56 protein-coding genes, 1 tRNA gene, 2 rRNA genes, 1 pseudogene and 1 riboswitch (2 of these 61 only partly in view) are annotated in these 57143 nt (G+C 45.2%); of the genes and pseudogenes, 22 read left to right on the forward strand and 38 right to left on the reverse strand.

What is annotated here, in order from left to right:
* From MHB72_RS17080 to MHB72_RS17090, 3 genes are all read right to left on the reverse strand, one after another.
* Positions 1 to 894 (reverse strand): 23S ribosomal RNA (locus MHB72_RS17080) (it extends 2036 nt beyond the left edge of the window).
* Between the two features lie 174 nt (positions 895 to 1068).
* A 16S ribosomal RNA gene (locus MHB72_RS17085) occupies positions 1069 to 2618 on the reverse strand.
* The 16S and 23S rRNA genes sit together here, the layout of an rRNA operon.
* A 539-nt stretch (positions 2619 to 3157) precedes the next feature.
* Positions 3158 to 4258: a GntR family transcriptional regulator gene (locus MHB72_RS17090; protein ID WP_216919661.1), complete on the reverse strand. Its 1101-nt coding sequence runs from the start codon at positions 4256 to 4258 to the stop codon at positions 3158 to 3160.
* A gap of 161 nt (positions 4259 to 4419) precedes the next feature.
* Positions 4420 to 4519, forward strand: a riboswitch (TPP riboswitch).
* Positions 4520 to 4630: 111 nt separating this feature from the next.
* On the opposite strand from MHB72_RS17090, the gene thiT reads away from it, so the two are divergent.
* A complete protein-coding gene (gene thiT, locus MHB72_RS17095; protein ID WP_101561540.1) occupies positions 4631 to 5215 on the forward strand; it encodes an energy-coupled thiamine transporter ThiT in 585 nt (194 codons plus the stop codon).
* 41 nt (positions 5216 to 5256) lie between these two features.
* Here the strand turns inward: thiT and MHB72_RS17100 are convergent, their stop codons facing one another.
* Entirely contained in the window at positions 5257 to 5814 is a 558-nt protein-coding gene (locus MHB72_RS17100; protein ID WP_101561539.1) for a class D sortase, read from the reverse strand.
* Between the two features lie 107 nt (positions 5815 to 5921).
* Positions 5922 to 6917: a processed acidic surface protein gene (locus tag MHB72_RS17105; protein WP_216919659.1), complete on the reverse strand. Its 996-nt coding sequence runs from the start codon at positions 6915 to 6917 to the stop codon at positions 5922 to 5924.
* 179 nt (positions 6918 to 7096) lie between these two features.
* On the opposite strand from MHB72_RS17105, the gene MHB72_RS17110 reads away from it, so the two are divergent.
* From MHB72_RS17110 to MHB72_RS17135, 6 genes are all read left to right on the forward strand, one after another.
* A complete protein-coding gene (locus MHB72_RS17110; protein ID WP_003184678.1) occupies positions 7097 to 7285 on the forward strand; it encodes a hypothetical protein in 189 nt (62 codons plus the stop codon).
* A gap of 124 nt (positions 7286 to 7409) precedes the next feature.
* The gene (locus MHB72_RS17115; protein WP_065643909.1) at positions 7410 to 8522 is read left to right on the forward strand and encodes a response regulator aspartate phosphatase; all 1113 of its coding nucleotides are present in this window, start codon (positions 7410 to 7412) and stop codon (positions 8520 to 8522) included.
* A 1-nt stretch (position 8523) separates the two neighbouring features.
* Complete coding sequence (locus tag MHB72_RS17120; RefSeq protein ID WP_023856006.1) at positions 8524 to 8652, forward strand: hypothetical protein; 129 nt, start codon at positions 8524 to 8526, stop codon at positions 8650 to 8652.
* 79 nt (positions 8653 to 8731) lie between these two features.
* Positions 8732 to 9379: a pyroglutamyl-peptidase I gene (gene pcp / locus MHB72_RS17125; RefSeq protein WP_216919657.1), complete on the forward strand. Its 648-nt coding sequence runs from the start codon at positions 8732 to 8734 to the stop codon at positions 9377 to 9379.
* A 123-nt stretch (positions 9380 to 9502) separates the two neighbouring features.
* Entirely contained in the window at positions 9503 to 10159 is a 657-nt protein-coding gene (locus MHB72_RS17130) for a potassium channel family protein (RefSeq protein ID WP_020452710.1), read from the forward strand.
* A 2-nt stretch (positions 10160 to 10161) separates the two neighbouring features.
* The gene (locus MHB72_RS17135) at positions 10162 to 11481 is read left to right on the forward strand and encodes a TrkH family potassium uptake protein (protein WP_023856008.1); all 1320 of its coding nucleotides are present in this window, start codon (positions 10162 to 10164) and stop codon (positions 11479 to 11481) included.
* Positions 11482 to 11491: 10 nt separating this feature from the next.
* On the opposite strand, the gene MHB72_RS17140 is transcribed toward MHB72_RS17135, so the two are convergent.
* Positions 11492 to 12406: a DMT family transporter gene (locus MHB72_RS17140; RefSeq protein WP_020452711.1), complete on the reverse strand. Its 915-nt coding sequence runs from the start codon at positions 12404 to 12406 to the stop codon at positions 11492 to 11494.
* Between the two features lie 116 nt (positions 12407 to 12522).
* Between MHB72_RS17140 and MHB72_RS17145 the strand changes: the two genes are divergently transcribed.
* Positions 12523 to 13008 carry a DinB family protein gene (locus MHB72_RS17145; protein ID WP_033155020.1) on the forward strand — a complete coding sequence of 162 codons (486 nt, stop codon included), beginning with the start codon at positions 12523 to 12525 and terminating at the stop codon, positions 13006 to 13008.
* 45 nt (positions 13009 to 13053) lie between these two features.
* On the opposite strand, the gene MHB72_RS17150 is transcribed toward MHB72_RS17145, so the two are convergent.
* The 3 genes from MHB72_RS17150 to betB form a co-directional block, all read right to left on the reverse strand.
* Positions 13054 to 13635 (reverse strand): MOSC domain-containing protein, encoded by a 582-nt coding sequence (locus tag MHB72_RS17150; protein WP_020452713.1) that lies wholly within the window; start codon positions 13633 to 13635, stop codon positions 13054 to 13056.
* Between the two features lie 109 nt (positions 13636 to 13744).
* Complete coding sequence (locus MHB72_RS17155) at positions 13745 to 14953, reverse strand: iron-containing alcohol dehydrogenase (RefSeq protein WP_020452714.1); 1209 nt, start codon at positions 14951 to 14953, stop codon at positions 13745 to 13747.
* Positions 14954 to 14970: 17 nt separating this feature from the next.
* Positions 14971 to 16443 (reverse strand): betaine-aldehyde dehydrogenase, encoded by a 1473-nt coding sequence (betB, locus tag MHB72_RS17160; RefSeq protein ID WP_020452715.1) that lies wholly within the window; start codon positions 16441 to 16443, stop codon positions 14971 to 14973.
* A 323-nt stretch (positions 16444 to 16766) separates the two neighbouring features.
* On the opposite strand from betB, the gene cudC reads away from it, so the two are divergent.
* Positions 16767 to 17321, forward strand: coding sequence for a choline uptake/conversion transcriptional regulator CudC (cudC, locus tag MHB72_RS17165; RefSeq protein WP_216919655.1), 555 nt, complete (start codon positions 16767 to 16769; stop codon positions 17319 to 17321).
* 120 nt (positions 17322 to 17441) lie between these two features.
* Positions 17442 to 19070, forward strand: a complete 1629-nt coding sequence (locus MHB72_RS17170; protein WP_023856014.1) for a sodium:solute symporter family protein — start codon at positions 17442 to 17444, stop codon at positions 19068 to 19070.
* Positions 19071 to 19114: 44 nt separating this feature from the next.
* On the opposite strand, the gene MHB72_RS17175 is transcribed toward MHB72_RS17170, so the two are convergent.
* Together MHB72_RS17175 and alr are read right to left on the reverse strand one after the other, a co-directional pair.
* Entirely contained in the window at positions 19115 to 20032 is a 918-nt protein-coding gene (locus MHB72_RS17175) for a class I SAM-dependent methyltransferase (RefSeq protein WP_023856015.1), read from the reverse strand.
* A gap of 176 nt (positions 20033 to 20208) precedes the next feature.
* Entirely contained in the window at positions 20209 to 21390 is a 1182-nt protein-coding gene (gene alr, locus MHB72_RS17180) for an alanine racemase (RefSeq protein WP_020452719.1), read from the reverse strand.
* Between the two features lie 324 nt (positions 21391 to 21714).
* Between alr and MHB72_RS17185 the strand changes: the two genes are divergently transcribed.
* The gene (locus tag MHB72_RS17185; protein ID WP_216919653.1) at positions 21715 to 22896 is read left to right on the forward strand and encodes an oxalate decarboxylase family bicupin; all 1182 of its coding nucleotides are present in this window, start codon (positions 21715 to 21717) and stop codon (positions 22894 to 22896) included.
* 74 nt (positions 22897 to 22970) lie between these two features.
* Here the strand turns inward: MHB72_RS17185 and MHB72_RS17190 are convergent.
* From MHB72_RS17190 to MHB72_RS17225, 8 genes are all read right to left on the reverse strand, one after another.
* Positions 22971 to 23043: transfer RNA gene (locus tag MHB72_RS17190), tRNA-Ala, on the reverse strand.
* 115 nt (positions 23044 to 23158) lie between these two features.
* Entirely contained in the window at positions 23159 to 24145 is a 987-nt protein-coding gene (locus MHB72_RS17195) for an ADP-ribosylglycohydrolase family protein (RefSeq protein ID WP_216919651.1), read from the reverse strand.
* 98 nt (positions 24146 to 24243) lie between these two features.
* On the reverse strand, positions 24244 to 24882 hold the full coding sequence (locus tag MHB72_RS17200) for a hypothetical protein (RefSeq protein WP_101561531.1): 639 nt from the start codon (positions 24880 to 24882) through the stop codon (positions 24244 to 24246).
* Positions 24883 to 24887: 5 nt separating this feature from the next.
* Entirely contained in the window at positions 24888 to 26489 is a 1602-nt protein-coding gene (locus tag MHB72_RS17205) for a hypothetical protein (protein WP_254121916.1), read from the reverse strand.
* Positions 26490 to 26508: 19 nt separating this feature from the next.
* Positions 26509 to 26832 carry a hypothetical protein gene (locus MHB72_RS17210; protein ID WP_003184717.1) on the reverse strand — a complete coding sequence of 108 codons (324 nt, stop codon included), beginning with the start codon at positions 26830 to 26832 and terminating at the stop codon, positions 26509 to 26511.
* A complete protein-coding gene (locus MHB72_RS17215) occupies positions 26829 to 27536 on the reverse strand; it encodes a DUF5081 family protein (protein WP_035337547.1) in 708 nt (235 codons plus the stop codon). The genes MHB72_RS17210 and MHB72_RS17215 overlap by 4 nt, the downstream gene beginning before the upstream one ends.
* 17 nt (positions 27537 to 27553) lie before the next feature.
* A complete protein-coding gene (locus MHB72_RS17220) occupies positions 27554 to 27904 on the reverse strand; it encodes a WXG100 family type VII secretion target (RefSeq protein WP_020452734.1) in 351 nt (116 codons plus the stop codon).
* 18 nt (positions 27905 to 27922) lie between these two features.
* On the reverse strand, positions 27923 to 28282 hold the full coding sequence (locus MHB72_RS17225) for a hypothetical protein (protein WP_023856112.1): 360 nt from the start codon (positions 28280 to 28282) through the stop codon (positions 27923 to 27925).
* Between the two features lie 292 nt (positions 28283 to 28574).
* Here MHB72_RS17225 and MHB72_RS17230 point away from each other — a divergent pair.
* Both MHB72_RS17230 and MHB72_RS17235 read left to right on the forward strand, forming a co-directional pair.
* A pseudogene (locus MHB72_RS17230) lies at positions 28575 to 28783 on the forward strand (zinc ribbon domain-containing protein).
* Positions 28784 to 28805: 22 nt separating this feature from the next.
* Positions 28806 to 28979, forward strand: coding sequence for a hypothetical protein (locus MHB72_RS17235; protein WP_020452736.1), 174 nt, complete (start codon positions 28806 to 28808; stop codon positions 28977 to 28979).
* Positions 28980 to 28999: 20 nt separating this feature from the next.
* Here MHB72_RS17235 and MHB72_RS17240 read toward each other — a convergent pair whose 3' ends face one another.
* The gene (locus tag MHB72_RS17240; RefSeq protein ID WP_025809680.1) at positions 29000 to 30481 is read right to left on the reverse strand and encodes an alkaline phosphatase family protein; all 1482 of its coding nucleotides are present in this window, start codon (positions 30479 to 30481) and stop codon (positions 29000 to 29002) included.
* 16 nt (positions 30482 to 30497) lie between these two features.
* Positions 30498 to 31631 (reverse strand): MGDG synthase family glycosyltransferase, encoded by a 1134-nt coding sequence (locus MHB72_RS17245; RefSeq protein ID WP_035337557.1) that lies wholly within the window; start codon positions 31629 to 31631, stop codon positions 30498 to 30500.
* Positions 31632 to 31730: 99 nt separating this feature from the next.
* Here MHB72_RS17245 and MHB72_RS17250 point away from each other — a divergent pair, with 99 nt between their 5' ends.
* Positions 31731 to 32279, forward strand: coding sequence for a YkoP family protein (locus tag MHB72_RS17250; RefSeq protein WP_216919650.1), 549 nt, complete (start codon positions 31731 to 31733; stop codon positions 32277 to 32279).
* A 45-nt stretch (positions 32280 to 32324) separates the two neighbouring features.
* Here MHB72_RS17250 and MHB72_RS17255 read toward each other — a convergent pair whose 3' ends face one another.
* The 3 genes from MHB72_RS17255 to MHB72_RS17265 form a co-directional block, all read right to left on the reverse strand.
* Entirely contained in the window at positions 32325 to 33140 is an 816-nt protein-coding gene (locus MHB72_RS17255) for a metallophosphoesterase (RefSeq protein WP_020452740.1), read from the reverse strand.
* Between the two features lie 126 nt (positions 33141 to 33266).
* On the reverse strand, positions 33267 to 34097 hold the full coding sequence (locus MHB72_RS17260; RefSeq protein WP_216919648.1) for an undecaprenyl-diphosphate phosphatase: 831 nt from the start codon (positions 34095 to 34097) through the stop codon (positions 33267 to 33269).
* 82 nt (positions 34098 to 34179) lie between these two features.
* Positions 34180 to 35325: an AI-2E family transporter gene (locus MHB72_RS17265; RefSeq protein WP_020452742.1), complete on the reverse strand. Its 1146-nt coding sequence runs from the start codon at positions 35323 to 35325 to the stop codon at positions 34180 to 34182.
* A 212-nt stretch (positions 35326 to 35537) separates the two neighbouring features.
* On the opposite strand from MHB72_RS17265, the gene MHB72_RS17270 reads away from it, so the two are divergent.
* On the forward strand, positions 35538 to 36524 hold the full coding sequence (locus MHB72_RS17270) for a Gfo/Idh/MocA family protein (RefSeq protein WP_216919646.1): 987 nt from the start codon (positions 35538 to 35540) through the stop codon (positions 36522 to 36524).
* A gap of 44 nt (positions 36525 to 36568) precedes the next feature.
* Here the strand turns inward: MHB72_RS17270 and MHB72_RS17275 are convergent, their stop codons facing one another.
* The 4 genes from MHB72_RS17275 to tlpB (MHB72_RS17290) all read right to left on the reverse strand — a co-directional run bounded on the left by MHB72_RS17275 (position 36569) and on the right by tlpB (MHB72_RS17290) (position 43453).
* A complete protein-coding gene (locus MHB72_RS17275) occupies positions 36569 to 37093 on the reverse strand; it encodes a type 1 glutamine amidotransferase domain-containing protein (RefSeq protein ID WP_025809689.1) in 525 nt (174 codons plus the stop codon).
* 131 nt (positions 37094 to 37224) lie between these two features.
* Positions 37225 to 39207, reverse strand: coding sequence for a methyl-accepting chemotaxis protein TlpB (tlpB, locus tag MHB72_RS17280; protein ID WP_020452745.1), 1983 nt, complete (start codon positions 39205 to 39207; stop codon positions 37225 to 37227).
* Positions 39208 to 39340: 133 nt separating this feature from the next.
* The gene (gene tlpB, locus MHB72_RS17285) at positions 39341 to 41326 is read right to left on the reverse strand and encodes a methyl-accepting chemotaxis protein TlpB (RefSeq protein ID WP_144498830.1); all 1986 of its coding nucleotides are present in this window, start codon (positions 41324 to 41326) and stop codon (positions 39341 to 39343) included.
* Positions 41327 to 41470: 144 nt separating this feature from the next.
* Positions 41471 to 43453 (reverse strand): methyl-accepting chemotaxis protein TlpB, encoded by a 1983-nt coding sequence (gene tlpB, locus MHB72_RS17290; protein WP_268462142.1) that lies wholly within the window; start codon positions 43451 to 43453, stop codon positions 41471 to 41473.
* A 131-nt stretch (positions 43454 to 43584) separates the two neighbouring features.
* Here tlpB (MHB72_RS17290) and MHB72_RS17295 point away from each other — a divergent pair, with 131 nt between their 5' ends.
* On the forward strand, positions 43585 to 44322 hold the full coding sequence (locus tag MHB72_RS17295; protein ID WP_145645190.1) for a protein-glutamine gamma-glutamyltransferase: 738 nt from the start codon (positions 43585 to 43587) through the stop codon (positions 44320 to 44322).
* Here MHB72_RS17295 and MHB72_RS17300 read toward each other — a convergent pair.
* The 3 genes from MHB72_RS17300 to MHB72_RS17310 are packed head-to-tail and all read right to left on the reverse strand — an operon-like array spanning position 44302 to position 47494.
* The gene (locus MHB72_RS17300; RefSeq protein WP_216919642.1) at positions 44302 to 45357 is read right to left on the reverse strand and encodes a nitronate monooxygenase; all 1056 of its coding nucleotides are present in this window, start codon (positions 45355 to 45357) and stop codon (positions 44302 to 44304) included. The genes MHB72_RS17295 and MHB72_RS17300 overlap by 21 nt on opposite strands.
* A 14-nt stretch (positions 45358 to 45371) precedes the next feature.
* Positions 45372 to 45773 (reverse strand): secondary thiamine-phosphate synthase enzyme YjbQ, encoded by a 402-nt coding sequence (locus MHB72_RS17305; RefSeq protein ID WP_020452750.1) that lies wholly within the window; start codon positions 45771 to 45773, stop codon positions 45372 to 45374.
* A gap of 38 nt (positions 45774 to 45811) precedes the next feature.
* Positions 45812 to 47494, reverse strand: a complete 1683-nt coding sequence (locus tag MHB72_RS17310) for a glycoside hydrolase family 13 protein (RefSeq protein ID WP_216919641.1) — start codon at positions 47492 to 47494, stop codon at positions 45812 to 45814.
* Between the two features lie 302 nt (positions 47495 to 47796).
* Here MHB72_RS17310 and MHB72_RS17315 point away from each other — a divergent pair, with 302 nt between their 5' ends.
* Positions 47797 to 48387 carry a TetR/AcrR family transcriptional regulator gene (locus tag MHB72_RS17315; protein ID WP_016886099.1) on the forward strand — a complete coding sequence of 197 codons (591 nt, stop codon included), beginning with the start codon at positions 47797 to 47799 and terminating at the stop codon, positions 48385 to 48387.
* The gene (locus tag MHB72_RS17320) at positions 48384 to 49058 is read left to right on the forward strand and encodes a YqeB family protein (protein ID WP_340903434.1); all 675 of its coding nucleotides are present in this window, start codon (positions 48384 to 48386) and stop codon (positions 49056 to 49058) included. The genes MHB72_RS17315 and MHB72_RS17320 overlap by 4 nt, the downstream gene beginning before the upstream one ends.
* A gap of 82 nt (positions 49059 to 49140) precedes the next feature.
* On the opposite strand, the gene MHB72_RS17325 is transcribed toward MHB72_RS17320, so the two are convergent.
* The 4 genes from MHB72_RS17325 to MHB72_RS17340 form a co-directional block, all read right to left on the reverse strand.
* A complete protein-coding gene (locus MHB72_RS17325; protein WP_216919639.1) occupies positions 49141 to 49926 on the reverse strand; it encodes a GH12 family glycosyl hydrolase domain-containing protein in 786 nt (261 codons plus the stop codon).
* A gap of 182 nt (positions 49927 to 50108) precedes the next feature.
* On the reverse strand, positions 50109 to 51398 hold the full coding sequence (locus tag MHB72_RS17330) for a hemolysin family protein (protein ID WP_026580038.1): 1290 nt from the start codon (positions 51396 to 51398) through the stop codon (positions 50109 to 50111).
* Between the two features lie 50 nt (positions 51399 to 51448).
* Positions 51449 to 52123 (reverse strand): zinc metallopeptidase, encoded by a 675-nt coding sequence (locus MHB72_RS17335; protein ID WP_023856125.1) that lies wholly within the window; start codon positions 52121 to 52123, stop codon positions 51449 to 51451.
* A 98-nt stretch (positions 52124 to 52221) separates the two neighbouring features.
* Positions 52222 to 52446, reverse strand: coding sequence for a hypothetical protein (locus tag MHB72_RS17340; RefSeq protein WP_023856126.1), 225 nt, complete (start codon positions 52444 to 52446; stop codon positions 52222 to 52224).
* A 182-nt stretch (positions 52447 to 52628) separates the two neighbouring features.
* On the opposite strand from MHB72_RS17340, the gene MHB72_RS17345 reads away from it, so the two are divergent.
* Both MHB72_RS17345 and MHB72_RS17350 read left to right on the forward strand, forming a co-directional pair.
* Positions 52629 to 52883: a membrane-integrating protein MstX gene (locus MHB72_RS17345; protein WP_020452756.1), complete on the forward strand. Its 255-nt coding sequence runs from the start codon at positions 52629 to 52631 to the stop codon at positions 52881 to 52883.
* Entirely contained in the window at positions 52880 to 53863 is a 984-nt protein-coding gene (locus tag MHB72_RS17350; RefSeq protein ID WP_020452757.1) for a potassium channel family protein, read from the forward strand. Before MHB72_RS17345 ends, MHB72_RS17350 begins: the two co-directional genes overlap by 4 nt.
* Here the strand turns inward: MHB72_RS17350 and MHB72_RS17355 are convergent.
* Positions 53860 to 54264, reverse strand: a complete 405-nt coding sequence (locus MHB72_RS17355) for a YugN-like family protein (RefSeq protein ID WP_020452758.1) — start codon at positions 54262 to 54264, stop codon at positions 53860 to 53862. The two genes, MHB72_RS17350 and MHB72_RS17355, sit on opposite strands and share 4 nt — an antisense overlap.
* A gap of 37 nt (positions 54265 to 54301) precedes the next feature.
* The gene (locus MHB72_RS17360; protein WP_023856128.1) at positions 54302 to 54868 is read right to left on the reverse strand and encodes a DUF421 domain-containing protein; all 567 of its coding nucleotides are present in this window, start codon (positions 54866 to 54868) and stop codon (positions 54302 to 54304) included.
* A 116-nt stretch (positions 54869 to 54984) separates the two neighbouring features.
* On the opposite strand from MHB72_RS17360, the gene MHB72_RS17365 reads away from it, so the two are divergent.
* Together MHB72_RS17365 and MHB72_RS17370 are read left to right on the forward strand one after the other, a co-directional pair.
* Positions 54985 to 55461, forward strand: a complete 477-nt coding sequence (locus tag MHB72_RS17365) for a TspO/MBR family protein (protein WP_216919637.1) — start codon at positions 54985 to 54987, stop codon at positions 55459 to 55461.
* A gap of 74 nt (positions 55462 to 55535) precedes the next feature.
* On the forward strand, positions 55536 to 56063 hold the full coding sequence (locus MHB72_RS17370) for a GNAT family N-acetyltransferase (protein ID WP_020452761.1): 528 nt from the start codon (positions 55536 to 55538) through the stop codon (positions 56061 to 56063).
* A gap of 21 nt (positions 56064 to 56084) precedes the next feature.
* Here the strand turns inward: MHB72_RS17370 and MHB72_RS17375 are convergent, their stop codons facing one another.
* Positions 56085 to 57143, reverse strand: the 3' portion of a protein-coding gene (locus MHB72_RS17375) for a glucose-6-phosphate isomerase (protein WP_020452762.1). Its footprint extends 294 nt past the window's final position; only the last 1059 of its 1353 coding nucleotides appear in the window; the start codon falls outside the window, past its right edge; it ends in the stop codon at positions 56085 to 56087.

Here is a 57143-nt window from a genome sequence, read left to right on the forward strand (position 1 = left end):
TACCTTGAGGCTAGCCCTAAAGCTATTTCGGAGAGAACCAGCTATCTCCAGGTTCGATTGGCATTTCACCCCTACCCACACCTCATCCCCGCACTTTTCAACGTGCGTGGGTTCGGGCCTCCATTCAGTGTTACCTGAACTTCACCCTGGACATGGGTAGATCACCTGGTTTCGGGTCTACGACCACGTACTCATGCGCCCTATTCAGACTCGCTTTCGCTGCGGCTCCGTCTTTTCAAACTTAACCTTGCACGGGATCGTAACTCGCCGGTTCATTCTACAAAAGGCACGCCATCACCCGTTAACGGGCTCTGACTACTTGTAGGCACACGGTTTCAGGATCTCTTTCACTCCCCTTCCGGGGTGCTTTTCACCTTTCCCTCACGGTACTGGTTCACTATCGGTCACTAGGGAGTATTTAGCCTTGGGAGATGGTCCTCCCGGATTCCGACGGAATTTCACGTGTTCCGCCGTACTCAGGATCCACTCAGGAGAGAACGAAGTTTTGACTACAGGGCTGTTACCTCCTATGGCGGGCCTTTCCAGACCTCTTCATCTACCTCGTTCCTTTGTAACTCCGTACAGAGTGTCCTACAACCCCAAGAGGCAAGCCTCTTGGTTTGGGCTGTTCCCGTTTCGCTCGCCGCTACTCAGGGAATCGCATTTGCTTTCTCTTCCTCCGGGTACTTAGATGTTTCAGTTCCCCGGGTCTGCCTTCTCATATCCTATGAATTCAGATATGGATACTGCTCCATTACGAGCAGTGGGTTTCCCCATTCGGAAATCTCCGGATCAAAGCTTGCTTACAGCTCCCCGAAGCATATCGGTGTTCGTCCCGTCCTTCATCGGCTCCTAGTGCCAAGGCATCCACCGTGCGCCCTTTCTAACTTAACCGTTAAAAAGAATCACTACGTGATATCTTGCATTACTAATTGAATGTGATGTCTACTGTTATCTAGTTTTCAAAGAACACGTTTGAAGAATCAAATGATCCTTCAAAACTAAACAAGATCTAAACGCACCTGTCTATAAGACCGTAAGGTCTTATATTCCGTATAATATCCTTAGAAAGGAGGTGATCCAGCCGCACCTTCCGATACGGCTACCTTGTTACGACTTCACCCCAATCATCTGTCCCACCTTCGGCGGCTGGCTCCAAAAGGTTACCTCACCGACTTCGGGTGTTACAAACTCTCGTGGTGTGACGGGCGGTGTGTACAAGGCCCGGGAACGTATTCACCGCGGCATGCTGATCCGCGATTACTAGCGATTCCAGCTTCACGCAGTCGAGTTGCAGACTGCGATCCGAACTGAGAACAGATTTGTGGGATTGGCTTAGCCTCGCGGCTTCGCTGCCCTTTGTTCTGCCCATTGTAGCACGTGTGTAGCCCAGGTCATAAGGGGCATGATGATTTGACGTCATCCCCACCTTCCTCCGGTTTGTCACCGGCAGTCACCTTAGAGTGCCCAACTGAATGCTGGCAACTAAGATCAAGGGTTGCGCTCGTTGCGGGACTTAACCCAACATCTCACGACACGAGCTGACGACAACCATGCACCACCTGTCACTCTGCCCCCGAAGGGGAAGCCCTATCTCTAGGGTTGTCAGAGGATGTCAAGACCTGGTAAGGTTCTTCGCGTTGCTTCGAATTAAACCACATGCTCCACCGCTTGTGCGGGCCCCCGTCAATTCCTTTGAGTTTCAGTCTTGCGACCGTACTCCCCAGGCGGAGTGCTTAATGCGTTTGCTGCAGCACTAAAGGGCGGAAACCCTCTAACACTTAGCACTCATCGTTTACGGCGTGGACTACCAGGGTATCTAATCCTGTTCGCTCCCCACGCTTTCGCGCCTCAGCGTCAGTTACAGACCAGAGAGTCGCCTTCGCCACTGGTGTTCCTCCACATCTCTACGCATTTCACCGCTACACGTGGAATTCCACTCTCCTCTTCTGCACTCAAGTTCCCCAGTTTCCAATGACCCTCCCCGGTTGAGCCGGGGGCTTTCACATCAGACTTAAGAAACCGCCTGCGCGCGCTTTACGCCCAATAATTCCGGACAACGCTTGCCACCTACGTATTACCGCGGCTGCTGGCACGTAGTTAGCCGTGGCTTTCTGGTTAGGTACCGTCAAGGTACCGCCCTATTCGAACGGTACTTGTTCTTCCCTAACAACAGAGTTTTACGATCCGAAAACCTTCATCACTCACGCGGCGTTGCTCCGTCAGACTTTCGTCCATTGCGGAAGATTCCCTACTGCTGCCTCCCGTAGGAGTCTGGGCCGTGTCTCAGTCCCAGTGTGGCCGATCACCCTCTCAGGTCGGCTACGCATCGTCGCCTTGGTGAGCCGTTACCTCACCAACTAGCTAATGCGCCGCGGGTCCATCTGTAAGTGGTAGCTAAAAGCCACCTTTTATAATTGAACCATGCGGTTCAATCAAGCATCCGGTATTAGCCCCGGTTTCCCGGAGTTATCCCAGTCTTACAGGCAGGTTACCCACGTGTTACTCACCCGTCCGCCGCTGACATCAGGGAGCAAGCTCCCATCTGTCCGCTCGACTTGCATGTATTAGGCACGCCGCCAGCGTTCGTCCTGAGCCAGGATCAAACTCTCCATGAAGTTTGATAATGACTACGCACATTCGCATGTACGATTTATTTAATAAATTAACAGGTACGTTTTGTCTTGTTTAGTTTTCAAAGATCATTTCCGCCTCTCGAAGAAGCGACTTTACTAATATAACATTCTATCATCTTGAATGTCAACAACTTTTTTTAAAAGATTTTCGAAGTTGTTTTTATAAAGCCTCCTTTTTAGGGGCGGATATTAATATAACATCTATTTTCGTTTTGCACAATAGCTTTTTTAAAAAAATAATAATCAAATGATTTGGACTCAGATGATTCCTGATCATCTCGACCTCCGGCAGTTGACAGCATTTATTTCTTCTTACTGCTTTCTTCTATATAAAAGTATACAGCGGTCTTTAAAAATTGATTTGCTAAAGCTGCACATGGTCCAAAGCTTCGAGGATGACATTAAACTCTCCGTTATCAGCTTTTACTTGAATAAAAAGTTCCTCATTCCGGAGCTTTGTAACAGAATATATATTCTTCTCATTTTCATTCAAGCTGGTTGGCGGATAAAGATTGTGCAGCCTACCTTTTCAGCTTGGCGGTCGAATGTCTGACAACCAGTTCAGGTTTGTAGACGGTGGAATGTTCAAGCTGATTCGTGTTGCGTCCCTCAACTTTGGCAATCATCCATTTTGCCGCCTCAATCCCCATCTGCATTTTCGGATGAGTGACTGACGTCAGCTTCACTTCAGATGCCTCGCTCAAATGTGAGTTGTCATATCCGACAATCGAAATGTCTTCCGGCACTTTCAAACCGAATTCCCTCACGACATCCAACACCAAAAGCGCTATCTCGTCATTATAGCAGAATATGGCAGTCGGACGGTCTGATGAAAAAAGCCGCTTCCTGGCTTCAGCTATCGTTTTTTGTTTTTTGTTCTCTGTTGTGTACGTCACGACCATTTCAGGGTAAAACGACAAGCCGTTTTCTCTGAAAGCACGGATAAATCCTTTCATCCGGTTGGCGCCCTGCATATCGTCCTGTTTAAAGAAACCGAACACTTTTTCATGGCCGAGTTTAATCAAATGCTCAGTGGCGATAAAGCCGCCGTGTTCATCATCCAAAATGAAATGGGGTGGATTTAGCTCCTGATAAAATTGGTTGATCATCAAATACGGAATATGATGTTGTTCAAGCGTCAGATAGTAACTTAAATTCGGGTTAAAGCTTCCTGTTTTCGTCGGCTCCACGATCAACCCAGCAATTTTTTTATCGAGCATATTCACAAGGCATTGTTTTTCTTTTTCAATGTCATTATTGGTGCTCGCGACGACAAGGGTGTATCCTTCGCTGGACAGTGACGATTCGATTCCTCTTATAATAGAAGGAAAAATGTAATCCGAAAGGTAAGTCGTAATAACCCCGATCATCTTATTTCTTTCCCTTCCTTTTTCAGAAAGCTGAAGACGGTGAGAGCAATACGTCCCTGAGCCCTGCTCTCTGTATAAAAGCCCTTCATGAACAAGGTCGCCAATCGCTTGCCGGATCGTGTGCCTGCTTACATCAAATATTTTCATCAATTCGTTTTCCGAATGAATTTTTTCCCCCGGCTTCACTTTGCCTTCATATATCCACGATTTAATTTTATTTTTCACCATGCTGTATTTTGTAGGTTCACTCATCAGATCAACCCTTTACTGATCTTGTACGTACGAATACGTTCTATTATAAAGGAAAAGATGTTTGCATTGCTACATATTGGAGAAATTAAGCAAAATTTTTCGAAAAATCAGCTTGTCGTCCGTTTCTTTTTTTAGTATAGTAGAATATAACTAAATAACTTGATGACCACAAGGGGAGCCTCGAGGCTGAGAGTGAACGACCGTTCTGACCCTTTGAACCTGTTAGTTAACGCTGGCGTAGGGATGTGGCAAAGTCATTTCTAATTGCATCCAAAGCAGTGCGTGGAAAACTTTCCTACTCCTTCCCCGCATTGCTTTTTTTATTGGGAAAGAAGTCCAGTATCCCTTTGTTCATCAAAAGTGAGGGTTATGATGAATCAATCTAAACAACTTGTACAGCTGATTGAAATTGCGTTTATGACAGGAATAGCACTTATACTTGATATGGTGTCCGGAATGTTTTTAAAAATGCCTCAAGGCGGTTCAATCGCAGTCATGATGATTCCGATCTTCCTGATTTCCTTTAGATGGGGGCTGAAGGCAGGGCTGGCAACCGGGTTTTTAGCCGGATTGCTTCAGTTTGTCACTGGAGGATTTTACGTTTATCATCCTCTGCAGCTTCTTCTTGATTATTTTATCGCGCCTACGGCCGCGGGTATCGGCGGCTTTTTTGCCGGATCGATCAGAAACGCTTCAATCGAGAAACAAAAAGGAAAGATCATTTTCTATGTTACGCTGGCCGTCTTTCTCGGAAGCGGACTGAAATTTCTCGCTCATGTCATCAGCGGCGCTGTCTTTTTTGGAAACTATGCGCCTGAAGGCACTCCGGTATGGATTTATTCCTTGGTATATAATGGAACATATATGCTTCCGTCTTTCATTGTCTGCACAATTGTCCTTTGTTTACTGCTGCTAACCGCGCCAAAACTCCTGGAAAACAGATCAGACATGAGATAGCATAAAAAAACAGCGGACTCGCCTGAGATTCCGCTGTTTTTTTATGATTTAATCAAATCTGCGACCAATATATACCGCTCCGGTGCTGAACCGATAAAGTCAAAAGGATAGCAGGTGGAAACCGTCAATGTTGCTCTCGGCTTTGGTACAATCACCGTCCGGTCATCCGCATCCACGATCCGCACCTTTTTCACTTTGTATGTAAAAGTTCCGTAGGAAGCTTCAACAATTAACTGATCGCCCTTCCCCACTCGGCCGAGTTTTCGGAAAACCGTATCCCGGTGGCCTGATAAAACCGAGTTGTCATCTTCTCCAGGCAGAACGGAACCAGCGAAATGGCCCACGCCTTTTTGCAGCTCGTCTTCATCTGTCCCGTGATATATAGGAATCCTTGCATTGATTTTCGGAATGACAAGATCGCCGATTTTCTCCCCGGTTTCAAATGTTTGATCAATCACCGTTTTTTCTTTTTTCGCCGTCTGAATCGGAGGTCTTTCAGGCTTTTCTTCTTCTTTCATCTGCTGAAATGAAAAAAGAGCGTAGCCGTGCATTAACTTGAACACATTCGTTGTTGTAAAATAAGCGCCGCACACAACCATCACAATAGCTGCGAGCCAGATGATTTTTTTTCGATGTGCCTTAATTTCCTTTCACTCCTTTATAAAAACTTCCCATTCTCTACATAATTAGAATGGGAAGTGACATGTTAAGCCGCTTTGCGAAGCCTTCTGATCATGAAGAATCCGCCAAACATCAGAACGGCGCCTAAGATCGACCATTCCGCGTAATGCCCGGCTGTCTTTGGAAGCTTTGCACCTTTAACCGTCTTTTTCACATGAGATGGCTTTGAATCATGTTTGACAGCCGTTTGGGTTTGCTTCACTTTTGACCCTGTATCATGAATTAAATCAGATCCGATCATGTCAGGCGTCAGCAATACATCCAAAATGAAGTTGCCTTGCAGATCGTATACTTCCACCAGAAGGCTTGCTCCCTTCAGATCTTCCGCGCTGACAAGCGTTGTCAAAGACACTTCTTTTTTCTTTCCGTCTTTAACAAGATAGTATTTTGTTTTCACTTCAAGCGTCTTCTGAAGATCGTTTAAAATGGATAGCATTTCAGCGATATCCTGAGCTGACAGCTCTGATAGAGACTCGAAATCGGCTACCGCTTCAAGACGTTCTCCAAGAGCCATCAAATCATTTTCAAGGTTTGGATTTTTATCGCGCACCTTTCGGAGATGATTCACGAGCCTTTCCCACTCCTGATCATCCACACCCAATTCTTGAAACAGGTTCCCGATCTGAAAATCGTCTTCTTCATATGTCACAGTGAAAAGCGCATCATCCAATTCGTATTCAAACATAAACACGTCGAGAATGTTTTGGCCGCTTTCCATATAGCCATTTTCAACAAAAAGGTCAGCCGCTTCTTTTTCGCTCAATCCGTATTCTTTTAAATAGGATGCCAAAAGTTGATTAGTCAGTCTTTCCCCTAAAAAATCTTTCAACTCTTCCACCGACTCAAAATCTTTTAAACTTTCATCATATGTATCCTGTAAATAAGCTTCCAATTCTTTTTCTGTCATTCCTATTTCTTCAAGATACTCTTGAAGCTCGGCCTGTTTCGGCGCGGCAAAAGCACCAGCTGCCGGCACTAAAACCAGGATGCAGACCAATAGTGACATCAGCCTTTTTTTCATTTCTTATGACCCCCTAAATTTATCTTTCATTTTGATTATAGTGGAAATATTTTTAAAAACATGTATTGTAATTGAAAATCTTTTCGTCTATAATATTTTGTTCTTTTTCCTGTTTAAACAGGCATAATCTTCCCCTCTATTGAATGTAATATAGTAAAGCGAATAGAGGAGGTATGCAAATGAACCCTTACTATATGATGCTCTTATGTTACGTCCTATCGATCATCCACTTTTTAATAGGCTACCGGGAAGCCCTGAAAATAAGCGGAGCTGACGGGCTGGTCAACGGAACCGCAATGATCTCCTGTATTCCGCTTGGCGCGGTTTTCGCTTTTTTCGCGCACTTTTTTTGGAAAATGACGATTTAATTTCAGAAATGAACTTTTCACCGGCGAACTTGCATTTCAGCGTTATTCACAGACGGCAGCAGTTTATGCTATGATTAATAGAACTTCAATTTACAAAAAATTCACAAAGATTGGAGGGAAGAGAATGGCCAAAGCCGTGGCTTCACAAGAAGTCGCCAATATGCTCAACGACTGGTACATACTGATGAAAAAAAGAGACATTTCAGGCTCAATCGAAATGAAAGATGACATAGATAAAGCAATTGAAAAAATGGAAGAAGATCATGACGTTCTACTCTATTATCAAATGCTCGATTTTCGCTTAAGGCTCCTTCTTGAAGATATCTCCCAATCTTCCACCGAAAAATTGGAGGCCATCAGTTTTCAAGACAAAGATCCAAAAAGTACGGACGACAAGCTGAATTATTATTTTTACCTGTTTAAAGGGATTTATGAGGACTACAAGCAAAACCATACAGAAGCGCTCAATTTTTTCAGAATAGCGGAAAAAAGACTGAGCGTCATTCAAAATGAAATTGAAAAAGCTGAATTTCATTATAAAATCGGTGTTTTGTATTACAACTTAAAAGCGACATGGCTGTCGATTCATCACATCAACATTGCCTCCGGCATCTTTCAAGGGTATGACGGGTATGCCAAGCGGGTCATCAACTGCAAAATGCTGATCGGGCTCAATTATATTGACCAATTTAAGTTCTCCGAAAGTGAAGTATTATTAAAAGAAGCGATCGAAAAAACCGAAAAAATCGGCGACCAATACCTTTTACCGTGTACCTACTATAATATGGGCTTTTTGAAGAGTAAGGAAGACAAGCAGGAGGAAGCGCTAAAGTATTACAATAAAGCTTTTGCAATCAAAGATTTTGAAACGAAAGCCAAGTATGCTTACCTTCTTTGCGTTTATGAAAACACAAGGTCTCTTTTCAAAACCAACGCACACAAACAAGCATTTAAATGGATCGAAGTAGGCTTTAAAAAATCCCGCGAAATGAACAGCGAAATTTTCGAATTGAAATTCAAAATTTTATATACATTATATTCTGATACACAGAATAAACTGGAAATAATCAAGGACTATGTTCACCAGTTAGAAAATGAAAAAGCCTGGGTAGATTTGGAGGAATTATTGATGGATGTAGCGAATTACTACAGGCGAGAAAAGTTATATGAAGAAGCCATATACTTTTACATTAAAACAGACAAGGCGAGCAAGCTCGCTGGAAGAGGAGGAGAATAAAATGAAAAAAGTATTATTAACAGCAGTTGTATTAGGCGCAGTTATCAGCTTTTCATTCGTAAACCATGCACCGGAAGCGGCTTCTCAAGGAGATCAGGTACTTCTGGCATCCCGGGGATCAGGAGCATAAAATATTTAAAAAAATACCCATTCAGACATCTTCTGAATGGGTATTTTGCACTTTATATTCATATTCAGGAGGGATCGATATGGGAAAGAAAGTACTGCTGACAGGTTTTGACCCCTTCGGGGGAGAAACGGTCAATCCGTCTTGGGAAACTGTAAAACGGCTGAACGGAGAAAAAGTCGAAGGCGTCTCTATCGTGGCGGAGCAGATCCCGACCGTTTTTCATCATTCAGCGGCCGTTTTGGAAAAAGCGATCGAAAAGCACCATCCCGATATCGTCATTTGTGTAGGACAAGCAGGCGGCCGGGCTCACATTACTCCAGAACGCATCGCAATCAACATCGATGACGCCCGCATTCCGGATAATGAAAAACGGGAACCGATCGATGAACCGATCGCGGCAGACGGGCCTGCAGCTTACTGGTCCGCGCTTCCGATCAAACTCGTTGTGAAAGAGTTGAGAAAAAACGGAATCCCGGCCTCCGTCTCTAATTCAGCTGGAACATTCGTATGCAACCATCTTTTTTACCAGTTAATGCACCGTATAGACCGCACCTCGGCAAACATCCGCGGAGGGTTCATCCACATTCCGTATCTCCCCGAACAAACAGTCGATAAGCACGAGCCGAGCCTCAGCCTTGAAACGATCGTCGAAGGGCTGAGGATAGCCGCCGTCGTCTCTGCCCTTCACGAAAAAGACATTCGCGAAACCGGAGGCTCGCTCAGCTGAAACCGAAGTCGCCTCAAGGCGGCTCTCCGGATTCGCACACTTCCGGATTCTTGTACATCCCTGTGTGTTTTTCTTTTAAAAAAGTAAACACTATAAGAAAAACAGATAAAAGGGTGAATACGGATGCAGAAATCTTATGCCGTTTTCGGGCTCGGTCAGTTCGGCGGCAGTCTTGTCAAAGCCTTCCACGCAAAAGGGGCGGAAGTCTTAGGCATCGACAAATCCGAAGAAAAAGTAAACGAATATTCTGCTTATGCAACCTACACCATTTGCGCCAATGCCGTTGATGAAAATACATTGAAACAAATCGGAATACGCAACATCGATCACGCCTTTGTATCATTCGGCGATGACATTGAAGCAAGCATTCTGACTTCGCTTTTGCTGATTGAAATGGGCGTTCCCAAAGTATGGACGAAAGCGCAAAATGACTATCACCAAAAGGTTCTCCATAAAATCGGCGTCCATCGTATCATTCATCCCGAAAAAGATATGGCCAAGCGGATAGCCAGCCATATCACCTCGGAAAAGATGATCGATTTTGTTGAGCTGTCGCCAAATTACAGCATCGTCGAAATTGTGGCAACAAAAAAGCTGGACAAAAGAAGCCTGGGGGATATCGATGTACGCGCCAACTTCGGCTGCAACATCGTCGGCATAAAAAGAGACGGGCATTTCATCATCGCACCGAGCGCTGATGACTTGATATACGAAAACGATATTTTGATTGTGATCGGGCAAAACAAAGATATTGAGACCTTTGAAAAAAAGGGCGATTAACCGTGAAGTTTAAACAGATTCAATTAAGCCCGTCCCAACTGCTCGTGCTGGTGTTTTTATTTTTCATCATATTAGGAACTCTTTTATTGAAGACCCCGGCGGCGACGTCTAAACCCATAGGCTGGATTGATACGCTTTTTACATCGACATCGGCGATGACTGTTACCGGCCTAGCCGTCGTTGATACAGGCACGGATTATACGTTGTTCGGTCAGCTCATGATCCTCGTTCTCATCCAGATCGGGGGACTCGGCATCATGTCATTTGCAGTGCTCATTTTTATCATGCTCGGGAAAAAAATCGGCCTGAAAGAACGGCTGTTGATTCAACAGTCTCTCAATCAAACTTCTTTAGGCGGGATCATTAAGCTCATCAAGAGTTTGTTTATTTACTCCTTCGCAATTGAAATGCTGGCCATGCTGATACTGGCTGTCAAATGGGTACCTGAATACGGTTTCGCACGCGGCGTCTACTACAGCCTGTTCCACGCGGTTTCCGCCTTTAACAATGCGGGATTTTCTATTTGGCCGGACAGTTTAATACGGTATAAAAGCGATCCGCTCGTCAACTTGGTGATCAGTTTTTTGTTTATCATCGGCGGGATAGGGTTTACCGTATTGTCTGATCTATGGCATAAGCGGAGCTTGAAAAAGTTAAGCCTTCATTCGAAATTGATGATATACGGTACGTTTATCATCAATTTGTCAGCCATGATCTTTATTTTTCTGCTTGAGTATCAAAATCAAAAAACGCTCGGCATGCTTCCGCCAGCTGAAAAACTTTGGGGCGCCTATTTTCAGGCCGTGACCCCGCGAACAGCCGGGTTTAACACGACAGATATCGGAAGCCTGCACGAAAGCACGATCACACTTTTGCTCCTTCTTATGTTTGTCGGAGCGGGGAGCGCATCCACCGGCGGAGGAATCAAGCTGACGACGTTTCTTGTCATTCTCCTGTCGGTTATCACTTTTTTAAAAGGCAAAAAACATATTTCGATAGCAAAAAAAACGCTGAAAGACCAATTGATCATTCGTTCGCTCGCTATTTCGACTATCAGTGTGCTGTTGATTTTAGCGGCTGTCTTTATTTTAAATATGACAGAACCTAAGCCGTTTTTGGCGATTTTGTTTGAAGTCGTATCAGCCTTCGGCACGGTCGGCCTGTCAATGGGGATTACGGCTGACCTGACCCCTGTCGGAAAGATACTGATTATTTTCATTATGTTTCTCGGAAAACTCGGACCGCTCACATTGGCGTTTTCCCTGGCCAGACCTGAACAGGAAAACATCCGCTATTCAAGCGAAGATATTTTGACCGGATAAGGTGCAAACTTTAAAGCGCCTTATGTGTCTTCCCTTTAACGGACGGGACGGTGTTTTTCCTCATGCTTTGCGAGGCCATGAACAAAATAATACCTGAAAAAATGACCGCTCCGCCGATCACCTGCGTCATCATGACGGATTCGTCTAAAATCCAATACGCCAGCGCAACCGCTCCGACAGGTTCAAATAAAATCGCCACAGAAATCATATTTGTGCTCAGCCATTTCAGCACCCAGTTAAACAGCGAGTGGCCGAGCAAAGTCGGAATGACGGCAAGCAGAAAGAAATACCCCCAATCTGACGCAGGATAAGAAAAAAAGGCGGCGCCCGAAAACAGACAGTACAGGCATAAAGTGATGGCGCTGATTCCATACACAATAAACGTGTAAACGGTCAAACTGTGGCGTTTTCTGACATGCTGGCCAAACAGCAAATATGCCGTCACAAGCGCACACGCCAATAGTGCAAGAATGTCGCCGTAGAGCGCCTGGCCGCTTACTTTGAAATCCCCCCAGCTGATGTACGCGCTTCCGCCGATCGCGAGAAGCGCACTGATGATTCCAGCGAACGACACTCTTTCTTTAAATAAAAAGTATGTACCGATAAAAGAAAAAATCGGCTGCAGCGTCACAAGAACAACCGAGCTCGCCACTGAGGTGTATTCAAGCGAACGAAACCATAAAATAAAATGAAATGCCAAAAAGAACCCCGCTGCCGCTGAAAACAGCCAGTCCTTTTTCGAAAAACTCAAGACTTCTTTTCTTTTTCCCCAGAAAAAAGGAAAGATCAGCAAAGCGGAAAAAAAGAGACGATAAAAAGCGATGATTCCAGCGTCAGCCGTTGACAGTCTGACAAAGATGGCGGAGGAAGACACAGCCAGCACCCCGACCACTAATGCGATATACGGGTACAATGTTGTTCTCAAATAAATCCTTCCTTCTATTCATTTTTCTTAAGCATATCCGATGGCGATGCGAAAATCGAGTGTTTTTTGGTTATTTTACCAGCCTGCGATATGGTACAGTAAAAACAGGAGGGGATATGATGAGCATTTTTAATGAAGCGAGAAAAGAACTTTGGAGCGAGATTCAAGGCCTGTCAGACGAAACGCTGAATAAAAGGCCCTCGGAGGACGAATGGAGCATTCAAGAAGTGATCGACCACCTGAAAAAAATCGACCTGATGGCACTTCAAATCCTAAAGGAACAAATCAAGCATGCACCGGTCAAAACAATCGAAGATAAACCGGTGCATCAGTCGGAAGACAGAAGCTCCAAACGAAAGGCGCCCCCATATGCAGAGCCTGAAAGAAAAACGGCGGATGCTTTAACCCTCAAAGCTGAGCTCGACAATGTCAGAACACAATTAACTTCAGTCATCGCCGCCTTTCATGATGAAGATTTTCAAAGGGTGCTGCCGCATCCGGTTTTCGAAGAGCTTACGGTCAGACAGTGGCTCGACTTCATCGGCCATCATGAAAGAAGACATATTAAACAGATCAAGGAAATCAAACAGAAACTATTATAATACACGGAAAGCCCCGGCTTTAGAGGCCCGGGGCTTTTCATCCGCTCAGGCAAACGACCTGGCGTCTTTCGTGGCAGCAGGCGAATACGCCCACACTTCTGCCTGGTCGCCTTGATGGATCAAGCCGGGGCGTTCGACGACGCAGACGATTCCCCTTCTTCCGATCGCATGGCGCACAAAGCGCGAAGCAAGCTTCGGTTTGTCGGGAAACTGCTCCTGAATGACTTCTCCGGGCTGAATGCACGGCTCGTTCTCACCCTCGCTCAACAGAGAGGCGCCGCTTGGAAAAACGATTCTGCTTCCTTCTCTTAATGAAGTTAAATCAGGCAGTCCGCTTAATGCGATATTAGCCCCGAGCCATTCCGGAAGGACCGCAGGAACGTTCAGCCGTCCGGCAATCTCAAGACACTCTTCGACCGAGACAATTGAAATCTGCCTCCTGTTGAAAATCTCCGTCCCTCTTTTATACATCGGCTCCCTTGCTCCCGCTTTTTTCGTCAGTCCAAAATGCAGATCACCCGGTATTCCCCCATAATCAATCACAATCTTTTCTTGTTTCTCTGTCACAAATGACGGTGTGTCCGCTATGTATACGTTCTCTGCAACAGCCGTGTGCTTTTTCCACATTCAACCCATCCCCTTTTTTCAAGATGTGATTTATTTTACAATGCATCCCTTTTTTTCTCAAATTGAGAAAGCCCGCTGTGCGTTCACACAGCGGGATTCATGCATTTCTTTATACAGTTTTCGGGGTTAGATTAAAGCAGCGTTTGTAAATCCAATTGTACGCTTTTTCGTTCAGGTCTCTCGGGTTTCCGACCGTTTGCGGATCTTTCATCGCTTCTTTTGAAAGGCGGTCGATCATGTCAGGTGATACGCCTTGCTCTTCAAGACTAGGAATCTCCAAGTCTTCCACAAGCTGATACATCCAGTTCACTGCAGCTTTAGCCGCTTCCACTGTAGACATGCCGCTTGTGTCAATGCCGAACGCTTTTGCAATGCGGGCAAATTTTTCAGGGTAGCCTTTCCAGTTGTATTCCATTACAGGACCCATCATCGCCGCCACACATTGGCCGTGCGCGACAGGAATGATTCCTCCGAGCGTCTGGCTCATCGCGTGAGCAGCGCCTGCAGATTCGCTTCCGTAAGAAAGACCTGCAAGCATAGCCGCCTGCGCCATGCCGTATCTCGCTTCAAGATCTTCCCCATCGGCAAACGCTCTGCGGATGTAATGTGCGCCGTATTCGATGGCAAGAAGGGCCACCGCGTCAGTTATCGGCTGAGCAAATTTCATCGTATAGCACTCGATGGCGTGAGCCAAAGCGTCAACGCCGGTCATCGCTGTGACGTGCGGAGGCATTGATACATGCAATTCAGGATCGATAACTGTCAAGTGAGCAGCAATCAGCGGGCCGCCCGTATTGAATTTAAATTCACGCTCTTCATCTGTGATAACCGCCCATTGTGTAACTTCTGAGCCGGTTCCGGCAGTCGTCGGGATCGTTGTAAGCGGAGGAATCCGGTTTTCAAGAGGCTTCTTTCCTTCTGCCGCTTCATAGTCAAGAACCGAGCCTTCATGAGTGGCTTCGACTCCGATCGCTTTCGCCGTATCCATTGAGCTTCCGCCGCCGACTGCTACAAGGCCGTCGCAGTTTTCTTCAGCATACAGTTTGGAACCTTCAGCGACAAGACGGACAGGCGGATTCGGCTCGACTTTATTAAAGACGACAACTTCAACGCCTGCTTCCTGAAGGGATTCAACGACCGGGTTTGTTACACCTGCTTTGTAGATGCCGGGGTCTGTGACAAGCAGCGCTTTTGAAACGCCAAGTTTTTTCACTTCTTCGCCCACATGTTTAACGGCTCCGATTCCGTGCTTAATGACGGTCGGGATTTCAAACGTGTGGAATTTGTTCATCGCTTCTACTTTCATATTTAAAGTCATGAATCATTTCCTCCTTCTTATGCTTTAAACCAATTGACAGCCGCCGGTTTCGTATTGCGGTAGACGTGCTTCACTTCCGTGTATTCTTCAAGGCCCATGCGGCCAAGCTCGCGGCCGATGCCTGACTGCTTGTAACCTCCCCAAGGCGCTTGTGCGAAATACGGGTGGAAATCATTGATCCAGACGGTTCCCATGCGCAGTTTGGAAGCGACGCGTTCCGCTTTTTCGATGTCTTTTGACCAAACGGCGCCGGCTAAGCCGTAAATCGTATCGTTTGCAAGTGAGACCACTTCTTCTTCTGTTTTGAATGATTCAACTGTTAATACAGGACCGAATACTTCTTCCTGAACGATTCTCATATCTGATGTACAGCCCGAGAAGATCGTCGGCAGATAGAAGAATCCATTTGCAAGTTCAGGGTCCTCCGGACGCTTTCCGCCTGTTTCCAGCTTGGCGCCTTCTTGCAGGCCGATTTCCACATATTTTTCAACTTTGCTGCGGTGTTCAGCTGAAATGAGCGGACCGCTCTGTGTCTCCTCGTGGAATCCGTTGCCGAGCTTGATTTTTTTCGCACGTTTGACAAGCTCTGCGACAAACTCGTCATGAATGGATTTTTCAACGAGAAGACGAGCACCCGCGGAGCAAACCTGTCCTGCGTGGAAGAATACCGCATTCAGCGCCTGGTCAACCGCTACGTCAAAATCTGCGTCTTTAAACACAATATTCGGATTTTTCCCGCCAAGCTCAAGCGCAATTTTTTTCACATTCGTACTTGCAGCCTGCATGATTTTCTTTCCGGTTTCAATTCCGCCGGTGAAAGAAATTAAGTCGACGTCTGTATTTCTGGCAAGTTCATCGCCGACAGTGGCCCCGGGGCCGAGAACAAGGTTGGCAACCCCTTTAGGCACACCGGCTTCTTCCATCAGCTTGAAGATCTTAATGGTTGTCAACGGTGTGATTTCACTTGGTTTGACAACGATTGTGTTGCCCGCCGCCAAAGCCGGAGCGATTTTCCAGCTTGCCTGCAGGAGCGGATAATTCCATGGGGTGATCTGCCCGCAGACACCGACCGGCTCCCTGACAATTTCGCTTTTAGAATCGGGAATCGGTGAAGAAATGACTTCTCCGCCATCTTTATCCGCAAGCCCAGCATAATATTGAAATACGTTTGCAATATCATCCATATCGGCTCTGCTTTCTTCAAGCGTCTTGCCGGTATCAAGCGATTCAAGTTCTGCCAGCTCTTCGTGGTCGCGTCTGATCAATTCCGCAATCTTTAATACAATGTTGCCTCGTTCAAGACCCGGCGTATTCGCCCACTCGCCGTCATCAAATGCGCGGCGCGCTGCGGCAATCGCCCGAACAGCGTCTTCTCTGTCTCCTTCACTGACGGTTTCAATATGCTCTTGATTGTAAGGATTGATAATTTGGCGAGTCTCGCCTTTTTTGGCGCCCACCCACTTTCCGTCAATGAAAAGTGTTTGACTCATAAAAGCAGCCTCCTCATTACGCAAAGTTTGTTAAATAAAAATTTAACGTTTTGAACACTTTGAATTTATCATGCGCCATTTTTTGTGTCAAAGGGAATCAGTCTGATTATTTTTTTTGAATTTTATGTGAATGCAGAGCTCACATGGGCTGAGGCCGTTTGAAAAAAAAATTTGATTTTGACATTTGAATTTCTTTCGTTAAGATAAAGAACATACAGAAATAACTTAACAAACTTAACGCGGATTTCAGATCAATCCCCGATTTTTCGGGGGGCATTGAATCTGCAATGCTGATGTTCCGCTCCTGTGAAAGGAGGCAAGTTATGGACAATCCCCGTGATCTTTCAGCAAAAGAAGCGATCGCACAGGCAAAGGATCTTGTCATTGATTCAATCGCAGAAACAATGGATCTGTACGGCATTACCCGGAGTGCGGGTATTTTGTACGGAACCATGTACCTATCGGATGAAATGACACTGGACGAGATGCGGGAAGAACTGCAAATGAGCAAGCCCAGCATGAGCACAGGCGTAAAAAAACTCCAAGACTTAAACGTCGTCAAAAAGACATTCCATAGAGGAAGAAGAAAACACAGCTTTGTTGCTGAAAAGGATTTCTTCAAATTTTTCACAAGCTTTTTCCCGCAAAAATGGGAAAGGGAAGTCAAAGTGAATCTCATGGCCATTCAAGACGCTCAAAAAGCATTGGAGGACATCGTCGAAAGCGATGGGCTTGACGAAAGTATAAAAGAAGAAGCGAGAACTCTTTATGACCAGTTGGAACAGTCAAAACCGTATTATGACTGGCTGCTGAGACTCGCGAAATCTGTCCAATCCGGAGAGATTTTTGAGTTTATACCGATTGATAACAAGGAATAAAAAGGTTTTATCCGCTCTGAAGTCAGCAGTTTGCATACTTCCCAGAGTGGCGCAAAACCTTTTTTCATATTTTAATTTCAAGAAAATTCGAAAAATCATTACCGGAGGCGATGTGCATACATGAATTATGCTGAGAAGAAAAAAAACTGGATCAAATTAGGTATTTTTGTGTTGTTTGCGGGAGGCTTACTCGCGTATATCGGCATTTCGAATGCAGACATTCATTGGGGCGGCTTTATCTCCATGATGATATTCTTTGCTTTCACCTATTATTTAGGCGCTTTTTACGCAGCAAAGAAATCAAATTCTTTTTCTGATATGATCGTGGCAAAAAGGAGCATGCCGTTTTTCGTCGGAATGGTGACGATGGCCGCAACATGGGTCGGCGGCGGATATATTAACGGAACGGCCGAATCGGCTTACAGCGACGGTCTCATCTGGGCCCAGGCACCCTGGGGCTACGCATTAAGCCTGATTATCGGCGGTATTTTCTTCGCCAGAAAAATGCGCCGTCATCAATTTATGACCATTATCGATCCTCTCGAACAGCGCTTCGGTAAGCGGATGGCCGGTGTTTTATATATACCGGCGCTGTTAGGAGAATTGTTTTGGAGCGCCGCGATCTTAACGGCATTGGGCACGACTTTCGGAATGATTCTGAATATCGATTTCCAAACGTCGATTATTCTTTCGGCGATGATCGCCATCGCTTATACGGTGGCCGGAGGCATGTGGGCAGTCGCTTTCACAGATGTCTTCCAAATGATCATCATTTTGCTCGGGCTGTTTTTAGTCGTCCCATTTGTGTTGTCAAATGTCGGTTCATTCGATATCGTATGGGCAAATTACAGGCACGATTTCGGAAGCAGCGCCAATCTGTTTCCGCCGTTGGACGGCTGGAAAAATCCTGAATGGGGAAACCTGTTTTGGAACTGGTGGGATAATGCGCTCCTCTTAATTTTCGGTGGTATCGCATGGCAGGTGTACTTTCAGCGCGTTCTTTCGGCAAAATCGGAAAACGCCGCCATGTGGCAGTCGATTATTGCCGGAGTGATCTGTATCATTGCCGCCATTCCGTGCGTGATCATCGGAGCTGCCGGAAACAGTGCGGATTGGAGCCTGTTCGGAGCGAGCGCTCCGGATAACCCGGCGATGATTTTGCCGCAAACGCTTGCGTATTTAACGCCGGGAATTATCGCTGGCATCGGTTTGGGTGCAATTGCAGCTGCCGTTATGTCAAGCATGGACTCATCGATTCTATCGGCATCATCAATGGCCGCATGGAATATTTACCGTCCGCTGATCAAGCCGAAGGCCACCCAAAAACAGCTGCAAAAAGTCGTCAAACGCTCAATCATTTTGTTCGGCGCGGGAGCAGCGATCATCGCGCTGAATGTCAAAAGCGTTTATACTTTATGGTATTTGGCATCGGATTTAGTTTATTGCATTCTTTTTCCCCAGTTAACAATGGCCCTCTTTTATAAAAGAGCAAACCTGTACGGGTCAATTTCCGGATTTGCAGTTGCGGTCATTCTGAGGCTGGGCGGCGGTGAACCCGCATTCGGCATCCCGCCGCTTCTGCCGTATCCGATGATTGAAGACGGCACAGTCCTCTTTCCTTTCCGGACGCTGGCTGCGGTTACAGCATTTATGACGATCTTCGCTGTGTCCGAATTGACGCAGCGCAAATGCCCTCCTAAACAGCTTGTACTCCCCCAAGAAAAACAGAAAGACGATCGCGCGGCTTAAAATAGGAAAAACGCCCGGCCCCGGGCGTTTTTCTTGATTCGTGTTTAATTTTTCACGGCATGAATGTAGTGAATCGTTTCAAAGGCTGACAGATCATCTTTTCGATTTTTAAAATAACGCTCTTGAATATCCGACGGTGACAAATGCTCATAAACGAGCAGTCCGGATTGCTCCAGCATATGCTGGATTTCCTGATACGAATAGCATGACTTCATCGGTTCTCCGCCTGCCGCTGCCATTTTCACCATATTTTCCACCCTGTTGGAGAAACCTTTTTCTTTGAACAGGTTTTCATCCGCATAATCAAAAACGATCGAACTTCCTGAAGGAAGATCAGCCATTAATTGTCTCAGCAATTTTTCGGTTTCTTCCTTTGTTAAGTAGTAGGAAACGCCCAAAAAGCTAAAGAACGTTTTTTTGTTAAAATGAAAACCCTTATCAGCCAATTCTTGATAAGAAAATGCCTTGGCAAAGTCCAAAGGAATAAAATGAAGGTGGGCCGGGATGTGAAAACCTGCTTTGTCCAGCCTTTCCTTTTTCCATTTTTGTGTCGCCGGATGGTCAATTTCAAAGATATCAATTTTGCCTTTTAACTCTAGGTTCCGAAAACAAAAAGTATCCAGCCCTGCCCCAAGAATCACGTATTGTTCTGCTCCAAACCGAATCTCATGGTGCAGCACGCTTTCGCAATATGCGGCACGCGCGAGCGGCGTCGGAGAGAGCTGAATTTGTGTGACCCATTTTAATATTTCTTCATCGTCTCCCTCGTATTTTTCCGCTATATCTTTGTTGAAGAACTGTATACCTTGAATGAAACTGTTTTTAATATCAGAAAATTCTTGTTGGGAAATGAGCGTTTTGGCTAGATTGTCATCAAAAATTTTGGGTTCATCATATTGGCTGTGATAAGCTCTGCCAAAAGCCGAAATAAGAGACGTTACACTCGATTCATCTTTTTTCATGTCGTACACTCCTTCATCAAACGCAAAAAAAATAGGATTCTCCCGGCCAGGAGAATCCTATTATACACACCAATATTCAATTAGTAAATTATAGCATAAATAAATTTTTTTGTCAAGAATTTGCACTTTTCCTATTTTATCAATGATCGAGAAAACAGCCTGTGAGTATGGGAAAACTACACGTATAACAGCGGGGTCGACTTTTTAAAAATCTTGCCGTCTCTTATATAAAAACGGGGGACGCGCCAGCTTATTGTAGATACCACTTCATAATTGATCGTATCAAGCATTTCCGCAACTTCATCAACGGAAATTTCAGCTCCCTTTTGCCGGCCGTAAATCACGACTTCCTCTCCTTGTTTACCTTCGCTCTCTCCCAGACTGACCATTATCATGTCCATTGTTACTCTTCCCGCCACCGGCACCCGTCTTCCGCGGTGTAGAATAAATCCGCGATTGGAAAGTTCACGGGAATAACCGTCAGCATAGCCGACCGGAATCGTGGCAATCACTTCCCCGCGCTCCGCAACATATGTAGCCCCATAACTAACGGTCCGCGGTTCTGTCAACATGGTTTTCACATAAGCGATGCGCGCCTTCAAGCTTAGTGCAGGCACAAGCTTAACGAGATTGAGCTGCCTGATGTAATCGGAAGGATATAATCCATACATTCCGATACCTAAGCGAATCATATCAGCGCTGAATTCCGGAAAAGCGATCGCCGCGGCCGTGTTGTTCATATGCACCGTAGGCAGCTTAAAGCCTTGTTCTTTCAGAAAGCGGAGAAAGCTGATAAACTTTTCGTGTTGAATCATGGTTAGCTCAGTATCCGGTTCGTCAGCTGTGGAAAAATGCGTGAAAATCCCTTCCCATCTGAGGTTTTCACTTGCCGCCAGCGCTTCCACAATTGCTAAAAGCCTTTCTTTTGTGCGTACACCTAAACGCCCCATGCCGGTATCCACATTGATATGAACAGACAGCCGGTCAGGGGTTGCTTCTGTTTCCAATATCTCGTTCGCTTCTTTAATCCAGTCAACTTGAAATGCTGATAACGATATATTCCAAGCTGCCGCTTCTTTCACACAGCTAAGCGGGGTGAAACCGAGCACAAGGATCGGTGCGTCAATCCCCGCTTTTCGCAAAACGACCGCTTCCTCCACCGAGGCAACGGCGAGCTCACTCGCGCCGTTTTCCAGTGCATGGCGTGCCACTTCCACCGAGCCGTGACCATAAGCGTTCGCTTTTACGACAGCCATAATCTTGCTCCTCTTCGGTATATGCCGCCGAAATGCGCGCAAATTTTTTTTAATCGCATCAAGGTTTACCTCTACCCAGACTTCCCGGCAAAGCTTTTTCATCAACGCTCCCTTCTTTCTTGTCACATAGTATTCATTCATGTAGCCGTTCGAAAATTGCCCGGATGCTTTCTATCTCATTCTTATTCAGCTTCGGGCGAAATCATTCAGTCAGTAATCGTTAGCGGTGGAAGGCAAACAGCAGGAGCCCGTGCCGTGCAGACTTTAAATCGAAGGTTTTCTTCTGCTGCCAAAGGAAATGCAAATCTGTCCATCTAGTTTTTTTAAAAGCGTCTTAATAAGGCTCCGATTTTTTTCGATTTGATATATTTTAAGCGTCCCTGTCATAAATTTCGGTATACACGACCTGTGAAGGGAGCTTTTTACATGAAAAGAACAGCCGGGACTTCAGCTTGGTACAATCGCGTGCCTCATCCAATAAGACACGATGGTGCGGGCGCGACCGATTTTGGGCCCCGCGACGTAATGCGGGATTTAGAGAATCCCGACATGTTCGTTCCTCCAAAAACAGATGCCGGAGCAATCCCCAATTTAAAGTTTTCTTTTTCAGACACACATATGCAGTTAAATCATGGCGGCTGGTCGCGCGAAATAACTGTCCGGGAGCTGCCGGTATCAACGACGATTGCCGGCGTCAATATGCGGCTGACGCCAGGCGGGGTGCGCGAGCTGCATTGGCATAAGCAATCGGAATGGGCTTACATGATTTTGGGCCATGCGCGCATTACCGCCGTCGATCAGGACGGCCGAAACTTTATCGCCGATGTCGGCCCCGGGGATTTGTGGTTCTTTCCCGCCGGAATACCGCACTCGATTCAAGGGCTTGAGGATGGCTGCGAATTTCTCCTCGTTTTTGACGACGGGAACTTCTCCGAGTTCGATACCTTCACGATTACAGATTGGTTCGCACACACACCGAAAGATATTCTGGCCGCGAATTTCGGTGTACACGAAAGCGCCTTCGCCCGCATCCCCGACAAACAGCGATACATCTTCCAAGCAAAAGTGCCGGGACCGCTCGAAAACCAAAAAGTGCCCGACCCGTATGGAACCGTACCAAAAAGCTTCGCTTACAGGCTGTTTGCACAAAAGCCTATCGTAACACCCGGCGGAACGGTGCGAATTGTTGATTCTTCAAACTTTCCAATTTCGACAACGATCGCCGCCGCGCTCGTCGAAGTCAAGCCCGGCGGAATGAGGGAAATGCACTGGCATCCGAACAACGATGAATGGCAGTACTATATCACAGGAACCGGGCGAATGACAGTATTCGCGGCGAACGGGACTGCCCGCACCTTTAATTACCGGGCGGGTGATGTCGGATATGTCCCGTTTGCCATGGGACATTACATTCAAAATACAGGCAGCGAAAGCCTGTGGTTTTTAGAAATATTTAAAAGCAGCCGCTTTGCAGACATTTCATTAAATCAGTGGATGGCGCTGACTCCAAGAGAGCTGATTGAAGAGCATTTGCATGTAGAACCGGAGCTGATGAACGCTCTGCGAAAAGAAAAATGGCCAGTCGTCAAATACCGTACAGACAGATAGGCCATCAACCCGCAAAAATGGATCGCGTAAAAAAGGCAACAAAAAAACCCTTGAATGATCAAGGGTTTTAAAGATGGAGCATAGCGGGCTCGAACCGCTGACCTCTACACTGCCAGTGTAGCGCTCTCCCAGCTGAGCTAATGCCCCGTATATTTAAGACATGATTTATTATAGATGGATTTTTGGAGAAAAGCAAGCGGTTTTTGATGTGAAAAAGAAAATGCTCTGTCAGCAGGCATTTTCTTTTTCACCTAGACAAGCGCTATTGCTTTGATTTTTCAAAACAGAACTGAGTGAACCTTTCAGACAAATCCAGAATGTCATCTATCCTAGCCAAGGCAGTGATCCATTCTTCCGGGATGCTTTCCATTTGATCATACATTCCAGCCATCGTACCTGTAATAAAGGCAATTGTATCTGTGTCTTCCCCCAGGTTCACTGCTTCCAATACAGCATCAGAATAACGGTCTGAATTGAGGAAACACCACAATGCCGCTTCTAAAGAGTGCACAACATAGCCGTCTGACATGATGTTTTCTCTTTTAACACTCGCAATGTCATCATTAAGTATCCTCTTATACGAAGAAAACTCATTTTCATACTCGGTTCCTCTCAAATTCTCCACACAAGAATGGACTGCTTGTTTATACGCCTCTTTAGGAGAATGATCAAACAAGTTTATTAAGAATTCTATATAAATGATACATCCCAGCGTAGATCGGGGATGACGATGTGTAATAAATGCCCACCTTTCGATCTCAGCTTGTCTTTTTGAAAAATCTGATTCGTTCCATAGCATAAAAGCCAACGGAGATATTCTCATCAATGCTCCGTTTCCATTATCAAACTCAGACGCTCCGCCGCATTGTTCAATTGGAACGCCCCTTTTGAAGCGCTCGATTGCATCATCAGTCGCTCTGCCAATATCAAACATGCTGCCGTATGGAGTCCAGTACCCTTCCCGATACGCAGCAAACTTTTTCATCAATTCGGTCTCATCTTTTTCTTCGATCAGATTCTCCATTAAACACAAAGTGAGTGATGTATCATCTGACCATGTCCCAGGCGGTTGATTATAAGTCCCGTACCCTATCATTCCAGTGATATTTAAGTTTCTAGCTTTAAATTCCACAGGGACGCCCAGCGCATCACCGATAACCCCGCCAAGGATAGTGGAGTACAGTCTTTTTTTAAATTGTGAGATATGGTTATCATTGTTCCACTGAAACGATATTATTCTTCTTTTCATTTGGCACACCCGCTTTGTTGATTCATCTTGAAAACGCATGGAGATCGATTTCCATGCGTTTTAGTTTTATTTGCTCTTCTTTTTTTAAACCCATTCAATTAATTATTAAAATAGTCACTAACTATTCTATCTAATTTGTCGTTTCCTTTTTCATTTTCAGAAAGATATTCTATAAAAAAATTATCAATTTCTTCATTTTTAAAATGACTAATATATAAGAACAATGTTTCCAAACTATGATTTGTTGTCCACTCTTTCAATTGTCTGCGTCCTATCTTAATCGAATCCTCTATAAAATAGTCATCCTTTATTTCCATTAATAATTCTAAAATAAAGTCTCTCTCATCCTGATTCTCTCCTTGCAATATCTCGCGCATTTCATCTTGACTCATTTCTTGTATATATATATCCTTTTTTGCCCTCCAAAAATCATCTAAGGAAGTACCATCTTCCTCATAAAACATGGACCAAAATCCACTATAAGAAATAAATTTATGAGTAAGCTTATACTCATCTTCTGCTATTTTTTTTTCAACATAATTAGAATTGTTGTTTGAGACAGTTTTAAAATATTTTGCTTCATATGGAATTACACTTCCGTAATCATCCTGAATTCTAAATGAGTTATAATTAATTTCTTCATCATTTTTTTTATACTCACATTCATAAACGGAATAGATTTTGTTTTGTGTTATATCAGGTAAACTATTGTCTCTTTCTATACACTTTACTCTCATTTTAATCACCTCAGTTTAGACGGTACAAAATTGTCATCTAAATCTATAATCCAAAATAAATCCTTCGAGTCTTTTCGTAAATCTTTTGGTTTCGGGATTTTCAATTTACTATCAAATGAGCTTACTTCACCAGTTCTTGAGTTTTGATAGTAATGTATCTTTCCCTCTCCAAACTCTGTTTTATATGAATATATCGATTCCATTTTCCACCAATCACTAATGTTCGAACCATCTTTAGTCAATATATCAACTGCCTTTTGATCCCATAAGTCGGCTCCATTAATTATTTTTTTTGAGTTGCTTATTATATCACCTTTTAATAATTCCTTTTTTAGTAGTTGATATGCATATACATCAATAGAAACTGGATTATATTTTTCCGAACTATTTGTTGTCTTAGCACCAGAAGAACTACTCCCTTTGCCGACTTTCCCAGCCTCAATCTCCTTCTCAACCCGCTGAATCGAATCCTGCATCTTCGCTTTCGACGCCTTATGGGCGTCGTTGACGTGGGCGGAGTAATTGGACCCTTTTCGGACGAGGGTGCCGCCGGCTCCTGCTTCTGCACCGCGGGCAATATCGCTCAAAGCGTCGGCGCTTTTGGCGAATTGTTTTTTGATGGCGAAGCCTGCGTCGTTGAGTCGGTCTTGAGCTTTCAGCCCATTTACCTTCATGCGGTTCGCCCAGATGTTTTTGCTGTCTTTAAAAGATTGTACCATATGTTCTGTTTTGCTTGAAATTTGGCCGATTGTGGCTGCGCTTTTAAATGTACCTTTTGCCGCGGCTGCCCCCGGGATGATGTCAAGGGCGCCGAACACGCCTCTTTCAACCCTTTCGTCTGTGTTTAACTCCCGTTGTGTCATCCAGTCTTTTCCGGTTGCGGCGCTCGAAATATTGGCTCCTCCGTAGGCGACGGCCACCGTGAGACCGGCCGGTGCACAAAAGATGGTGAGCACGATGATGCCTGCACCGGCCAGAAGATCCCGCCACAATTCCTGATTCTTTTGGACATCTCCGATTGATTCGTATTCAAATCCGCGGGAAGAGGCAATCGCTTTCATGTATTCTTCATACGATAATTCGATGTCGGGGTGGTTGATCTGGAATTCTTCAAATTCTTTGCTCAGTACGTGATCAAACGATTCCGAGTCTTTGAAAATATCATTTACGCTCACTTTCGTTTTGTCGGTTTCGACCGCTTGTTTGGACATGCCGTATCCGACGTAAGTGGTTTCCTTGGAGCCGATCCGGTTCGCGGTCGTGTAATTATGTATCGTCAGTCCGCGCATTTTTTCGGCGAACGCGTCTATTTTTTTATAAAAAGGGCTGTCAATGTGATCTTCCACCAAACTGCCGGCTTTCAGGCAAAAGTCAGCTAGCTTTTGATAATCCTTAAACAGTTCCTCGATCTTGCTTTTTTTGCTTGTGTGGGTAAAGCTGATCGACCTGTCGCTGTCCTTGTCTTTGATTTTGGATTCGATATCTTCCAAGAGATCGTTGAGTTTGATAAGGCCGGCTTTCATACCGCCGCCATATGGTCCGCCCGTCAGCGCATCGAGCCCGTCTTTCATGCCCTGCCATTCTTCCGGTACGTATTTCACATCCATTTAGATGATCGCCTCATTTCTATTTCTGAATCTTGTAGAGTTTTTGAAGCTCTTTATCTGTTTCATACATTTTCTCCATCGCATAACTGACAATGTGGGAAGCTATACAGTAATTATCAAACAGCTCCATCGTCTTCCCGAGAATATCCGCGTAGCTTTCAATCGCTTTTGATGCCTGTCCGGCTTTATAAAAATCGGATTCTGAAAGGTTTTTGATTTCTTTCTGAACCCCTTCTGTATAAATATCGCAGATGCTTTTCAGCTTATTGGAAATGGTGATCATTTCTTCAAACTCGAGATGGATGTTTGTACCGCCGCCTCCTGCTCCGCCTTCTGCATTCATAGCATCGCCCTCCCTGCTCTGAAATTGATGTGCAGTGCGTCATAGATCCGGTTGTTCATAATATAAAGGCTGATCCATTCATATCGATCATTTAAAGGATCAACCGAGATGAAATCTTCGCCTTTTGTAAAGTAAAGTGTTGTCGTCTGGAAACCGGTGTCTGCCGGTTTTTGCTGCGAGGCAAGCTTGAACGTTTCCACAGCAAGAACTTCTTTTTGATCAAGTTCCATTGCCCTGACTTCGGCTTTTTCGGCGGCGCTCATCGGTTTTGTCAAAAAAGCGCGGTCTTGATCACGCGGTTCTCTTACTAAAAATGACACGTTGGAAATAAGCGATAAATAAACTTCGCGCTTTTCCAAATAATCTAATGTGTAGCCTTTGCCCTGGCTTCTTTCAGTCAGAGCGACAACGCGCTCCTCATCGTCCGGCAAAAATGCGCACATGACGTTATTAAAGCGCACGAATTCTTCGCTTTCTTGATATTGCTTCAGCAGCTTAATCAGAAAAAAAGCGGTCTTGGTCAGCTTGCCTTCCTTTAAAAGGATGCCTTTTTCAATCAGGCTCTCTTTTGCTTTTACTGCACAATCCGTCTCAGCCAAGGCCAGCTGTTCGCGTTCCGGAAGACCGAATATGTAGGTAACTCCGGCTGCTCCTGCTAAAACATAAAGTTCTGCCGCCGACAGCGTATCTGCTTTCACCTGCATGTCATTCTCCTTCCCTGTTATAAGTTTTTGATTTCCTGCACTTCACTGAGCTTTGAAAAATCGTCGATGTGCATTTGCAGTGCATCTAATGCAGCCGTATGATCTTTCAAGGCGTCTTTCATATCGGCATTCAATTCGATAATCAGCTCAAGGTAGCTTAAAAATGCGTCGCGGGTTTTTCCGCTCCATTTTCCGCTTTCAACATACGCTTTCAATTCCTTTGCTTTTTTCAGCGAGTCGCCAACATGTTTTTCGATCGCTTTCGCATGGGAATGCGCTTTTATTGTTCCATTATGTGAAATTTTCACAGTCTCTCCGCTTACTTTCGGATTGGCCGCTTGATAGTTGTAGTATCCATATCCGTCCATGACTCGGCTGTTCCTCCTCTACGCCTTTTTCTCTTCAGCTTCAGCTTTTGCTTTATAATACTCCCACTTGCTTTTCGCCTTCGACTTGGCGCTTTGAATGTCATCGACCATATCTTTAAAATGCTTGACCAATTCCTTCAGCTTGGCATCCTTTTCATGGCGTGTATCCTCAAATTCGTGGGAAGGGATTTTCAAGTCCGGGAGATTGCTGTTGTATGCTTTCAAACTTGCATCAACTTCTGCTAATTTCGTCTTAACATCGCTTTCTTTATCAGATAAAAAGTCGTATAAATTTTTATACTCGTCGCGTTTTCGTTCATTTTCCGTGTAGGATATGTGCAAAAAGTTGCCTACTGAATCCCAAAAACCTTCGCTCAAAGCAGCTGCCCCTTTCATTTATCCTAGTCAATAAAAACTATTTTCCTGTAGTGGATGATATTGTAATAGGTTTATCTTACAGGATGGTCCTAGGCGAATGAATAGGTTAAAAGGATTGTTTTTTCGACGAAAAAATAAAATAACCGGTCTTCGAGAGATTTTTATAAGCAAAAAGGATCAGTCCGTTTTCCCCTCTTTTCCGACCGGTCATTTCCTGAGAAATATTTTCTTTTGAAGAACATTCCATTATAATGAAGTTGGTTGGATTTTACATCATGAAAGGAGAAGCGCTATGCGTGAACATAAAGGATGTATCAAGTGCGGAAGTACAGATCGGGGCAAAAAGAAATCGCGACGACCGGCACCGGCCTGTCAAAATTGTTCGATGTGCAGCATAACCGTTTTCTCGTCGTTTATTGCAAAAACTGCGGGTATTCGGAACTGTACAACAAACAATCTTCAACCGCCGGAAACATTCTCGACCTGTTCTTTGGAGGATGACGGCCCGAAAGGAGAAACGGTTATGAGAGAAAAATACGGATTATTGATTGCCATATTTATTTTGGCTTTATGTGTGCACTCCAATATCGTCGTAGAACATGCACTCTTACAGGCGATCATAAAAACAGTCTCACTATTCGTGATGATCGCTTCGGCGCTTGCAGCATTTGTCAAAGGCATCAGACAGCCGTCATAATCACTGGGAGAGGGGGTTAGTCATTGCCCCGTTCCCAGTGATTTGACTAAATCGAGAATCCATTCTTTCACGTCGACAAGGCGATTGTATGCCGGCTTTGTATCGGTTCCGGTGATGATCATGGATACGAGGGAGTCCTGCTTGTGCAATGCACCGTGGCTGGCTCCTCCGACGTGCGTCGGCGACCCTTCGCCGATAAATTCGTATCCAGGCTTTGCATTGGCGATCAAAAAGTCGCCTTCATGCGAAAAAAATGAAGTGTACAGTCTGGCCAGCGCATCGGGAAACTTTCCGTATGTCATGCTGCTTTGCTCGACCGTCAAATCGAGAATGTTTACATCCCCTTCCAGCGTCCACGTTTGTCCAAATTCATCCGTGTATTTGCCTCCCGGCCGAAATGTGAGCTTCCCGTGCTGCTCCCCCGAAACGACCTCAATTGAATCCGTTTCATTTTTCCAGCCGATGATGTCGATCCTCTCGTCCTGTTGCAGAATATCCGCGATCCTCGTGAGCGGAAGCTTCGCTTTATCGAGCGAATAGATGAACGCCATTCTTTCGTTAACGGCAAGAACGATGTCGTCATCGTCCGCCACGCCTTTCTTTAATTTCACAATGCGAAAGGCGTCCAGAAGGCTTCTCAAATCAATCAATGCTTCTTTTTTATTGCCGCTGATCCAGGCCTGTCCGTTATCCCCCATCACGATCCAAATGTGATCTTTTAAAGCGGCTTCCCATGACGGAAAGCTGTCTAAAATCTTTTGAACATGCCGGTCTGCTTTCGCGACCCCTGCTGCGTCGTTTCTCCCGTGTTTATGTACGTGCTGGTCGAGATCGGGAAAATAGACGAGTGCAAGAGGCGGCACTTTGTTTGTTTTGATCAGATGAACCAATTCATTCGCAGAAAACCGGTCATTAAAGCCGAATTTTTTGAAAAGCGAGCGGTTTGCCGGATTCACTTTGGAAAAACCGCCGTACGAGAACAGCTGGGACGTGTTGATTTTGACTGATTGGTTTAATCCGGAAATTATTGAAAAAAGAAAAGGAACCTGTAAATAGCCGTCCCGGCTCCCCCTGTGCAAAAGCGCATTGATCGAGCACGTTTCAATTCCTTTTTCATCAAGCTCTTCGTGAAGCGTCTTCACCTGTTGGCTTAAATGAACCTGATTCAAATTGTAAAAGACGTCTCTGGAGGATTGTTTGATGCCTAATTTCAGAAGCTCTCGAATATGGCTGCCATAATTGATGATCCGTTTTTCCTTCGCGTTGTACCACACAAGACCCGGAACTTTATGGCGGTCGCTGCTCGCCCCTGTAAGCAATGTGCTGTCAACATTGACGGACATCGTCGGAAAAGGGCTGATCATATCAGGGACATAGCGCCCGTTTTCCAGAAAATATCGCAGACCAGGAGCCTGTCCGGTTTTCACGGCTTCTTGAAGCGATTCATCCATTAATGAATCAATCAGCAACATGACGACTGATTTCTTGCGGCTCTCAGACATCGTTCTTCCTCCTTCCTTATACGTGAGCATTCCCTAAACCGCTCCGGTTATGAATGATCCCGTCTAAAATGTCGCTGATATCCCGGTCCGATTTTTCACGCAAATATTGACCAACGCTCATTTGATAGCGTCTGATGTCTTCTTCCGAACGGAAAAAGGAGAGCAGCTGCTGTTCAATCGGCTCCTGTTTTTGCTGATTCAGTTCAATGACAAGGTTTTTCTTTTTCAGAATATCGAGATTCATCTCTTCCTGTCCGGGCAGCGCATGGTAGATAAATACCGGAAGCTGTTTTTCAATGCACTCGCTGATCGTGACGCCGCCGGGCTTCGTCATGATGCCCGACGCCTCCTCGTATAAACGGTTCATTTCTGCTTTGCTTTCGATATAAGGCAGCGCTGTAATGTATGGATTGTTTAAATCATGAACATACCGGTAGAGCTTTCGGTTTTTTCCGCATAGTATTTGGTATGCGACATCCCCATTCGGCGACAGCTCCTGCACAAGCTTAAAAATGCCGCCCACCCCCATGCTTCCGCCGGTTATGAGGATGTTGCACACCGCTTTTTTGTCCCCGTTCTGCCCAGGCTTTCTCTCCATTTTATAGGAACGATGCACGGGTATTCCGGTCAAAAAAATCTTCTCTTCATCAACGCCTTCTGCGATCAGCTGTTCTTTGATGTCTTTGATCGGCGCAAAATGATAATCAATCTTTTCTCTTCCCCAAATTCGGTTGACGAAAAAATCGGTATAAACATTGACCACTTTCATGTCGGGAAATCGGCCTTTTAAGCGGTTCAGCAAATAGGAGGGCAATGCATGCGTACAGAACACGATATCAGGCTTTTTTTCCGCAATGATCTGCTGCATATCCTTCAAAAAGATCAGCTCGTACAAGAGGTGGCGCTTTGCGGTTTGATGGCGCCCGCACGCCAGGAGATGATAGACCGAGCTGTAGACTTTCGGAAAATACTGAATCCATGACAAATACGCCGCAGAAGAGGCTTTTTCAAGCCGCCGATAAGCATGTGAAAAAATGTCGATTTTTTCACATTGATGGGATTTGAGAAGCAGTTCTGCCTGCAGTGAATCGGCAACGTGATGATGACCGGTGGAAATGCTTAAAAAAGGGAAAATCAGAATCTTTGTCATCTCCATCCTCCATTTCAGAAGAAAAATGTTTTCCATTTATATTTTTCAAATATCCAGCCAAAATATAAGTGTATTTTTTCAGGAAAGGAAAGTGGCGACTTGAGAAACTGTTTTTTGTCGATTTGGAGTGTAATTGACCCGTTTTATTATTTTTTTTCAAGACTGACACTCATTGATCAAACGAAATCGAGCATTTTTCGCGTCCGTCTCACAAGATACAAAGGGATCGATGTGGTGTTAAACGATGGGACGGTTATTAAGAAGAACGATGTTCTGATCAAAATTCATCTGCATAATATTAAGCTGATCAAGGAGCTTCAAAATATTGAGAGCGCTGTCAGAAGAGGCATCATCATTTACCAAAAGGCGTACTTTTCAATGCCGATCCTGGCCGAATATGTCAAAAATCATCACCGGACAGACCAAATCAAAGGCATCATCGGCATTACGACGCTGCATAAAGGCGTTGAAAGGCTCGGTTTTGAAGCGGTTGAGCCCGCAAACCAGTTTTACAGAGTCTTTAAAAAACTGACGCAGATTCCGATTTTATATTTAACAACAAAGCAATTTTCTCTTCGTAAAATTCCTCCTTCCCAATATTTGTTTATCTCGAAAGAAAAATTGTTCAAGTCCTATCTACAGAAATAACAAAAAAAGAGACTGATCCCTCAAAACAGGAACAGCCTCTTCTTTTTATGAAATGTGATGGAATGTCATTTCCGGACGGCTTCCGATGCGGATGTTCGCCCCCGTCTGACCCAATCCCTCGCTGATATAAAACGGTTTATCATGATGATAGTGAAGACCTTTGATCATATTCATTCGCACAAGCTTTCCCATCTTCAGAAGATGATAAGGCTTCGGCCAATGAATCTGACCGCCGTGAAAGTGTCCTGACAGAAGATAGTCAAAGTGAAATTCCTGCATATCAAGCACAACGTTCGGATCATGCGTCAATACAAGGTTGTACCCTTCCTTCAGCTCTTTATATGAAGCGGCAATATCGCTTCGCTTCGTGCTGTAATCATCAATCCCGATAATGTTGAGTGCCTCACCTTCCACTTCAATCGAGACATGCTGATTTCGAAGGGTGATGCATCCGTTATCTTCCAGCACACGTTTCAGCTTCCGAAAGTGTTCACCTTTCAATACGTAGTCATGGTTGCCGAATACAGCGTACATCCCGTATGCCGGCTTTAGTTTTTGCAAAGCTTTTAAGTAGTTTGCAAGCTTTGGTATATTTCGTTTCCTATCAAGAAAATCTCCTGTTAAAGCAATGAGATCCACTCGTTTTTTATTGGCAAGTTCAAGAATCTGTTCAGGTGAAATCGAAATGTTTTCTAAATGAAGATCAGACAGATGAAGAATGTTCAGCTTTTTCTTTAAAGCGGGAGCCTGGACGCGCTCGACCGAAATCGTGTTGACTTTCACATCTTTTGTATTGTGGTTCGCTTTATAAAAAATAGGCATTAAACCTAAGATAATCAATAGACATGCGATAATAAACATTTCAATATCTCCTCCCTCTTACTAGTATAGTAAGTTGGCAGGCAGTTTTATAGTGGGAAATAATAGGATATCATTCTTTTTACCTATAATAAAAACCGATTTCCAGCTGGAAATCGGTTCGTAATTTTACAGAAACAAAATGAATAGAAGAAGCCCTAAAACGATGCGATAGATGGCAAACGGGACAAGCTTGATCTTATTGATCAGCCTGAGGAAAAAGCGGACGACAAAAAGAGCGACAATAAAAGCGCTGATAAACCCTGTAATAAAGAAAGGAAACAGGTCTGCACTTAAATATGCCCAGTTTTTAATTAAAGAGAGCAGGCTGGCTCCCATCATGATCGGAATCGCCATGATGAAGGTGAAATCGGCGGCCGCTCTGTGGTTCAAGCCGAGAATAACACCGCCCGAAATCGTCGAACCCGAGCGCGAGAAGCCCGGCCAGAGCGCCAGACATTGAAACAGCCCCATACCGAGCGCCTGCTTATACGTCATCCGGTCAACCGAATCTGTCGTCTCCGTGCGCCGGTTAATCCAGTCGGCCGCGAGCATCAGCACCGCGCCGGCGATGAGACCGACCGCAACGGTGTGTACGGAAAACAGGTACTGATCAATATAGTCTTCGAATAAAAAGCCGAGCACAGCGGCGGGAACAAGGCCTACAGCGATTTGGACGATGGAAAGGCGGTATCCCGATTTTTGCTCTTCCGTCATGTTTTTCTTCACGCCTAAAAGATTGAGAATCCGGTCTTTAAATACGATGGCGACAGCGAGGATGGAGCCGAGTTGAATCACGACTTTAAAGGTATTCGCCGCCTCAGGCGTGAGCAGTTCTTTCGATTTCAGCCAGACGTCGTCAACAATGATCATATGCCCTGTTGACGAAACAGGGGCATATTCTGTTAATCCTTCAACAATTCCGAGTATGATGGCGACAAAAATATCCCAAATGTTCATATGTCATTCCTTTCGCTTCATAAAACTTGTCCTCTAATAAACTATTTATATCGCCTTTAAAAGCCGATTATGCAAGCGGGATTCAGACTTCTTCGTTTTTTTCATAAAGGTGTGAACGCTGTTTAAACCATTCAAACAAATGCGTGACCACCACTTTGATGACCGCGTATCCGGGGATGGCGAGAATGACGCCGATCACGCCGAACAGCTTGGCTGCCGTCAGCAGCACAAAGATGATCGTTACCGGATGGATGTGCAGGTTTTTTCCCATAATTTGCGGCGAAATAAATTTTCCTTCAAACAGCTGCACCACAGTCCATACGATGATCAGCTTCACAAGCATAAACGGGGAAGTAACCAGGGCAATAATGATTGCCGGCGTGATCGCAATCGTCGGTCCGAGATACGGAACGATGCTCGTACACGCCGCCACAAGGGCCAATAAGGAAGCGTAATCAAGACCGATGATCATATATCCGATAAACAATAGGCAGCCGATACAGAAGCTGACGATGATCTGCCCCCTGATATACGAACTGAGCCGGTGATTCATCTCGGACATCATCACATACGTCTGTTCCCGCAAGCGGACCGGTACGAGCTTCAAAATAAAGAGCGGCAGTTTTTTACCATCTTTCAATAAGTAAAACAGGATAAACGGCACGGTCACAATTGAAATCACGACTTCTGTAACAGCGCCTATGAACGTTCCCACTCCGGTAAATGTGCTGTTTAAAATTGTGGTGGCCTGATCGGATAATTTGCTTGCCAAATCGGTCAGATTGATGTTCAGCGTCTGCTGAACCTGATTAAAAAACTGGCTTCCGATCAGCTGTTTAATTTGGTCTTCCACAATGTGGACATACCTTGGGAAATTATCGACAAGGCTTGTGATCTGTTCCCTTAACAGCGGGATAACGGAGACGATCAAAATCGTGATCAGACCGATGATCACGATATAGAGAAGAAGAATCGAATAAATCCTTTTCACATTTTTCCGCTCTAGAAAATCAACGATCGGATTTAACAAATAATAAACGACACCTGTCAGTACGACAGGCAGAGCGATGGTTTCCACAAGGACGATGAAAGGCGTGAAAATAAACGATGCTTTTGTAAATACAAGGATGTTCAATCCGATCAAGAGCAGAACGAGCAGAAACAAAACGAATTTATTGTCTAAAAAAAACTTCTTAAATCTGCCGCCCCACATATTCAAAGAGTCCATGGCGATCCTCCATTAACATTGGTTTTATACATTAAATTGTACACTATTACTCCTCATACTAAAAATAAAACCATTGCTATTGGTCTTTTTTTCCGCTTGCAAATGTTTATTGATGATATACATATACGCCGGTGTTTCCGGCTTTTTGTCTTTCGCCGGCAAAAGAAAACACTGTATAATAAACATATCCTACAGCGAAAGGGGAAAATAGCATGATACGGTTCGGGGTAGTCGGAACAAATTGGATCACCGACCGGTTTCTTGAAGCGGCCCGTTTGATCGGCGATTTTCAATTAACCGCGGTATATTCAAGGAGCGGGGAGCGCGGACGTGAATTCGCCCAAAAATACGGGGCAGAGGCGGTTTTTACCGATATCAGCGAAATGGCTGAGAGCGATGTTATTGATGCGGTATATATCGCAAGTCCCAACTCTTTACATAAAGAACAGGCCGTCACATTCATGAAAAGCGGAAAGCACGTCCTGTGCGAAAAACCGCTTGCGTCCCATGTCAAAGAAGCTGAAGAAATGGTAAAAACAGCGCAGGAACACCGCGTGACATTTATGGAAGCGATGAAAACGACATTTCTTCCGAATTTTAAAAACATCGGACGCAACCTGCACAAAATCGGCAAAGTCCGCCGTTTTACAGCAAGCTACTGTCAATACTCTTCCCGCTATGACGCCTATAGAAACGGAACCGTCTTAAACGCATTTAACCCGGCTTTATCGAACGGTTCCCTGATGGATATTGGCGTCTATTGCGTCCATCCCGCGATCGTCCTGTTCGGCAAGCCCCTCGAAGTAAAAGCAAACGGGCTGATCCTTGAGTCGGGGGCGGACGGTGAAGGAACAGTGCTGTTAAAATACAAGGAGCATGAAGCTGTTTTGATGCACTCGAAAATCTCCAATTCCTTCACACCTGCTGAAATTCAAGGGGAGGAAGGCTCTATCGTCATTGATAAAATCCACCGACCTGAAAAAGTCGACATCCGCTATCGGGACGGACGAGTTGAACATCTTACGCTGCCGGATGACAAACCGGCCATGTTTTATGAAACAGAGGAATTCATTCATTTAATTAAACAAGGGCGGATCGAGTCTTCGCTTAACACATTTGAACGCTCTATCAACACCTTGGCTGTCATGGATGAAGCCCGCAAACAGATCGGTCTCGTTTTCCCCGCTGATCAAAAATAACAAATGAGCCGCCTCGATTCGAATGAACGGGCGGCTCATTTGTTTTAGGATTGCGCCAAAAGATCGGCAAAGGCTTTGACATAGATCGGCAGGTCCGGCGGGCGGCGGCTTGACACGATATGACCGTCGACGACCGCTGCTTCATTTACCCATACCGCTCCGGCATTTTCCATATCGTCTTTGATCCCAGGTGTGCTTGTGACCTTCCTGCCTTCCAATATTCCTGCGGAAATCAGCACCCAGCCGGCATGGCAGATTTGCCCGATGGGCTTCTTCCTTTCGTTGAACCACCGAATCATCTCCAGTACCTCGGGATATCTTCTGAGCTTGTCAGGCGCCCAGCCTCCCGGAACCAGAACTGCGTCGTATTCCTCAATATTCACACTTTTCAGCTCATAATCAGAGACAGCAGGTACGCCGTATTTGCCCTTATATTCATGATCCGCTTTTTCGCCAATGAGGTGTACGATCGCGCCTTCTTCCCTCAGCCTTAAAACTGGATACCACAGTTCTAAATCTTCGAAGTCATCGCTGACAAGCGCGATCACTTTCTTGCCTTCCAGTCGCATGATTTATCCCTCCTGTACAACCAGTGTACGATAAATGACAGTCTGTTTAAACCTATTTATCCCCTTCCCCGTCCCTTTTTAAAAATGCTTTTCCCGCGTAAAAGGCTGCCGGATCGCCGGCAGCCTGATGTTTAGTCAATCTTAAATTTTTTCGTCAAATCGCGCAGTTCTTCAGCCATTTGTTCAAGCGTAGCCGCAGAAGAACTGATTTCTTCCATTGAAGCGAGCTGTTCTTCAGCCGAAGCGGCGATGTCTTGAATGCTTCCTGAGCTTTCACGCGATACGTCTGCAATTTCTTCAACCGCTCCCGCGACATGCTGTGACCCTTCTGACAGCTCTTCAACTGCCGCATTCATCGTCTGCAGCTTGCCCGCGATTTCGTTTGTCATGTCATAAATCTGCTTAAAGCTTGTATCTGTTTCGTCTGTGATGGTAAGTCCCGACTGTACTTCACGGTTGACGTCCTGGAACATGTCCAGCGACTTTCCGATCTCATTGACGATTTCCTGAATGAGCGCTTCGATTTCTTTTGCCGATGAGGCGGATTGCTCAGCCAGTTTGCGCACTTCTTCAGCCACTACTGAAAACCCTCTCCCGGCTTCACCGGCTCTTGCGGCTTCAATTGCAGCGTTCAACGCGAGCAAATTCGTCTGATCTGCGATGCCGTTGATCACCCGCAGGATTGCCGTAATGTCTTTTGACTTGCTTTCAAGTCCTTTCACGACGGATTCTGCCTGTTTAACGGAATGATCGATGGAATTCATTTGTCCGACCGTTTTTTGAACAAGCTCTCCGCCTGTACCGGCAATGTCTGTCGATTGAATGGATGATTCTGTAATCGATGCTGAAACTTTGGACATTTCATGCAATTGGCTGTTCATGTCAGCCAGCTGCTGCGCACTGACTTCCACTTTCTCGTTTTGGCTTTCGTTTCCGTTTGAAAATTGTTCGATCGCAGATGTAATATGTTCTGTCGCCTTGCTTGTCTGATCCGCGCTCGCGGTCAGCTGCTCTGACGAAGAAGCGACGTTTTCAACTGATGTCTGAATGACGCTGATTAAAGAGCTCAGCGATTCGGCCATTTCGTTGAAGCTTGATCCGAGCTGTCCGATTTCATCTTTTGAACGGACAGTGATTTTTTGCGTCAAGTCGCCTCCGCTGATGCTTTTCGCAGAGGAAACGAGTTCGCGGAGCGGACCTGTGATCGATCTGATGATGAAAATCATCAGAAGCACACCGATGATGATGCTGACGCCCAACGTAATCAAAGCTGCATTCAACACAGGCTGTGACGCTTCTTTTAGTTCAGTGATATACATGGTTCCGCCGATTTTCCAGCCGGTCAGTTTATTGGTCGCGAATGCCATCTGCTTTTCGCCGTCAGACGTATATTTGATTGTTCCTTTGTCATTGGCGTATACTTTTTCAACCCAGCTGCCTTCGATGTCTGAGCCCGCATCATGTTTCGGGTGGGCGACAAACTTTTTATCGGCGCTGGTGATAAAGGCAAAGCCTTTTTTCCCGATGGTCACGCGTTCTGTCGCTTTAATGAGCTCTTCGATTTTCATATTGACGGCGACCACGCCGGATCCGTCTTCATGCATCTTGGCGATGGTGATAACCATCGTTCCGGTTGACGCCGTTTTGTAAGGGTCTGTAATAATGACTTCGCCCTTGTGTTCGGCGGCTTTTTTATACCAGTCCCGCTCTACCGGATTATATCCGCTCGGCATTTCCTGATCCGGGTAGCGGATGAACTTTCCGTCCTTTGATCCGGTAAAGATCCCTTCCACATCGGGATGGAGCTTGGCGAACTGTTCGAATTTCACTTTTAAAGCGTCACTTTCTTTTCCTTTAAAAGAGTTTTCTTTAATGAACCCGCTGAAATAGGACATGGCATTTGTTTTCTGGCTGATATTCTGATTGATGATTTCGTTCAGCTGATTAACGTTTTCGCGCGCATTGTCCATGATTTCTCCGTCAAGCGTACTGCTTGCCGTTTGATACGCGCTATAGGAGAGGACGATGATTGGAACGGTTAAAATAAGCAAGAATGAAAGAATTAATTTCTTTGCAATGGAGGGACGTTTCACCCAATTTATAATATTTTCCATAGAATTGTTGACTCCTCTTTTCTGTTATATTTCTAATATCGGATTCTTTTAAAAGTTTTTATACGCGTTTTATAACTTTTTATAGTCTAAAATAACTAAAAAAACATCCGGAGGAAAACCGGATGTTTTAAAGCTATTCAATCTTAAATTTCCGTGTCAAATCACGCAGTTCTTCAGCCAGCTCCGCCAATGTGGTGGAAGATGCGCTGATCTCTTCCATAGAAGCGAGCTGTTCCTCGGCTGAAGCGGCGATGTCCTGAATGCTTGCCGAACTTTCTTTCGATACATCAGCGATTTCTTCGACCGCGCCCGCGACTTGGCGGGAACCTTGCGTCAATTGTTCGACAGCGGCATTCATCGTCTGCAGCTTGCCTGCGATATCATTGGTCATATCGTAAATCGTTTTGAAGCTTGTCTCTGTTTCATCTGTGATTCGAAGTCCTGACTGTACTTCATGATTGACCGATTTGAACATGTTCAGGGAGTTGTCGATTTCCTTGACGATTTCCTGAATTAAATGTTCAATTTCCTTCGCCGAACCGGCGGATTGTGCGGCGAGCTTCCTGACTTCTTCAGCCACTACCGAGAAGCCGCGGCCCGATTCCCCGGCCCTTGCCGCTTCGATCGCTGCATTGAGCGCGAGCAGATTCGTTTGATCGGCGATTCCGTTAATCACACGCAAAATGCTTGTGATGTCTTTTGATTTGGCTTCGAGCCCTTTGACGACCGCTTCCGCTTGCTTGACAGACCGATCGATCGAGTTCATTTGGCCGACCGTCTTTTGAACAAGCTCTTCCCCTTTGCCTGCAATCTCAGTCGATTTCAGCGACGCATCAGTAATCGCGGCTGAAGTTTTTGACATGTCATATAACCCGTCGTTCATTTCATTAAGCTGATGCGAGCTTGCTTCGACTTTTTCTTTCTGGCTTTCATTACCGTCAGAAAACTGTTCAATGGCCATTGTAATATGCTCAGTCGCTTTGCTTGTCTGCTCTGCGCTGGCATGAAGCTCTTCAGATGAAGAAGCTACATTGTCAACTGATGATTGAATGACGCTGATTAAAGAGCGCAGCGATTCGGCCATTTCATTAAAACTTGTACCGAGCTGACCGAATTCGTCTTTTGAACGGACTGCGATTTTTTGTGTCAAGTCGCCGCCGCTGATGCTCTTTGCGGATGACACGAGCTCGCTTAACGGCTTGCTGATTCCGCGGATAATGAAGTAGATGAGAATCCCGCCGAGCACGATCGCGGCTGCCAAAATGATGATCGCCATGTGGAAGACAGGCTGAGCAGCCTCTGATATCTCATCCGTGAACATCGTTCCGCCGATTTTCCAGCCGGTCAGCTTGTTCGTCGTAAAGGCCATTCTCTTTTCTTTTCCTTCAAATGTATATTGAAAATCACCTTTTTCACTGCCGTACATTTTTGTAACCCAGTCGCCTTTGCCTTCGGTTCCGGCTTCGATCTTCGGATGAGCGACATATTTTTTATCATTGCTTGAGATAAACGCAAAGCCGCTTTTTCCGATGTTGACGCGTTCTGTCGCTTTGATAAGTTCATCGATTTTCATGTTAACGGCAACAACCCCTGAGCCGTCCTCCGTCTGCTTTGCAATCGTAACGACCATCGTTCCGGTTGACGCCGTTTTATAAGGGTTTGTGATAATCGCTTTTCCTTTATTTTCAACGGCTTGCTTATACCAGTCCCTATCCGCCGGGTTATAATCTTTCGCCATTTTTTCAGCGGGATAGCGGATGAACTTGCCGTCTTTTGAACCTGTGTAGATCGCTTCCACATCCTGGTTCAGCTTGGCGTACTGCTCGAATCTCTCTACAAGTGATGCGTTCCCTTTTTCTTGATAAAGCTTTTCATTCACCCAGCCGCTGAAAAAAGAGACGGCCTGCTCTTTCTTTCCGATATTCTGGTCTATGATCTCATTCAGCTGTTCGACATTATCGCGCGCGCTTCTCATGATTTCCGTTTCAAGAGAGCTTCCCGCCGTTTGGTACGCACTATAGGATAAGGCCAAAATCGGCAAAGTTAAAACCAATATAAAGCTGAAAAACAGCCTTTTTGAGATAGACGGACGTTTAAGCCAGTCCAATACCTTTTTCATTTGATATAACTCCTTTAGCTTCTAGATTATGAAACTAATATCGGAGCTTTCATTTACTTTTGCATATTAAAAAACTTTAAAAAGTATTTCTGAAGATTCTTAAAAAAGAGCTTAAAAAAGAGGCTGACCAGCAGCCTCTTTTCATCAAATTGTAAACTTTTTCGTTAAGTCGCGCAGTTCTTCAGCCATTTGTTCGAGCGTCGCAGCGGATGAGCTGATTTCTTCCATTGAAGCCAGCTGTTCTTCCGCTGAAGCAGCGATGTCTTGAATGCCGGCAGAGCTTTCACGCGATACGTCGGCGATCTCTTCGACCGCGTCGGATATTTCGTGAGAACCTGTTGACAAATGCTCTACTGCGGCGTTCATCGTCTGCAGCTTGCCTGCGATTTCGTTCGTCATGTCGTAAATATGTTTAAAACTCGTTTCCGTTTCTTCCGTAATTTCGAGCCCTGACTGTACTTCTTGGTTGACCGATTTGAACATGTTGAGCGAATGTTCGATTTCCTTGACGATATCCTGAATCAGCTCTTCGATTTCTTTTGCCGATTCTGCTGATTGGGCCGCAAGCTTTCTGACTTCTTCAGCGACAACCGAGAATCCTCTGCCTGATTCGCCGGCCCGCGCTGCCTCGATGGCGGCGTTCAGCGCCAGTAAATTCGTTTGATCAGCGATTCCGTTTATGACGCGCAGGATCGCGGTGATATCTTTCGATTTCGCTTCTAGCCCTTTGACAACCTGTTCGGCCTGTCTGACGGACTTGTTGATCGAATTCATCTGCCCGACGGTTTGTTGGACGAGCTCTCCGCCTGTTTCGGCAATTTCCGTCGATTTACCCGAGGATTCTGTAATCGATTCCGATACGCCTGCGATTTCATTCAGCTTGTCATTCATTTGGCTGAGCCGCTGTGAGCTCGCTTCGACTTTTTCATTTTGACTTTCAGCGCCGCTTGAGAACCGCTCGATGGCTAATGTAATGTGCTCCGTCGCTTTACTTGTCTGGTCGGCGCTTGCCGTCAGCTGCTCTGATGAAGATGCCACATTGTCGACCGATTCCTGAATTGTGCTGATCAGCGAACGCAATGAGTCAGCCATTTCGTTGAAGCTTGCGCCCAGCTGTCCGAATTCGTCTCTGGAGCTGACATCGATTTTTTGTGTCAGATCTCCTTCACTGATGCTTTTTGCAGAAGAGACGAGTTGATTTAAAGGCTTGCTGATCGCGCGGACGATAAAGTAAACAAGAATGCCGCCCAGAATAATCGCGCCTGCCAATGTCATGACTGCCATGTGAAGCACAGGCTGTGCAGCGTCTTTAATCTCTGCTGTATTCATCTCTCCGCCGATTTTCCAGCCTGTTAGTTTATTGGTCGTGAAGACCGTTTTCTTTTCTTTGCCTTTTTCATTAAATGTGAACAAGCCGCTCTCTTTGCTGAACATCTGCTCTGTCAGATCGGCTTCTGCTTCTGTGCCGGCTTTCATTTTCGGATGGGCGACATACGTTTTCCCTTCGCCGATGATGAATGCATAGCCGGTTTTTCCGATGCTGATGCTGTTTGCCGATTTGATCAGCTTGTCAATGTTTAAGTCAAGGGCGACTACGCCTGATCCGTCTTTGTTCTGCTTGGCGATCGTGACGACCATATGGCCTGTTGATGCAGACTCATAAGGTTCAGTTACAATCGTTTTCCCTTTTTCCTGGACAGCCTGTTTGTACCAGTCGCGTTCTACCGGGTCATACCCGTCAGGCAATGGAGCATTCGGATATTGTGCGTAAACGCTATCCTCCGAACCGGTGAATACGAGTTCGACGTCGGGATTTTGTTTTGCAAATTGCTCAAACCGCTGTTTAATGGCGGTCTGCCCTTTCTCTTTGTACGCTTTTTGATCAATCCATTCGCTGAAATACGCAATAGAAGTCTCCTTGCTGCCGATATCTTGCTGAATGATGTCGTTCAGTTCATCGATATTGTCTTTCGCACTTCTCAAAATCTCATCCTCAAGCGTGCTGCTGGCCGTAAAATATGAAGTAGCCGAAAGAACCAAGATCGGAATTGTTAAAATGAATATAAATGAAAAAATTAATTTTTTAGAAATAGAAGGACGTTTCATCCAATTTAAAAGCTTTTTCATATGTGATTCCCCTTTCTCTACTTTTATCGGAGACGGGGTCTATTTTTTAAGTAAAAAAAGCGGAAAATTAGACCGTTTTCCTGCCCAAGCATCAGGCATACGCTAATAAAAAAGGGAAAAGGGTGTATCCTATGATAAGTGTTTCGGGCTACTGGCTCCGTCCTGAGGATATCGAAAAACTGAATGTCAGTCAGACGCAAAGAGACATTGCCAACCGGATGCTGGCCATGTCGTCCAGATATAGATACGGTTCAATCTCAGAACTGTTATTTGAGCTGAGATTCAGAGTGCATACCGTCGAATCAGCCAGAGAGCTGATCAACAGCGGAGCAAAGTTTGCCACCTTTTCAAAGACATACGGGAATGAAGAGTTTTGGAGGGTGACGCCTGAGGGGGCTTTGGAGTTGAAGTACAGAGCGCCGGCTTCAAAGGCGATTCGAAATATTTTTGAAAGCGGCTCTCTTTATGCTTTTGAGTGCGCAACTGCGATTGTCATCATTTTTTATATGGCGCTCCTCAAAACGATCGGCGATCAGACATTTGACCGGAATTATCAAAGAATCATTTTATACGATTGGCATTATGAGCGCCTGCCGATCTATACGGATAAGGGGAACGACTACCTTCCGGGAGACTGCCTGTATTTCAAGAACCCTGAATTCGATCCCGAAAGACCGCAGTGGCGCGGAGAAAACGCTATTTTACTTGAAAATAATCTCTATGCGGCACACGGTCTGGGGATCTTAAGCGGCGAAACGATCATTGAAAAACTGAACGGGCTGAGAAAGCCTCATGCACAGACGTCCGCCTATCTGCTTTCTCAAGTGACACGGGTTGATATTCCTGCATTAATACAAATGATCAGATAGCACATCGGCAGGCGCAAGCTGATCCATCAGCTCCTTCACCGTCGTTAGCCGGACGGAGGCCCGCACGCCCTGCCCGGACCACAATGACATGCCGTCCGGATTCCCTTCAAGCTTCGCCTGTTTTCTCATCGGCTGCGTCAGCGTATTTTGCAGAGGATAAGGCAGCGCTTCAACTTCGTCCGGGCGCCTGTCTTCCATCCATTGATTGACGATGCCTCTTGCCGGCTTCCCTGAGAACAAACGGGTCAGCCTTGTGTCTGTTTCAACCGCTTCGAGCAATTTTTGTTTGTATGCAGGGTGTGTTCCGCTTTCTTCGCACGTCAAAAAAGCGGTGCCGATTTGAACGCCCTGTGCGCCGAGGGCAAAAGCTGCCGCAACACCTCTTTTGTCAAAAATGCCGCCCGCTGCAATAATCGGAACCGACACATGATCTGCCGCTTGGGGAATTAAAGCCATCGAGCCGACAGCGGGTTCTCCCTTCGTTTTCAAAAAGGCACCCCTGTGGCCGCCAGCTTCACTTCCTTGAACAACGATGACATCCATCCCCAATTCTTCAAGCATCAAGGCTTCTTCAACCGAAACGGCGGTGCCCATTAAACAGTAGTTTCGGTCTTTCAGTTCTTTGACGGCATCGGCCGGCGGCGGGCCAAACGTAAATGAAACGGCGCTGACCCCTTCCCTTAAAATGATTTCGATTTTCTCGTAAAAATCGTCCCAATCGTGTTTCTCTTCTGGCACGGGTGAAGCCGAACGCGCATAAGGTATCTTCTCTTTCCACCCTTCATATTCTTCCCGTCTGACGTTTTCCCGTTTTTCCGGAATGAAGAGGTTGACTTGAAACCCGGCTGATGTCAGCTTTTTAGTCTCCAGAATCTGTTGTTGAAGAACTTCCGGCGTCAAATAGCCGGATGCAAGGCTGCCTAAGCCGCCGCAATCTGATACGGCGGCGGCGAGCCTTGGTGTTGTCGGTCCGCCCGCCATCGGCGCCTGGATCACAGGCTTTGATAAAGAGAGACGTTCCATGAACTGATTCATTTTATTTTCTCCTTTCAATCGGCTGTGATTTTAAAATAGCATGTCCGGTGCCTCGGGCCGTCGAACTCGCAAAAATATATGCCCTGCCAAGTCCCGAGGACAAGCCTGCCCCCTTCAATGATCATATGTTGCGATGCCCCGACCGTGCTCGCTTTCAAATGCGCCGCGGTATTCCCTTCCATATGGCGGTCAAGCTCATGTTCCCACGGATACACTTCATCGAACCGTCTCAGCATATCGCGTTTAACATCGGGGTCGGCATTTTCATTAATCGTAATGCCTGCCGTTGTATGCGGACAGTAGACAATAACAGTGCCGCTGGAAACGCCATTTTCTGAAATGAATCTTTGGACGTCATTTGTAATATCAAGCATTTCATCGCGCCGGTTTGTTTGAATCTGTATTTTTTTCAACATACGAATCCGCTCCTTTCCTGGCACCCTTTCTCTATTCGTTATAAATCGCCGATTTCCTGTCTGATCATGTAAACGCGCGCCTCATAAGGCTTCATCACAAAAGATGTAAGGTGCTTGTGCGCGTTGATATCAGCATTTGACAGCAGCAGTCCGTCCGTACATAACGGGTATGCGGGATGATGGTAAAACGCCTGGCGCGCGCTAAGGTTGACGATCACGATGGCCGTTTCTTCCCGAAGCTTTCGCAAGTATGCGAAAATCTGCCGGTCCTCAGGGAAGAGCAGTTCATATGATCCGTCGATGAAGACGTCATACCGCTTTCTGATCGCGATCAACCGTTTATAAAAATGATAGACTGACCGGGGGTCATGCTGCTGATGAACCGTATTGATCAGCTTGTAATTTTCGTTCATGCAGAGCCACGGTTCTCCTTTAGTAAAGCCGGCATTTGGCCGATCCGTCCATTGCATCGGCGTGCGGGCGTGATCCCTGCTCTTTTTCCAAACCGCCTTCATGATGTCTTCGTGTGAGCGGCCCTTTTCTTTTTGAATCCGGTAATCATTTTTAATCGATACGTCATCATAATCATCTATATCGAAGAAAATCGCGTTTGTCATTCCGATTTCCTGCCCTTGATAAATAAACGGGGTGCCTTTCATCAAAAAATACATCGCAGCTAAGGCCTTGGCGCTGTCTACTCTGTATTTCCCGTCATCTCCCCAGACTGAAACGGCCCGGGGTTGATCATGATTTTCGATAAAAAGCGCGTTCCACCCTTTCCCCTCAAGAGCCGATTGCCAGTTTGACAATATCCGCTTGAGTTCGGGGAGATCGAGTTCTCCGCCTTCAATCCCCCAAAGACCGAGGTGTTCAAATTGGAAAATCATGCTGAATATCCCGTTTGATTCTCCAACCCAGTCCTCCGCTTCTTCAGCGCTGACACCGTTTGCTTCGCCGACTGTCATGATATGGGGATACCCGGCGAACGTATTTTCTTTTAGTTCCTGCAATAACGCTATAATCCCGTCGACATTCATATGATAAGCAAATGAAGGCACAAAAGAGAGCCCTTCCGGATTCGGCAGATCCGGAAGTCCTTCTTTTTTCTTAATGTGTGAAATCGCGTCAACCCTGAACCCGTCGATTCCTTTTTGAAGCCACCAGTTGATCATGTCATAAAGAGCGCTTCGCATGTCACTGTTTTCCCAATTCAGATCCGGTTGCTTTTCGTGAAACAGGTGCAGATAATATTGCTCTGTTTTTTCGTCATAAGTCCAGGCTGAGCCGCCGAATATGCTTTCCCAGTTGTTCGGTTCGCTCCCGTCCTTTCCGTCTTGCCAAATATACCAGTCCCGCTTCTCGGAATTCCGCTCTGCCCTTGATTCGATAAACCATGGATGTTCATCGCTCGTATGATTGATGACGAGATCGATGATCAGTTTCATTCCGAGCTGATGCGCTTCAGTCAGCAGAGCGTCAAAGTCGTCCATCGTGCCAAATTCCGGCATAATGCTTTGATAATCCCTGATGTCATAACCGTTATCGGCATTGGGAGAATCAAAGACCGGACAAATCCAAATGGCATCTGCCCCGAGCTCCCTGATATACGGAAGCTTCTCTCTGATCCCGTTGATATCTCCGATGCCATCCCCGTTCGAATCCATAAAACTGCGCGGATACACTTGATATATGACAGCCTCTTTCCACCATGCCCTTGTCATTCAAACACCCCTTGTTGTGAAGACATTATGATATATGAATAAAATATTTTTAGACTCCGAACATAAACATCCTATAAACTTTGATATACCAACGATTATACGTTTCTCAATACTAAATATGCTTTGCGGCTTATAAATCCTTTGAAGGCAGCAAGGGTGATGGCAAGAGTAGGTGAAAGAAGCTTTAATCCTTTTGAAACGGAGCATCTGTTAATACAGAATATGTAAAGCATAAATTACAGTTGCTTTTTTACCTATCGGTAAGTAAAATAAATATACAGATTATGCTAAGGATGATTTCAATGAAAAAGAAAATGAACACCCAAGATGCGATTGTTGAAGCAGCATTTACTCTTATTGCCCAACACGGCCTAAAAGGCACGAGCCTTTCAATGATTGCATCGGAAGTCGGCATTTCTAAACCGGCTATTTACTATTATTTCCCTTCTAAAGAAGAGCTGGTGGATTATCTATTTCACATTGTATTTGATGATCACAATTTCTCTGAATTTTTTTCAATCAATGAGTACACGAAGGAAAACTTTAAAAAACGATTAATAACAGACGGCATACGCTATTTTGAAGAGTATAAACATAACTCTCCTGCTTTAAAAGTGGTACACGAGTTTGTTTTAAGTGCAGCACAAAAACCAAGGTATGAGAAAAAGCTTAAATCTATCATGGAACAATTCTTAGAAGGTTTTGAAGCATTGCTTTCTTACGGTGTCGAACTCGGTGTCATCTCTTCTAAAAACACCAAAGTGAATGCACACTCCCTTGCCCTGATCATTGATAATTTGGGTAACTTTATGATTTTAGGAATCGAGATGGATTATAAAAAAATATGGGAAACAGCAGTCAGTCATGTGATGAAAGGCAGTGAAAGATTTTGAATCAGGAAACGATTATTGGATTATCTAAAATAGAGAAAACCTTGTATTGGATCATTCCACCGGTTTTAGGAGCTGTTCTTGGATGGTTTTTGCCTGTTATAGCCGATTGGGTATTGACCATTCCAATCGTTCCTTTTAAAGGGCCTTTGGAATTTATCACATCACTAAACAATTTCTGGGTTTCAATTATCGCTGCAGTTATCGGAATCGTTGCCGGCCTATTTTTTTCACAATATATTTTCACTGAAATTCTTCAGGTGTTCATCTCTGATCAAAATGTGAAGCTGTTGTTTAAAGAGAAAGAAGAAGTGATTGAGAAAAAAGACATTTCTGCAGTTTATTTTGAGAATAAGGATCTTGTTGTTCTTGATCATAAGGGTACTGAATTGTACCGTGAACAACTTGAATCAAAGAGAGCCCTTGCAGAAAGTGCTTTTAAACATCACGGCTATAAATGGGCAGACGAAGATCCTTTTAAGAATGAGTATCAACGCTGGGTTGCGGATCACCCCGATTTTCCCTCGCATATCAATACGCTACTTTTAGCCAGAGAACGAGCTTTACTGGATAATAAACATGAAGAAGCAAAAATTCTGCGCAAAGACCTGGCAAAGCTTGGAGTGGTTATACAGGATGAAGATAAACGGCAATACGTAAGGATGGTATCGTAATATTTCAGTTGCAAACGCCTAAAAAAGAACATTTGGAATAAATTAAACACCGCTCTTTTTGTGAAAGAGCGGTGTGAATCCATCAGCGGACTGTTACGTCCCAATTGGAAATATTAATTTGTCCTGTGCCTCCGAAAACTTCCGTCCCGAATTCCACACTGCTGACATACTTTGTTTTGGAAAGCCAATGTTTGGAGTCGGCAAGATAATTCGTGAAATCCCGAACATTCAGGTTCGCACGTTGGGTGTTTGCCGTTCTGACAAATGAAAACACGTTCCATCCTTTGCCGCTTCCAGCATCAATATAGCCTTTATATACTTTCCAATTGTGCCCGCCGATCGAAACAGTTTCGACATAAGAACCGGCAGGTCCGGCATTTGTGTTATTGAGCCAGATCATAATCTCATCGGTTGGAGCCGAACCCCAGCTTGCCTTGTTTGTATTGTGGAGCCAAATGTCATATGCGGCATTGTACGTGCCGTTCGCACTGATCGAATAGCTGACTTTCGTGTTGATGTTTTTTTGATCTGACAATCGGGTCGGGAAGCCGCTGCCCGCAGTATAGCCTTCAGTCCAATGCCAGCCGCTGACGATCGACGGATAAGCTTTTACTGTGCTTGTATTGCTCGGCCAATTCCATACCCAGCCAATGTCTGAATCATTGTTATGATAAATGGTCTGCCACCAGCCGCTGACCTGGTCGGCTCCCCAAACATTGTTGAATATGTAGTATTTTTTGTTTTTAAAATACAATTTATCCGACGGGTTTGATGACGAAGCAGCAAGCGCTGAGAGCGGCCCCGTCAGCAGCATGATACATACAGCTCCCCATAGCAGGATAGCTTTTAGCAAATGGTTGTTTCTCACGTATTGAAAACCTCCTCATATTTATACACCCTATTATAAAAAAGAACGAAACGGAGTACATTCGTAAAAAGTCATGAATTTCCATAGATATATCCTCTTATCTTTGAAAAGATATCCATTTTATTGAAATAAAGAACGGCCATCGAACTAAAAAACAGCCGCGGTCGCCCGCAGCTGTCTTTTTAAAATTCCGTTTTTTTCACTTCAATGAAACGGATATGATGATCTTCAGCATCAAGAATTTTAAATTCGCATCCCTCAGTTTTGAAGATGTCACCGTTTTTCAGCTCCATCTTTTGCGTCAGAAGCCAGCCAGCAATCGTATCGACTTCTTCGTTTTCAATCGCGATATGAAGGAGGTCATTCACTTCGTCGATTAAAGCCTTTCCGTCCATAATATAATGGTGTTCGCCTTTTTTTATAATGTGCGGCATTTCGTCCTGATCAAACTCATCCCGGATTTCCCCGACGATTTCCTCCAATATGTCTTCAACCGTAACCAGTCCTGCGGTTCCGCCGTACTCATCAACAAGAATGGCCATATGAATCCGTTCCTTCTGCATGCGAATCAAGAGCTCCTGGATCGGTATGTTCTCAATCACCCTGATGACAGGCCTCATTAAGTCCGTTAAAGGAATCGTCTCGTCGAGAAAATACGATTTAAACAAATCCTTGCTGTTGACAATTCCGATAATATGATCTTTATCATCCTTAATGACCGGATATCTCGTATAGCGTTCATTAATGACGGTTTCAATCGCTTCTTTTATGGATTGATCGGCCAACAAGGTAGCCATCTCCGTTCTCGGCACCATGATTTCCCGGGCCAGTCTGTTGTCAAATTCAAAAATTTTGTTGACGTATTTATACTCAGACTGGTTGATTTCTCCTTTTTTATAGCTTTCAGACAGCATAAGCCGCAGCTCTTCCTCACTGATTGCCACTTCATGCTCTTTAACCGAATGGAACCCGAACAGCTTCGTTAACAGCCGGGCCGAGCCATTCAGCAGTTTGATAAACGGGAACATGATTTTATAAAACAAAATGAGCGGCTTCGCCGTCCATAAGCTGACGGCTTCCGCTTTTTGAATCGCAATCGTTTTTGGCGCAAGCTCGCCGACCACAACGTGCAAAAATGTAATGATGACAAAGGCGGTAACAATCGAAGCCACTCTTAAAACGGATTCAGGCAGGCCAAATAGTTCAAAAAGCGGATGGATGATCCTTTCGAATGTCGATTCTCCGAGCCAGCCGAGCCCTAATGCGGTGATGGTAATGCCGAGCTGGCAGGCAGACAAATATTCATCAAGATTTGTCACCACTCTTTTGGCCGCAATCGCCCGCTTATCCCCGCTTTCAACAAGCTGATCGATTTTTGTGCCGCGGATTTTGACGATCGCAAATTCGGCGACAACGAAAAAAGCCGTAGCTGCAATTAAAAGTATGACGAGTATGAGATTCAGGATATTCAAAAAAAGCCCTTACCAAATATGGTAAGGGGCCACCTCCTTAAGACGAATGGTTAGTCATTACGACCGGACAGGAAAATTGCGACGAAGCGCAGCAGCTCAAACAGCGAAACAAGCGCTGCAGCAACATATGTCAAAGCCGCGGCATCCAGCACCTTGCTGACGCCTCTTTCTTCCGTGTTGCGGATCATTCCTTCTGAAACGATGATCCTTTTTGCCCGGGAGCTTGCGTTAAATTCAACAGGCAGTGTCACAAGCTGAAAGAATACGGCTGCCGAAAACAAAATGATGCCGAGTCCGATCAGATTCAGGCTTCCGAGCAGCATTCCGCCGATAAACAAAAACGGCGCCACTCCCGAAGAAAAGTTCACGATCGGAAACATCTTATGCCTCAAAACAAGTGCGCCGTATGATTCCTGATGCTGCAGGGCATGTCCGCATTCATGGGAAGCAACGGAAACCGCTGCAATTGAACGCCCGTAATATACGGGTTCGGACAGGCGCACAACGCGTGCTGTCGGGTCATAATGGTCTGTCAAGGTTCCTCTTACCGGTTCAACCGGGATATCGTAAAGGCCGTTTTGGTCGAGAATCTGTCTGGCCACTTCGGCTCCAGTTCTCCCGCTTGACGCCTCTACTTTTGAATATTTTTCAAAGTTGCTCTTTACTTTAAATTGTGCCCAAATCGATAAACCTAATGCAGCAAATGTTAACAAGTAAAAAATCATGCTCATGCAATCATCTTCCCTCTTGTGATAAGTCGTTTAAAATTTTAATTGTAAATATATTTTATCCCGAGGGATTTCCTTTTGTACAGAAAAGTGCACTACCTTTTTCTTCGCGGTAAACAAACCCCGATAAAGATCAGCACCATTCCTGACACCATGATATAGAAAGGCGGCCTTGTGGACAGCTCCTTGAAAAACTCCCTCCAGAATACCTCATCAGAGGAATGATAAACGGCGTTTAAATCAAAAATGAATTGAATGGATGCCGCCGCCATCAGCTGGACTCCGACCAGTATGAAAAAGAGCCTCATTAAACAGGACATTCCGCTCCCATCCCTCATCCGTTTATAAAAAGTGTATGGAAGGACGGGAACCGATATGACGCCCCAGTAAAAATCTTCAGCTCTACCGGTTATTGTCGGTTATCGAAGGTTTATTTTTACCTGAAAAATTTTTGTAAAATAGGGATATACTGAATAAAAAGGAGAGCTCGGGTGGTGACACGGTGAAAGTAACGGATCAGGAAAAAGAACAGTTAAGCACGGCGATTGATAAAATGAATGAAGGGCTTGATGCGTTCATTCTTCTCTATAACGAATCGGAAAAAGACGAGCAGCTGATCGAATTTGAAGAAGAAACGGCAGAAATGATCAGACAAGCCATTGAACAGCACGGGAAAGTAAGCACCAATCAAAAGTTAAATGCAATCATCAAAGAGATTTTATCATTTTCCCTGCGGAAAGACGGTGAAGAAACATGAAATCAAACCGTGTATTTATCGCATGGCTGAGGTGGCCGATATATGTCCGCATCGCAATCATTATCCTTTTATTGATCATCCTTTTCGGTCAGCTGATCACATTCGTCGAGCCGCAGCAATTTTCAAACGTTTTTGAAGGCGTATGGTGGGCGCTGATCACCGTGTCCTCAGTCGGATATGGTGATTTTGTACCTAAAACCGCACTCGGCAAAACCGTCGGCATGCTCCTTATTTTAATAGGGGCAGCGTTTGTCACGGCCTATTTTGCAACGATGGCGACGGCCGCTTTCAGCAAGCAGCAGCGCTACGCCGAAGGCAAGGTCAACTACAGAGGCAAGGGACATATGATCCTGATCGGCTGGAACGAGAAATCCAACAAACTGATGAGGACGCTCCAGGCCGCCGATTCCAACAAAACGATCGTGCTCATTGATGAAACACTAAAGGAAGGCCCCCTGATGGAAAACATTCATTTCATCAGAGGACCCGCTGCGGATGATGCCACACTGCAAAAAGCCAATATTGAAGAAGCTGAAATCGTCTTTATTACCGCCGATCAGCATAAAAGCGAAATATCTGCAGATATGCAGTCGGTCTTAACATTGCTGGCTGTTAAAGGCTTGAACCCGTCGGTGTATTGCGTTGTAGAAATCTTGACGGAAAAGCAGAAAAAAAATGCCGAGCGCGCCGGAGCGAACCAAATCATCAGTACGGCGGACCTTTTAAAAACAGCAATGCTGCAGCATTTTCTCATTAAAAATCAGCTTCCTGATCCGCTATTTAAGGAAGCCGATATTCATTTCAAAGTCCATCGGGTTCCGCTTCCGAAGACGATGGAAGGTGCGTCTTTTCAAGAAGTGATTCACCATTTCATGAAGGAAGACATTTTCGTCATCGGTATTCACCAAAAAGACGGGCCTGTGCTGTCTCCTTCATTTTCGTACAAGCTTCAGCCGACAGACCAGCTGCTGTCACTTTAGGAAAGAAGCGCCTTTTCGAGTTCTTTTACATACGATTGGCCAAGCTTTTCATAGACGCCGGGAATATCGGCGTCTTTTTCTTTTGGTTCAGCAAACTGGTCAAAAGATGCGCGAAAATTCCCCTGAACGACGTAGTCGTCCAGCGCTTCCTGATAGACGTGGCGAAGCAAAAACGGTGTACCGAGCTTGACCGTCGCATTTTGCGAATCAAGCTGTCCGTCCTCCGCTTCAAACGGAATCCGCAAAAATAAGTATCCTTCCTCATCATCAATTTTATAGTCAAAAAAGCCGCGGTCATATTCCCAGCCGCCGCTGATTACATAACCGAGAGGCTTGAGCGTCTGTTCGAGATGATAAAGAGAAAACGACCGGTTTTCCAGTTCAGAAGGTAAGCTTATCATAAAAAAACTCCTTTTTTCGTTTTTATACTTCTGGGCCCTAGCGCAATTGTTTATCAGGTTCGTGCAGGTGCCCTTCATTGATTTCCTTAAACAGATTGTCCTCCGGCTGCTGCAGGTTGTTTTGCATGCGGAGGAATTTTTTATACTCTCCCATAGTAAAAGGCTTTGCATCATCCGATAACTCGTAGCCGATCTGGCCGTTTGATTCGAGCGTTACGTTTTTCACGTCCGATAATTTTGAAATCCCCTGTGTCCTGAGCCTCATTTCCAGCTGGTCGACAGTCAGGCGGTGCCTTTTTAGGTTCTGCTTCTGAAGCTCGCCGTTTTCGATTAATACAACGGCTTTCCCCGCAATCAGGCTTTCAAAAAAATCAAATTTCATTTTCAAATACTCGATCAACAGAAGGACGATGATAAAGATCGATGCAGCTGCCACCGTTTTAAAAATGCTGTCTTCAATGATCGGCTGAACAATGATCGTTCCGATGGAAATCATGACGACGGTGGTGGCTATTGTCATTTGCGAAATTGATTTCCTCCCCGAAATTCTCAGCAGAACAATACCCGTTAAGATGAGAAACAACGTTTCCAATACAAATAACATGATGTCACTTCACCCGTTTTATTTTTTAGTATGGATCAGAAGCTTGTGCGGTATGAGTATATTTAAACGAATAGGGAAAGACAAAGGTATGAGCTTACTATGAGGAGGGACTTCTATTGAAGAAGGAAAAAATAGCAACGGCTGTCATCGTGTTTCTCGTTACATATGCACTGTTTTCACTGGCGGGCGTTTTATTTCCCGTAGATCGTGAATGGTATGAGTCATTAAACAAACCGGATTGGACGCCGTCAGGCCGTTTAATCGGAACCATTTGGAGCGTGCTGTTCGCCTTCATTTCATTAGCGGCGGCGCTTGTGTATGCCACATATGATCTAAGAAAAGCAGCGGCGCCATTTTGGATCATGCTGATCATTAACTATTTGTTTAACCAGGCATTCAGCTATTTTCAATTCACGGAAAAAAACGTACTTGCTGCCGCGGCCGACTCCTTTTTCGTAGCCTTGACCGCTCTTGCGCTCGCCTTGATTACACTTCGCATTCATAAAAGAGCAGCACTTCTCCTTGTCCCTTATGTGTTGTGGAGTTTTTTCGCGACTTATCTCGCGTTTGCGATTTACGGGATGAATCATTAGGTTAACGAGCCCCGCCGGCTATTGCCGTGTTAAAATAAGGTGAACAGCTGCCTTACAAGGGGGACCGGAATGGAATGAAGCACTGCTTTCTGCAAACAACACGCATCGGCTTTTCTTTATGGGCTAAAGAGAATTTGAATTTGGCAAAGACATTGTGGGGAAATCGAGATGTGGCCAAATATCTGACAGCAGACGGAATTATGACCGATAGCGAAATAAGAAATCGTTTGCTGCTTGAGATCGAACAATACAAAACACACGGTGTGCAATACTTCCCGATATTTAAAACAGGAAACAACGAATTCATCGGATGTTGCGGACTTCGCCCCTATGACCCGGAAAATGATGTGTACGAGCTTGGTTTTCATCTCGTCCGTTCGGCTTGGGGGAAAGGTTATGCATCTGAAGCGGCTGAGGCCATGATTGAATACGCATTTAACAAAATCCGGGCAAAAAAGCTGTTTGCGGGACATCACCCTGAAAATACAGCTTCACAAAAACGACTGGAAAAATTGGGATTCGTCTACACTCATGACGAATTTTATCCGTCTACTGGACTTCAGCATCCGTCATATGAATTAAAACAGCCTCCTGGACAATAAGTCCGGAGGCTGTTTTTTCGTTTATTGATCCAAACGTTTCTCAAGCTCTGCTTTTTTCTCTTCGAAACCAGGCTTGCCAAGGAGGGCGAACATGTTGACTTTGTACGCTTCCACTCCAGGCTGGTCAAACGGGTTGACGCCGAGCAGGTATCCGCTCATTGCGCAGGCTTTTTCAAAGAAGTATACGAGGTAGCCGAACGTGTAAGCGTTCATTTCAGGTACGTTCACGATCAGGTTCGGCACATTACCGTCTGTGTGCGCGAGCATTGTGCCTTGGAACGCTTTTTTATTGACGAAGTCGACCGTTTTGCCGGCAAGGTAGTTTAAGCCGTCAAGATCATTGTCCGCTTCTTCGATTGTCAGCTCATGTCTCGGCTTTTCAACGTTCAGCACCGTTTCGAACATGTCTCTTCTTCCTTCTTGTACGTATTGTCCAAGAGAGTGAAGATCCGTCGAGAAGTTGGCTGAAGATGGATAAATGCCTTTTTCGTCTTTTCCTTCACTTTCGCCAAAGAGCTGCTTCCACCATTCTGCGAAGTACTGAAGGCCCGGCTCGTAGTTGATCAGCATTTCAATCGTTTTGCCTTTGTTATAAAGGACATTTCTGACGACCGCGTATTGGTAAGCCGGATTGTCTTCAAGCTCTGATGTGGAGAAGTCTTTGCTCGCATCGCGGGCGCCCTTCATCATTTCATCGATATCGGCTCCGCTGACTGCGATTGGAAGCAAGCCGACCGCTGTGAGCACAGAAAAGCGGCCACCGACATCGTCAGGAATGATAAATGATTCAAAGCCTTCCTCATTAGCAAGCGTTTTTAATGCGCCCCGCTCTTTATCAGTTGTTGCATAAATGCGGCGTTTCGCTTCTTCTTTTCCATACTTTTCTTCAAGAAGCTTGCGGAAGATCCGGAAAGCAATCGCCGGTTCTGTCGTTGTGCCTGATTTAGAAATCACGTTGATTGAAAAATCAGCGTCTTCAAGAAGATCCATCACGTCTCTCATGTAAGAAGAGCTGATGTTGTTGCCGATGAAAATCACTTGCGGCGTTTTACGCTTTTCTTTCGGCAGCACATTGTAAAA

Source organism: Bacillus sp. FSL K6-1284 (assembly GCF_038002625.1).
GTDB classification, from domain to species: Bacteria; Bacillota; Bacilli; order Bacillales; family Bacillaceae; genus Bacillus; species Bacillus paralicheniformis.

Bases quoted from the DNA above. Each gene is read 5' to 3' on its own strand.
- MHB72_RS17175 (WP_023856015.1), bottom strand. From the start codon at position 20,032: ATGAAAAAAGATGAATCGAGTGTAACGTCTCTTATTTCGGCTTTTGGC.
- tlpB (WP_020452745.1), bottom strand. From the start codon at position 39,207: ATGGAAAATATTATAAATTGGGTGAAACGTCCCTCCATTGCAAAGAAA.
- MHB72_RS17370 (WP_020452761.1), top strand. From the start codon at position 55,536: ATGAAGCACTGCTTTCTGCAAACAACACGCATCGGCTTTTCTTTATGG.
- betB (WP_020452715.1), bottom strand. From the start codon at position 16,443: ATGAGTCAAACACTTTTCATTGACGGAAAGTGGGTGGGCGCCAAAAAA.
- MHB72_RS17260 (WP_216919648.1), bottom strand. From the start codon at position 34,097: ATGAACATTTGGGATATTTTTGTCGCCATCATACTCGGAATTGTTGAA.
- thiT (WP_101561540.1), top strand. From the start codon at position 4,631: ATGAATCAATCTAAACAACTTGTACAGCTGATTGAAATTGCGTTTATG.
- MHB72_RS17245 (WP_035337557.1), bottom strand. From the start codon at position 31,631: ATGACAAAGATTCTGATTTTCCCTTTTTTAAGCATTTCCACCGGTCAT.
- pcp (WP_216919657.1), top strand. From the start codon at position 8,732: ATGGGAAAGAAAGTACTGCTGACAGGTTTTGACCCCTTCGGGGGAGAA.
- tlpB (WP_268462142.1), bottom strand. From the start codon at position 43,453: ATGAAAAAGCTTTTAAATTGGATGAAACGTCCTTCTATTTCTAAAAAA.
- MHB72_RS17335 (WP_023856125.1), bottom strand. From the start codon at position 52,123: ATGATTTTTTACTTGTTAACATTTGCTGCATTAGGTTTATCGATTTGG.
- MHB72_RS17130 (WP_020452710.1), top strand. From the start codon at position 9,503: ATGCAGAAATCTTATGCCGTTTTCGGGCTCGGTCAGTTCGGCGGCAGT.
- MHB72_RS17090 (WP_216919661.1), bottom strand. From the start codon at position 4,258: ATGAGTGAACCTACAAAATACAGCATGGTGAAAAATAAAATTAAATCG.
- alr (WP_020452719.1), bottom strand. From the start codon at position 21,390: ATGAAAAAGCTTTGCCGGGAAGTCTGGGTAGAGGTAAACCTTGATGCG.
- MHB72_RS17195 (WP_216919651.1), bottom strand. From the start codon at position 24,145: ATGAAAAGAAGAATAATATCGTTTCAGTGGAACAATGATAACCATATC.
- MHB72_RS17100 (WP_101561539.1), bottom strand. From the start codon at position 5,814: ATGGTTGTGTGCGGCGCTTATTTTACAACAACGAATGTGTTCAAGTTA.
- MHB72_RS17305 (WP_020452750.1), bottom strand. From the start codon at position 45,773: ATGTTGAAAAAAATACAGATTCAAACAAACCGGCGCGATGAAATGCTT.
- MHB72_RS17120 (WP_023856006.1), top strand. From the start codon at position 8,524: ATGAAAAAAGTATTATTAACAGCAGTTGTATTAGGCGCAGTTATCAGC.
- MHB72_RS17115 (WP_065643909.1), top strand. From the start codon at position 7,410: ATGGCCAAAGCCGTGGCTTCACAAGAAGTCGCCAATATGCTCAACGAC.
- MHB72_RS17315 (WP_016886099.1), top strand. From the start codon at position 47,797: ATGAAAAAGAAAATGAACACCCAAGATGCGATTGTTGAAGCAGCATTT.
- MHB72_RS17360 (WP_023856128.1), bottom strand. From the start codon at position 54,868: ATGTTATTTGTATTGGAAACGTTGTTTCTCATCTTAACGGGTATTGTT.
- MHB72_RS17310 (WP_216919641.1), bottom strand. From the start codon at position 47,494: ATGACAAGGGCATGGTGGAAAGAGGCTGTCATATATCAAGTGTATCCG.
- MHB72_RS17110 (WP_003184678.1), top strand. From the start codon at position 7,097: ATGAACCCTTACTATATGATGCTCTTATGTTACGTCCTATCGATCATC.
- MHB72_RS17155 (WP_020452714.1), bottom strand. From the start codon at position 14,953: ATGACTTTAAATATGAAAGTAGAAGCGATGAACAAATTCCACACGTTT.
- MHB72_RS17295 (WP_145645190.1), top strand. From the start codon at position 43,585: ATGATAAGTGTTTCGGGCTACTGGCTCCGTCCTGAGGATATCGAAAAA.
- MHB72_RS17300 (WP_216919642.1), bottom strand. From the start codon at position 45,357: ATGAATCAGTTCATGGAACGTCTCTCTTTATCAAAGCCTGTGATCCAG.
- MHB72_RS17185 (WP_216919653.1), top strand. From the start codon at position 21,715: ATGAAAAGAACAGCCGGGACTTCAGCTTGGTACAATCGCGTGCCTCAT.
- MHB72_RS17105 (WP_216919659.1), bottom strand. From the start codon at position 6,917: ATGAAAAAAAGGCTGATGTCACTATTGGTCTGCATCCTGGTTTTAGTG.
- MHB72_RS17355 (WP_020452758.1), bottom strand. From the start codon at position 54,264: ATGATAAGCTTACCTTCTGAACTGGAAAACCGGTCGTTTTCTCTTTAT.
- MHB72_RS17265 (WP_020452742.1), bottom strand. From the start codon at position 35,325: ATGGACTCTTTGAATATGTGGGGCGGCAGATTTAAGAAGTTTTTTTTA.
- MHB72_RS17240 (WP_025809680.1), bottom strand. From the start codon at position 30,481: ATGTCTGAGAGCCGCAAGAAATCAGTCGTCATGTTGCTGATTGATTCA.
- MHB72_RS17205 (WP_254121916.1), bottom strand. From the start codon at position 26,489: ATGGATGTGAAATACGTACCGGAAGAATGGCAGGGCATGAAAGACGGG.
- MHB72_RS17350 (WP_020452757.1), top strand. From the start codon at position 52,880: ATGAAATCAAACCGTGTATTTATCGCATGGCTGAGGTGGCCGATATAT.
- MHB72_RS17210 (WP_003184717.1), bottom strand. From the start codon at position 26,832: ATGAATGCAGAAGGCGGAGCAGGAGGCGGCGGTACAAACATCCATCTC.
- MHB72_RS17220 (WP_020452734.1), bottom strand. From the start codon at position 27,904: ATGGACGGATATGGATACTACAACTATCAAGCGGCCAATCCGAAAGTA.
- MHB72_RS17275 (WP_025809689.1), bottom strand. From the start codon at position 37,093: ATGCGACTGGAAGGCAAGAAAGTGATCGCGCTTGTCAGCGATGACTTC.
- MHB72_RS17255 (WP_020452740.1), bottom strand. From the start codon at position 33,140: ATGTTTATTATCGCATGTCTATTGATTATCTTAGGTTTAATGCCTATT.
- MHB72_RS17215 (WP_035337547.1), bottom strand. From the start codon at position 27,536: ATGCAGGTGAAAGCAGATACGCTGTCGGCGGCAGAACTTTATGTTTTA.
- MHB72_RS17145 (WP_033155020.1), top strand. From the start codon at position 12,523: ATGATGAGCATTTTTAATGAAGCGAGAAAAGAACTTTGGAGCGAGATT.
- MHB72_RS17270 (WP_216919646.1), top strand. From the start codon at position 35,538: ATGATACGGTTCGGGGTAGTCGGAACAAATTGGATCACCGACCGGTTT.
- cudC (WP_216919655.1), top strand. From the start codon at position 16,767: ATGGACAATCCCCGTGATCTTTCAGCAAAAGAAGCGATCGCACAGGCA.
- MHB72_RS17340 (WP_023856126.1), bottom strand. From the start codon at position 52,446: ATGTCCTGTTTAATGAGGCTCTTTTTCATACTGGTCGGAGTCCAGCTG.
- MHB72_RS17235 (WP_020452736.1), top strand. From the start codon at position 28,806: ATGAGAGAAAAATACGGATTATTGATTGCCATATTTATTTTGGCTTTA.
- MHB72_RS17170 (WP_023856014.1), top strand. From the start codon at position 17,442: ATGAATTATGCTGAGAAGAAAAAAAACTGGATCAAATTAGGTATTTTT.
- MHB72_RS17200 (WP_101561531.1), bottom strand. From the start codon at position 24,882: ATGAGAGTAAAGTGTATAGAAAGAGACAATAGTTTACCTGATATAACA.
- MHB72_RS17150 (WP_020452713.1), bottom strand. From the start codon at position 13,635: ATGTGGAAAAAGCACACGGCTGTTGCAGAGAACGTATACATAGCGGAC.
- tlpB (WP_144498830.1), bottom strand. From the start codon at position 41,326: ATGAAAAAGGTATTGGACTGGCTTAAACGTCCGTCTATCTCAAAAAGG.